This is a genomic window from Paenibacillus sp. PK1-4R (genome assembly GCF_030369595.1).
In the GTDB taxonomy this organism is placed as follows: Bacteria; Bacillota; Bacilli; order Paenibacillales; family Paenibacillaceae; genus Paenibacillus.
Genome location: NZ_CP126535.1, coordinates 5,247,123 through 5,304,793, shown reverse-complemented (window position 1 = coordinate 5,304,793; position 57,671 = coordinate 5,247,123). Strand labels below are relative to the sequence as shown.

The window sequence follows — 57,671 nt, the reverse complement described above, 5'->3', positions numbered from 1 at the left end:
CTGTGCAGTGGCAATGTTCCTGTTGAACAAGCCGGGGACGATCTGAAATTGCTTGGCGCGGGCAAGGTTGTAAGTAAAGAAGATTTTGGAGAAACAAATGATGGGCGAAGTGAATATTACCTGCTTATTTTATACGGTGGAGTCATTTTATTGGCAGCGTTGGCAATCGTGTGGATATGGAAACGAAAGAAAAGAATCTGATTGCAGGTCTAATGAAATTTGAAAGTTGGATTGTATAACATAAGGTTTGTATGACAAAAAAAGAAACTAATCCCCGTACAGAGTGTTAAGGTACATTAACGTTCTATACGGGGATTTTCAGGATTGGCGTCAAAATTGTATCCAATTGGAGCAGGGACTATCGATCTTATGAAACTAGTTTAGCTGCAACATGTATTCATAAGCTGTGACGCCAAATACCCGTTTGAAATGACGATTCAGATGGGTCAGATCAACAAATCCGCAATCGGCAACAGCAGTATATACGTCCTTGTGTGTTTCGATGGATTGACGGGCACGCTCTACCTTGCAGTTTAAGAAAAACTGGTAAGGGGATATGCCGGCTTGTGCCTTGAATTCACGGATAAATTGAAACTTGGACATGCCAAATTCGGAGCTCAGGTTGTCCAGCTTGAGTACATCTTCGGTGCTGCAAAACATGATTTCCTTGGCTTTGCGGACCAGGTTGTCCTGAGGCAACCAGAGCTTGGTGTCCATTTCCTTCTGAGCCAGAAGGTGAACCAGATCGAAGACCCGTTCGCTGCACTCGGCTTCGTCCTGTCTGAGTTGAACGGCGTCGTTCAGCATCAGGATCTTACGTGCAAGCTCGGGATCATAGACGATGGGACTTCCAAAACGCAATTCCTTTTTGCCTATAATCTCCTCAACCAATTCAGGCTTCAAATACAGCATCACATAATCAATGCCAGCCTTATCATAGGAGCTTCCGTCATGAGACTGTTCGCGGTTAAACAACATCACACCATTTTGGTGAGAAGCCTGATATTGTCCGTCGAGGTTGTATTGTTGAATGCCGCGCAGCGTTACGCCAACTGCATACTCTTCGTGGCAATGTTTTTTATAAGTGAAATCGGTAAAGCTGGCGGATAGTGCCAGCACGTCTTGCGACTTTTTATAGTTAAACCGTTCCATGCAGCACACCTCCCAAGCTTTAGATCAATCCGGAGACTATAATGGCTGAGTATAACAAAAAAAGGGCCATGAGAATACTCAGTAATTTTTGGTGCCGATTTAGCAACGTTTTGAAAACCGTACCAAAAACAACCCAACTGGAATAGGCCAGAAAACCAATGAATGTAATGAGCAGCACGAACAGAAACGATGAGAATGAACTTTGATAAAAGGGCAATACATAACTTGGAATGACCGTGAAAGTAAACAAGACCACCTTTGGATTCACAAATTGCATGATGAAACCGTTCCAGAATCCGGTAACTTGTTTCGGTGCATCCTCGGTGGTACCCATCTTGTAGATCTGGTACGCCAGATACACCATGTACAGACCGCCGACGATCTGCATCACCTTCAGAATTCCGGGCAACACGCCCGCAAGAAGATGATTAAGAAACGCTGATGCGGTAAGCAGCAGACCAAATGCCAGTGTAGCTCCCCAGACATAACGCATTGTTTTTCGTGCGCCAACGATCTGTGTAGAAGAAAGAATTACGATATTGCTGGGGCCGGGTGTGAATGTAACAACGATGCAGTAGATTAAAAAAGATGCAAGATTCATAATGATGATGCTCTCCTCTGGTTGTAGTCTAGTTCCATGATCATACGTCCAGAGGGAGAAACCATATAGTACATTATTGCAGCAGATACACGGTTGGCAACAGGAGCTTGCTTATAAAAGATAAGGAGTAGTTTTCTTTTTGAATGATTGCGTTTACAATTTAGACGATGTACAAGGTGATAAGACCACTTGAGGAAGTGAACGGAATGAAAAAAATGCTGCTGGTATACATTTTACTAATCTCAGCCTTTGCATTGTATGTGTTGAGATTCGAATACACCAGTCAGGTAAACAGTTCTTGGGAGGACCGGGGGTTGCGCGGCGATATCGGAGAAACGTATATCATGATTACATTCCAGTCCGGGCTGGAGTATTGGAAAAGCCCGCTCAAAGGTTTCGAGGATGCCGCGGATGCGCTTGGCGTGACCGTAGAATATCGCGGTGCTACCCGGTATGATGCGAAGGAGCAGACCATGGTGATCGAGCAGGCCATCGCTCGTAAACCGGCGGGTATTGCCATATCTGCGATTGATCCACAATCGCTAGTTCCAGCGATTAACAAGGCAATCGACGCAGATATCCCTGTTGTATTATTTGACGCGGATGCACCTGATAGCCAGGCCTATTCTTTTCTTGGGACAGATAATTACAAGTCGGGTGTAATGGCTGCAGATAAAATGGCTGAACTACTGGGTCGTGAGGGAGAGGTCGCGGTATTAACCTTACCTGGGCAACAAAATCATGAAGAGAGGACGAAGGGTTTCCGCGATACGATCAAGGAGAGATACCCTTCCATGCAGATCGTTGAAGTTGCAGACGGACACGGTGATGCGATGGTATCCAGAGACGAAACACTGAGAATGATGAAGGAACACCCGGAGCTGGCGGGTATTTTTGTGACTGAAGCTACCGGAGGAGCAGGAGCGGGTGAAGCCGTTCAGACTGCCGGGGACAGACATCCATTGCAGATTATTTCGTTTGATACGAATAAGGATACATTGGACATGATCAAGAACGGTACGATCTCAGCTACCATTGCACAGGGAACCTGGAATATGGGATATTGGTCACTCCAATATTTGTTCCATCTGCATCACCAGTTAACGGTCCCTGCCCCATCCTCATCCGGTGAAAATGCACCGCTTCCCGTGATGGTGGACACAGGGATCTCTGTGGTGACACGCTCGGATGTGGATGATTACTATGCCAAATAACAAGGGAGATTTCAAGAGTCCAAGGCCTTGGAGCAGGAGAGCAATTCTCTCCACTTTCAGGAACGGGATTCGGCGTTTACGCTTGCGTAATATGCCCCTCCGCTACCAGCTGATGCTGCTTTTTCTGTTATTCGCCATTGTACCTTCCGTAGGACTTGGGTTGCTTGTGAACTGGACGGTGGAGCGGGTAGTTGAGCGACAGGTTGAAGGTCATACCATGCAGCTGATTGGCAAAGTGAATGAAGCTCTGAACAGCAAAATGGAGAATTTGCAAAACATGACCTACCTGATTGCCTTTAACCCGGATATTGATGCTTTTATGAACGACAAAATGCCACCGAATGATGATGCAGGCATCGAACCGATGAACATGGACACCAATGCCGCAACGGAGCAAAATCGGTTATATGGCATCAAGCAAACCTTGCAGGGGTTCACAACGTTGTATCCTGAAATCGCCGGGATTGTTCTTGTTAATGAACGTGGTGACTATATTAGCAACGAGATGTATCCCCGGGCGGAACAGAGCCTGATCCAGGAAAAATGGTATCAAAAAGCTTCGGCCAATCCGGGCATTTTCATGGTATTGGGTCAGCCAAAAGAGCGTAATCTCACGACACATGTACGGTACAAGGACGATGAGATTGTATCGGTTGCACGTTCCATAACGGATGAAGCGTCAGGACGTGTACGGGGCGTTATTATGATTGATCTTAAACTAAGGTCCGTCTCTCAAGCTGCCCGTAATGTAACCTTGGGGAAATCCGGTTATGTGATGGTAACGGATGCAGAGGGTCACAGTGTATACAAGCCTGAGCATCCGCTAATAGAACACATTCCCACAGACTGGTTCCCCTCCGGTGAGAGTGGAACGTTTACCGCCGAAACAGAGGGTGGAACGTTATTATTCATGTACCAGTCGTCTACCTTTACGGGTTGGAGAACGGTAGGGGTATTTCCCACAAGAGACTCGATCTCCGAAGTGCGCCAGATCCAGTTTTACGTGGTTAGCTTTGTATTTGTGGTGTGTTTGTTCGGCCTGAGCGCCTCTTTATGGTTCTCCCGTTCTATTGCTCAGCCCATTTTCCGGCTGATGTCCTATATGCGCAGGGCGGAGACCGGCAATCTCAGACCAGGCCGCTGGAGTGATCGCGCTGACGAGATTGGTATGCTTGGCAACAGTTATAACCGAATGCTGGCACAGATTAGACAACTGATATCACTAAATGAATTGCGGGAGCGGCAGAAGCGCGACGCTGAAATGCGGAGTTTGCAGGAGCATATCAAACCACACTTTTTGTACAATACCCTGGATACGATTCATTGGATGGCACGCAAAGAGGGTGCAGAAGATGTCTCCGGCATGGTTGGTGCGTTATCTCGATTATTTCGCATAGGGCTTAGTAAAGGACAGGATTATATTCCGCTGCACTCCGAGCTTGAGCATATGACCAGCTATATGCAAATTCAGCAGACACGATACCGCGATCGTCTTCAGTATACATTGAATATTCCAGAGGAACTGCAGGACCTTTTTGTGTTAAAGCTGCTGCTTCAGCCCCTAATAGAGAATGCAATCTATCATGGAATCAAGGGCAGGCGTGGGCCAGGACACATTCGGGTGGAGGCCAGATTGGAACATAACAGACTGCTGCTGACTGTTCAGGATAATGGAGCAGGCATGTCCAACGAACGGCTTGCCGAGATGCAGCATCTGCTCGAAGCTCCTCTAGCAAGTTTGGAAGCGTCTTCGCCTGGGATGACAGGCAAAAGTTATGGAATGTTGAACGTGCAGGCCCGTCTCCGGCTGTCCTTTGGTGATGAGTACGGTATTGAACTGGAGAGCCAGGAAGGGGAAGGAACTCGTGTGACCATCATTCATCCGTTGATGCGAGAGCTCCCACCAATCCAGCAAATCAATAACGAAGAGAGGCAGGAGAATGAATGGGAAAATTCATAAAATCGACCGTGACAACTTCCACTGGGATAGATGAGACATCCGAATCAACCAAGGTAATGGAGATTACGCCGGATAGCCACATGGCAAAAAAATACCGCGTGCTCATCGCGGATGATGAACCGATCATTCGTGAGGGGATTCGGGATGCCATTGACTGGACAACTCTCGGGATGGAAGTTGTAGGTGAAGCGGAAGATGGCGAGGAAGCGCTGGAACGGGCGGCTGACTTGGGGGTGGATATTGTTCTCGTGGATATGAACATGCCATTCCTGAACGGAATCGAACTAATCCGTGCCCTTCAGCAGAAGTGCCCGGGCTGTCGTTATCTGATCATCTCTGGACATGATGAATTTGCATATGCACAGGAGGCGGTGCGTCTTGGCGTAGAGGATTACATCTTGAAGCCTGTGCAAGCAGAACAATTATATGCGGCACTTGAGCGTTTGCATCAGCGACTTACTGAAGAGTACCAGAGGACGGCATATGTACAACAGGCAGCTCATCAGATTGAACGTAATATCCCGCTGCTTCGCCAGCGATTTATGCTGGAGTGGCTGGAGGGGCAGGCTGAAGGGAGAGATCTGACGGAGCAGCTTGTGTTTCTACGTCTGCCCGCGGTTCCACCTGTGCAGATTGGGATTGTGCGCTGGCCTGCCGCTGAAGCGCGTCAGACGATACTGAGAGAGAATGATCGTCAGTTGTTTCTGTTTGCAGTAGAAAATATAGTGAGTGAACTGCTGGCAGACCTGCCGCATGTTCTGTTCCGGGACGTAAGCGGGTTAATTGGCATGTGTCTGTGGCAGGAAGCCCCCGAAGAAATAGAGTCCCTTCTGGAACAGCAGATCAGTTCTTGCCTGAATATTGCTATTCATGCTCATGTGGAGACACATGCAGGGACACTGGAGGAGACGCCGGATACGTACCGTCATTGCCGTGAACGGGTACACGAAGAAGTGCAGTTGTCCCCTCTGGTTCGCCGGGCGAGACAACTTATTCACGAAGAGTATGCCGAGCGGGAACTGACCCTGGAGTCGCTCGCTTCCCGTCTACAAGTATCTGCCGTATATCTTAGTCGTGTGTTGAAGAAAGAGCTGAATGATTCCTTTGTCACGCTTGTCACCCATGCTCGCATTCGCAAGGCTATACAGCTGTTGGACTCAACAACACTTCCGATCCACACCATAGCTGAGCGTGTAGGTTATGACACCCAGCATTATTTCAGTACCGCGTTTAAGAAAACAATGGGCATTTCGCCTGTGCAGTATCGAAAAGACGGAGGGACGGCTTATCGTCCTTCAGCGAATCGAATATAATATGTAGCATATGAGGACAATCAAAAGACTTACCTCAACCGATATAAACGCAATACTTGATCATTAAGACGTATGAGGAATGAGATGGATGTGTTCTACTTCGTGTGAAGCGAAGTGGAGCATGTCCTTTTTTTTTGACTCTGGAATGGTATCTCATGGGTCACACTTGTACTTAAAGCGTTTCCATCAAAAGTTAAATTTTTATAAAAAAGGTTCAAAACGTGCAAAGACCTTGCAGTATCTCCAATGCTACCATTGGTCTCAGATAGGAACACCAAGCAACAGAATGTACCACATACGTTGTAAGCGTTATCTTAGAACTCATTCAGAACCGTATGACGTGAGGAAAGGGGAACTTCATATGAAAAAAGGAGCAATGCTCATCTGGCTTCTGGTGATGACCTTGATGCTCTCGGCCTGCAATCTGGCAGAGAGTGGCCCAGGCAGTAAAGAAAAGGGATATGTCGGTATATCGATGCCAACCAAATCATCAGAACGATGGGTGGGGGACGGGGAGAACATGGTCCGTCTGTTTCAGGAGCAGGGGTACAAAACCGATCTTCAGTATGCTGAGGATGTGGTCGAGAATCAGATTTCACAGATTGAAAACATGATCACCAAAGGTGTGGATGTGATGGTCATCGCGTCCGTGGATGGCAACACATTAACGGATGTGATCAAGAAGGCACATGACGAAGGGATACAAGTGATCTCGTACGATCGGCTCATTCGCAATACGCCTTACTTGACCTATTACGCCACGTTCGACAATTTTAAGGTGGGTGTGCTTCAAGCCTCCTACATCGAACAAAAGCTTGGGCTCAAGGATGGAAAAGGACCGTATAACATTGAGCTGTTTGGCGGCTCTCCTGATGATAATAACGCCTATTTCTTCTTCGACGGTGCGATGTCTGTGCTGAAGCCGTACATCGATTCCGGCAAACTGGTGGTACGCAGCAAGCAGATGACGATGGCCCAGATTGCTACCTTGCGCTGGGACGGGGCACTTGCCCAGTCACGGATGGATAACCTGCTGAGTGCGTATTACTCGGGTGATAATCTGGATGCAGTATTATCTCCTTATGATGGAATCAGTATTGGTATCATCTCATCCTTGAAAGGGATTGGTTACGGTACTTCGAACAAGCCGCTCCCCGTTATTACAGGACAGGATGCCGAACTTGCCTCGATCAAGTCAATTGTGGCCGGGGAACAGACGCAGACGGTGTTCAAGGATACACGGAAGCTAGCGGAGAAGACGGTAGAGATGGCCAATAGTATTTTGCAAGGAAAACAGGCGGAAGTTAATGATACAACATCGTATAACAACGGAATTAACGTTGTTCCGGCATATCTCTTGGATCCCATCTCCGTGGATCGTACAAATGTGGAGCAGGATATCGTTGGTACCCATTATTACACGAAGGAAGAAATCGGACTGAAATAATAAGTGAAAGGAGCACATCCCATGGCCGGAATCATTCTGGAAATGAAAAACATCACCAAAACCTTTCCTGGCGTCAAAGCGCTGGAAAATGTCAATCTGAAAGTCCGTGAAGGCGAAATTCATTCCATATGTGGTGAAAATGGCGCAGGTAAATCTACGTTGATGAAGGTGTTGAGTGGTGTATATCCACATGGCACGTATGAAGGCGACATTTTATTTCAGGGCAAGAAATGTGAGTTCAAGGATATCAAACAGAGCGAGGATCTGGGAATTGTCATTATCCATCAGGAGTTGGCCCTGATTCCCTACCTCTCGATCGCAGAAAATATATATCTGGGCAATGAGCGTGCCAGCAGAGGAATTGTCAACTGGAAGGAAACTTTTGTAGGTACACGGGAGCTGCTCTCGAAGGTGGGACTGAGCGAAAATCCAAACACGCTGGTATCCAGCATCGGGGTAGGCAAGCAGCAACTGGTCGAAATTGCGAAAGCGCTCTCCAAAAAGGTGCGGCTGCTTATTTTGGATGAGCCAACCGCTGCGTTGAACGAAGACGACAGTGAAAATCTGCTGCAATTGATGCTGGAATTCAAGAAACAGGGCATCGCCTGTATCCTGATCTCACACAAACTGAATGAGGTATCCAAGGTATCCGATTCAGTGACCATTTTACGGGATGGTAAGACGATTGAGACGTTGGATATGAAGAACGAAAAAGTGACGGAGGACCGGATTATTAGCGGCATGGTAGGACGTGATCTCACCAGCCGTTATCCGGAGCGTCATGCCACCATTGGTGAAGTTATCCTTGAGGTAAAGGACTGGACGGTATATCACGAACATCATGCCGAGCGAAAAGTGCTGGATCAGATCCATATGAATATCAGACGTGGTGAGATTGTAGGTATTGCCGGGCTGATGGGCGCTGGGCGTACCGAACTTGCCATGAGTATCTTTGGCAAATCCTATGGCCGGAATATTTCGGGGCAACTCATCAAGAATGGTAAACCGATCCACAACAATACCGTCACCGAGGCCATTCAGAATGGGTTTGCTTATGTGACAGAAGATCGCAAGGAATACGGACTCATTCTGATGGATGACATCAAGCGCAATATTTCCTTAACGGGTCTGAGCAAGCTGACGCGAAACGCCGTAGTGAATGAGCGTGAAGAAGTATTGGTGGCGGAAAAGATGAAAAAAAGCATGAACATCAAAGCACCAAGTATTTTGCAGAAGACCGGTAATCTGAGTGGAGGCAACCAGCAAAAAGTGGTGCTCAGCAAATGGATTTTTGCCGGACCAGATATTCTTATCCTGGATGAACCTACCCGCGGTATTGATGTGGGAGCGAAATTCGAAATCTATACGATCATTCATCGGCTTGCTGCTGAAGGCAAGGGCGTACTGGTAATCTCATCCGAGCTTCCGGAGGTTCTTGGCCTGTGTGACCGGATCTATGTGATGAATGCCGGACGAATCACCGGTGAAGTCAGCCGGGAGCAAGCATCGCAGGAAACGTTGATGAGATATATGACCAAGTCTGGAGGCGGCAAGCATGGAAATGATAACAAAGCTGTTCAAAAATAATATCCGTCAATACGGCATGATTATTGCCTTGGTAGTGATTATGCTTTTGTTCGAGGTACTTACAGGCGGGCTGTTGCTCAAGCCGATTAATATTACAAATTTGATTTTGCAGAACAGCTACATTTTGGTGCTGGCGATCGGAATGGTGCTGGTCATCATTACCGGGCATATTGACCTGTCTGTTGGTTCCATTGCAGCCTTTGTTGGTGCAGTTGCTGCGATTATGATGGTTGATTGGCAGCTTCCGGCTTGGCTTGCAGTCATTGCTTCCTTGCTAGTTGGTGCTTTGATCGGTGCATGGCAAGGCTTCTGGATCGCGTATGTGCGGATTCCGGCATTTATCGTAACGTTGGCAGGGATGTTGCTGTTCCGCGGCTTAACGATGATTGTCCTGGAGGGGCAATCGATCTCTCCTTTCCCGGGTGGATTCCAGAAAATAAGTTCGGGCTTCCTGGCAGACATTCAATTCTCAGGCTTTGGTCTGGTATCGATCATTGTTGGTCTTGTGCTCACCGTCTGGTACATTGTCAATGAGCTGCGTGAACGCCGTTCCCAGCGAAAATATGGATTCGAGGTTGTGTCACAGGGACTGTTCTTGCTCAAGTTGATTGTGGTGGCTGTTGTGACGAATCTATTTACGTTTGTACTCGCAAGTTATGCAGGTATTCCGAATATTCTGGTCCTGCTCTTTGTCCTGATCGTTGTGTATTCCTTCGTTATGAATCGTACTGTCATGGGACGACATGTGTATGCGCTTGGAGGTAATGAGAAGGCCGCAGGTCTGTCCGGTGTCAAAACAAAAAAGGTAACCTTCTGGGTTTTCGTGAACATGGGTACGCTTGCCGCGGTATCCGGGTTAATCTTCGCCGCACGTCTGAATGCGGCTACGCCAAGAGCGGGCACCAACTTTGAGCTGGATGCCATTGCGGCCTGTTTCATCGGTGGTGCTTCCGCTTCAGGGGGCATAGGTACGGTATTTGGTGCTATCATCGGTGGTTTGGTTATGGGTGTGCTGAATAACGGGATGTCCCTGATTGGTCTCGGTATTGACTGGCAACAGGGGATTAAGGGATTGGTACTACTGCTCGCTGTAGCGTTTGATATCTATAATAAAAATAAAAGATCAGCGTAACACTGGATAAAATGAAAAAACAGACCTTGATCTCAGGATCAGGTCTGTTTTGCTGTATGCCCAACTTAGTTACATCAAGGCATCGAGGAAACGTGTGGCGATTCCAAAATAGATAAACAGGGACAAGATATCATTTAATGTGGTGATTAACGGGCCAGAGGCAACAGCCGGGTCGACTTTGAAACGACTAAGCAGAAGCGGGATGCAGGTACCGGTCAGTGTACCAATGACAAGAGTGAGGAACAGAGACACCCCAATAATGGCGCCTAGCAGCCAGTCCCCTTGCCAGAAATAAGCGATGACAGTAATCAGCAATCCACAGACCAAGCCAATCATTATGCCTACCTTGATCTCCCGACCAATCAGTGCGAGTACAGTGGCTTTGTCGAGTTTGCGTCCGATCAGTCCGCGTACCACAACAGCCAGAGACTGCGTTCCTGTGTTACCGGTCATACCTGCGATCATCGGCATGAAAAATGCCAATGCCACAACCTGATTGAGTGTATCCTCGAAGAAATCCACAATACTTCCCGAGATTAGACCAATCAGCAGCAATAGAATGAGCCAGGGAAGCCTGCGTCTGACGGCCACGAGTGGTTTGGTATCAAAGTCGATATCCTTGCTGCCACCCCCCATCTTGGCCAAATCTTCACTGGCTTCGTCCATAATAATATCGATGACATCATCCATCTGAATGATACCGCATAATCTGTGATTTTCATCTACCACCGGAAGTGCAATGAACTCATAACGCTGTAGAAGCTGTGCTGCTTCTTCCTGGTCCATATCAACCGTTGCATGGATCACCCGCCGGGTCATCAGTTCTTCAACCTGGGTCTTATCGTCAGCCAAGGCAAGGGATCGATAACTCACGACACCGACCAGTTTGCCTTCATTATCGGTTACATAGAGATAACTGGAGGCTGAGATATGCATGGTACCTTGCGATTGTCGTAAGGCTTCCTTGGCTGTCTCATGAGCGAGCAGGGTCCGATATTGATCTGTCATGATGCGTCCTGCCGTTTCCGGCGGATAATTAAGCACGGATCGGATAATGGCAGAGTGGTCCAGATTCATGTTGGACAGCAATTCTTCTCTGCGTTTGGCAGGCAAATCGTGCATGAACCGGATCAGGTCACTTTTGTCCATCTGCTGCATGACTTCAAGTGTTCGTTCCGGCCCAAGTCGTTCAAACAGTTGAATCTGTTCGTGCAGCTTCAAGGTCTCGGCGAGATCCGCCAGAGCATCAGGTTTGAACAGGAGCAGAAACCGATTGGTTTCTTCTTCAGGGAACTTTTTATATACAAGTGAGAGGTCGTAGGGATGCAGTTCTTTCACCAATTTATAGAAGTCGGGAAGGTTCCGGGATTGTACATGTTGTACGAGTTGTTCGGTGATCTCCTCCACGGAGAAATCTTTCTTGGTATGAGGTCCGTTCATATCGACACTCCTTTCTATTCGGTCAGCTTCATATTTTTAAACGAAATAGGTTGGCGGTTAAACAAATGGAGAAAAAAAGAGAATATCCAAAATGATATTGTAATCTTGCTCAAACATTCGATATGGGCTTACAAACAGCCGCTGCAAGGATATACTTGTTGTACAGCAACAGACGAGGAGGACATGCGCTAGTGGAAGCAGATATCAGAACACAATTGCTCAGCATGGTTGAGCCGGAGTATCAGAAATTCTCGGCTGCGCTTATTCCCAACATCACGAATGTACTTGGTGTAAGGTTGCCGGCCTTACGAAAAATTGCCAAGCAGCTTGCCGCCGGCGACTGGCGCACGTATCTGGAAACGGCAGAGGATGAATATTTTGAAGAAGTGATGTTGCAAGCGATGGTCATTGGACATGTACAGGCTGATTTGGACGAACTGTTAAAGGCTATTGAAACATTTGTACCGAAGATTGACAACTGGTCGGTGTGTGACAGCTTCTGTGCCGGACTGAAATATACGAAGCTCCATTCGGAGCCGATGTGGGCGTTTTTGCAGCCGTATCTGAGATCAGATCAGGAATATGAAATCCGGTTTGGTGTGGTAATGCTGTTGAATTTTTATCTGAATGAGAGATATATCGATCAGGTTCTAACCGCATTGGATCAGATTAGACACGAGGCGTATTATGTGAAAATGGCAGTTGCTTGGGCCATCTCAATGGCTTATGTGAAACAACCTGAGGTGACTCTGCGTTATCTGAACCATAATACCTTGGACGATTTTACGTATAATAAGGCACTTCAGAAAATCACGGAATCTTATCGCGTTGATCCGGAGAGCAAGCAGATAATCCGCAGTATGAAACGTAAGGTGAAGAAGCAGATTACCTCCTAGTTCTAGCATTAAGCATTCCACCGGGGAGAGGGCGATAAACGGATGAGAAAAAAGTTGATGTACACTACGATGCAGTTGGACGGTCGTCCATGGGTGCTGCTCGCTACGGAACAAGGATTGTGCCGAGTGGTCATGCCCAACGAAACACTGGAGGACTGGAACGGCTGGATACAGAAAGTTGCACCTGGCGTGGAACTGGAAGAGAACGAGGATGCTCTGAAACAAACAGGTATGATGGACTGGTTACAGTCCTATTTTGCAGGGGAACCGATGGCTTATACAGATGCGATCCCACTGGACTTGATCGGAACGAACTTCCAGCAGGAGGTATGGAGAGAGCTAGGGCGTGTGCCTTATGGTGAAATTCGGACCTATGGTGATATAGCTGCTGCGATTGGAAGACCTTCAGCTGTGCGAGCAGTTGGGGCTGCAAATGGGGCCAATCCAATTCCGGTTCTGCTACCATGCCACCGTATTATTGGGGCTAATCGCAAGCTGACCGGGTTCCGTGGAGGTTTGGAGATGAAGCGCAGACTGCTGGATATCGAACAGATTGAAGGCGTGACCGATGGAGGGCATGCGCGGTTTCATTTTTAATGGAAGAGGGAACATAGAAGATTAAGGTGATATGGACAGGGCAGGCACGTATTGTGCCTGTTTTTTTGCATGTATTAAGGTAGCGTAATACAAACGTTCCGCATATGGAACACCAACGTTTTACGTATTTTTGCCCGGTGAAACCGTATGGTACCATGGATCATAGATCAATCGGTATCCGGGGGACGTAATGCCGGGTAAGAAAAGAGGGATGATATGATGAAGCAGGCTTATTGGTTAACAAACGTGAATGTGGAGCGGGGTTATGTTTGGGAGGGGGAACAGGTGACGGGGACACGGACAAGCCCTGCTCAACTGCGGATTGAAGAGGGAGTGATCGCGGAGATTGTGGAAGGAAACAACCCGCTGTCTAGCGATCTACCACAAGTAGATGGCAAGGGACTTCTGCTGTTGCCTTCGTTCGAGGAGGCACATATTCATCTGGATAAAACGTACTACGATGGGCCGTGGACAGCTGTTAAACGTATCTCCAGTATTTTCGAACGTATTGAAGAAGAGAAGGTTCTGTTGCCCAAGCTGCTACCAGATGCGAAGCGTCAAGCGGAGAGTATTCTGACCTTGATTCAGGGGTACGGCTCCACTCATGTACGTAGTCATTGCAATATCGAACCCGTCAGTGGGTTGAAAAGACTGGAAGCAACGCGGCAGGCTCTGGAATCATTTTTGGGCAAAATCTCTTCGGAGATCGTGGCTTTCCCGCAGCATGGACTGCTTCGCTCCCATTCAGTGGAGCTTATGGGCCAAGCGATGAAGGAAGGTGCAACACATGTGGGCGGACTTGATCCTCATACGGTGGACGAACAGATCGAGAAATCACTGAACGCCATGGTTGAACTTGCTGTTCAGCACCAGGCGGGCATCGATATTCATCTGCATGATGGTGGGCAGGCCGGCAAACAAACGCTACTGGAACTAGCGAATCTGACCGAAGCAGCAGGGCTCCAGGGCAAAGTTACGGTGAGTCATGCGTTCTGGTTTGCCCGCGCAGAGCAGCAGGAAGCGGAAGATATGGCGCAGCGAATGGCCTCGCTCGGGATGAGCATTGCTTCCACGGTGCCCATTGGCAGAACGATGATGCCTCTTCCCATGCTCCACCGAATGGGCGTGAACGTGAAGCTGGCCACAGACAGCCTGACGGATCATTGGTCTCCTTTTGGCAATGGGGATATGCTTGAGAAAGCGGGGCGATTTGCAGAACTGTACGGATATAGTGACGAACTGTCCTTGTCTCAATCTTTGGCATTCGTTACAGGGGGGATCACACCGCTGGATTCACAAGGGGAACAGGTATGGCCGAAGGTAGGCGACACCGCGAGTTTTGTATTGGTGCATGCGAGTTGTTCGGCGGAAGCCGTTGCGCGGCGATCTGCGCGGCAGGCCGTATGGTGCAAGGGGCAATTGGTCAGCGGATCAACAGCGGATTGAGGAAAATAGAGCGGGTGAAGCCACGGGAAACCGTGGTTTTTTGGCATGGGAGAAAAAGAGGAAAGAACTGTTCGCAACTACCACATTTTAGGTTATGATGGACGTAGTTAATGAAGGGAGTAATTCAAATGAAGATTGAGTATGCAACGGAAGCTGACTATGACTATATCATTGAAAGAGATCGGCATATCCATCAGCCACTTGTGAAAACGAAGATTCGTGAGAAAGAAATATTCATCCTATGGGACGAGGACGAGGGATCCAGAGTTGGATGGATGAGGTACGGATACTTTTGGGACAACCTTCCCTTTATGAATATGATCTGGATTGATGAACCCTATCGAAACGGCGGGTATGGTAAAAAAGTCGTGCATCACTGGGAAAGTTTAATGAAGCAACAAGGCTTTGATACGGTGATGACTTCAACGCAATCAGACGAACATGCCCAACATTTCTATCGAAAGCTGGGGTATGTTGATGCAGGGGCTCTGTTGCTGGATACACAACCCTTGGAGATTATATTGATCAAGAAAATCTAGTGAATAAGCCTGCAAGGAGAGAGGATTGTGGGTATGGAACAAGTGACGTTACGACCTATAACCACAGAAAATGAACTTGAGTGCATCCACCTTAAGCCACGGGAAGATCAGCTAGATTTGGTAGCTAGCAATGCGGATTCATTGATTCATGCAACGAAGGAGATTACGTCCAAACCATACGGCATTTTGGCAGAGGATCAGATGGTCGGTTTTATTTTATTTGATAACGAGATCTACAATGACGGGTATTACTGGATTCTGCGCTTCATGATTGATGAGAAGTACCAGGGGAAGGGTTACGGGAAACTTGCTATTCAAGAAGTGGTTCGTATGTTGCAAGAGAGAAGTGACTGCCAGCAAATCAGGGTATCCCATGTTCCGCATAACATTGCGGCAAATGCGCTGTATAAGCGTATCGGGTTTCAAGAAACGGGAGAGTTTGAAGACAACGGTGATATCATTTTAAGTTATCAAGTGAGGTAACAGGGAGGGGAAGCTTGATGATAAGAGAGGCAGAAGCTAGGGATGCAGCGGTTATCGAAAGGCTGTATACAGAATTATTGCCGAACAACTTAAACACAAAGGTGCTGGCAGAACGGATTGAAGAGGTTCGGAATAACCCAAACAGTTTCTTGTTTGTGTATGAACTGGGTGATCAGGTGATCGGAACGGCTCATTTACATATATGTCTGGATGCTTTGGTGGAAAATAGACCATTCGGCGTAGTTGAGCGGGTTATCATTACGGAACATGTGCAGAGCAAGGGATATGGATCTGAATTGATGAAATATGTAGAGCAAGTGTGTGTGCAGAAAAATTGTGTGAAGGTGTTTCTTACGAGCGGATCTTCCAGAAACGAAGCACATCACTTTTATACGAAATTGGGGTACAACGGAGAATCCAGCAAGGCATTTAAAAAGTATTTATAACGTATAACATTCATCAAGGAAAAGGAAGTAGAAGCAAAGAAATGAAAGATAACAAATATCCGGTCCAAGATCTCCGACTCTTCTTTACCTTGCTCGTGGCTACTCTTTGTTGTCTAGGTGTTGTGATGTATTTACGTGCCCAAACAGATACGAATATGTATCGATTTTTAAGTTGGGATATGTTCCTGGCATGGGTACCATTCATCATCTCATCCTGCATTAGATACATATTCAATAAGAAATTAACCACAACGAGCATGATATGTATGGGGCTGATGTGTGGAGTATGGCTCTTTTTCCTGCCCAATGCGGCCTATCTTTTTACGGAGATTCTGCATTCATTCAGATATTTTGATGCTCAAGGGGAGGTTAGATTTTGGATTAATATTGATTTTTGGTATGGACTCACTCTGACGTTTGCCGTAGCGATCATCGGATTGCTGCTCTCAACTTGTTCGATCATTCAAATCCATGGCATGTTAAACAAATTAGTAAATAAGTACATTAGTATGATGGTTGTCGGTGTTATTTTGCTATTGAGCAGTATAGGGGTCTACATTGGTAGATTTAATCGGTGGAATTCGTGGGATGTATTATCCCGACCTGGGAAGATCTTCGTGGATCTTGTGAATGATTTTAATGCAGCGAACAGCATAATGGTTGAGTTTGTCGCCGTTGTATTTACGGTTCAACTTTTTGGATACGTTATCGTATCTTTGCTAACCGCAAGGTCGGGCAACTAATTATTCCATTTGAAAGGGTAAAGGAACAGCCATTGCGTATTTATTTATAAAAATGACACCAAGGAGGCAATATCACACGATGGGTAATCTTAATTTTATCGATAAACTTCCTCACATTAGTGAATGCAAACATATTCTAAAGGCAGCAGCTATGCTGGATGCCATTCTGATGCCGGAATGGGAGTACAGGTATTACTCGTATAATTCCCAGTGGGACACGAATGAGCAAATGGCATCCATGAGAGATGGGCAAGGAGATCATTATTTTGCAATATTCAGTCCGAATGGGCTGATTATAAAAGGCTTTGATAAAGAGTATACACTTCAGCATAAGGTTGATAGGAGTGAGGTGGTAAAAAGCGTTCCAGAAGCATTTAATACTTTTGTGGTAGAGCCGGCATTTGTAATGGATCAGACGACGTTCTGTATCTGGAGTGTGGCGGATCAGGAAGGGTGGTCTGCGGGCACGGAGCTAGGGGATCATGAATACGAACTGTTAGAGATTTTGGTAGGCGGCGCGAAATATTATCATGCTTGGGCACAGGATTACTACGAGATAACGTTGGATATCACACTGGTTGAACAGGTATTTGATATGAAGCCGATCGATGAGGTCTTACTACAGCAATTAAATGATGAACTGAGATTAAGTGATATCGAAGGTGAAATTGCAGAAATTGGATACCCGGATAAGGATCTGAAGGTATGAAGGCGATAACGCAGGAAATTACAGAAGAATTATTGGCTGTGATGGATATGTACCAAAGAATCGCGCGGCAATTGATCGAGCAATTGATATTGGAAACGGATCAGCCTGATCGGACGGCAATTCTCGAAGGGGCGTACCATTTGCTGTCCAATGCGGATGTAATCCATGGAGAAGAGAATTAACGGGAAACTGGTATTTTGATGTTCACGGTGAGCACTGTATGTTCAAGAATACAGAAACAGGGCAGACATTAGAGGTTTTCCTTGGTAGTCCAGAGGATGTGGGCAACATGGACCCCTACTTTTTTTACAATTTTATAAAAACAACGCCAGAGCTTGCATACCTGACTTCGTATTTCGAGAATCCGTTTAAGGACATGTTGGATTTCTTTGAACATTTGGAAGCAGAGCATGTGTTAATTCATGTTCACGGGGTGGCGTATAGAAAGGTTCTTTAATTGCTGTACATGTAATTAGAATTGAGGAGGAATGACGTATGAGTTTAACGGAATGGTCTACAGATATTCTTCAATATGATCTGTCGGATGAATATTCGATTCGCAAAGCTGATTTTGCCGAATGGGGATTATATTGCACGGTTTATTATGATATGCGTTATGTCGGATTTTTCAGGGAAGAAGAGTTCAGTTCTTCCAAGATCAGTGCGTACTGGATTTACAAGGGAGAAAGCAAAATAGGTGGCGTGAGAATGGAGCCTAACCGGATGTATCATTTGTTTTTTATCCCGCCATTCCAGCAGTGCTTTGAGGTATTGAAACTTCTGAAGGATAAATTAATGCAGTGGTCCGATCGCACCAAACGCATTCTGACCTTTGAGATTCTTCCAGACCAAGTTGATCTATACGCAAGAGCTGGATTCTGGCCAGTGGAGTTCAGATGTCGCTGGATGCAGCGGCCTACAGATCATTTTGAGATCGAGTGGGACAGAAGGGTAACCGTGAAGAGTCCAGAGATTATTGAAAGTGAAACCGGCACCAGAAAATATGTGAATGAAGATGAAATTGCTCAATGTGACCTGGAGAGTTTTGCAGGAAGTCTTGAAGCTACACGAAGAAAACATACCACGCTTGCAGATTTTATTCCAAGTGATGATCCTAATTATACCAATGAAATTCTGACTCAAGCCTCCACGCTTGTATACGATAAGGAAACGGGACAGCTTATTGCAAATTGTCGCTTGTGCTTGCAAGATAATCAGGCTGCCGTATATAGCATAGGGGTTCGGCCGGCATATAGAGGAAGAGGGCTTGCTACACTGATGTTACAGAGAGCTTTGAATGCACTTAAAGGTCAGTATCCCGTGCTGCGATTGTATGTGATGCAAGGAAATGATGCGGAGTCCGTGTATCTGAATCTGGGCTTTATTCCGGGTGTACAGGAGATTCAAACGATGTATATTCCTGAGGAGGAATCACAATGAAGGTTGCCATCTTAACCGATATTCATGGGAATATTCCTGCGCTTCAAGCAGTATTAGCTGATATGGATTCCAGAGAAGACATTGAGCATACGTTTTGTTTGGGGGATATGATCGGCATTGGCCCTTACTCCAATGAAGTGATCGAGATGTTGTGCAGTCGTAAAAATATGATAGCGATTTCAGGGAATCACGAAGAGGCCGTATTGAGTTTGCTTCAGAATAAGGGGCCATTAGAAGGGCATAAAGGCATAGCTGAGCACCATGAATGGATTGGTCAACATCTAAGTGCAGAATCGATCAAGAAAATCCAAGCTCTGCCGAAATTCGTTGAAAAAGAGGTAGAAGGACATCAGTTCCTTTTGACTCACTATCATATGAACAACGACAAGTTGGATGTCATCAATAAAGAACCATCCGGGGTCAAATTGGATGCAAGGTATCAGGGTACGGCCCATGATTTGGTTTGTTTTGGTCATCATCATATTCTTCATTATTATAGGACAGATCAAAGAGTATATATCAATCCGGGAGCTTTAGGTTGTAACGATCTTGCCATTGCCAGATATGGGATCGTGGATCTCCAAGAGGGCAAACTGGATGTGAAATTCATTGGCGTTCCATATGACAATAGGGAGTATCTGAAATCGTATGAACGGTTGAACGTTCCGGATCGGGCTTTTCTTTTGAAGGCATTCCATGGGAATCAGTTGGAGAGAGAGCATATAGACGGCAGTAAACGTTCGTAGCAATGTGCTGCTACTTTGGAAAGGAGAGATGTACATGGGAATGATCATTATGTTGGTGGTGTATCTGTTCCTCGGTATTTATGTTGTGAAAGTTGGAATAGATAACTCAAAAAATAGCCAGCACACCAAAGAAATATTATCAGAGTTAAGGGAAATTAAGGACCTGTTGAAAGAGCGAAGGTAAAGAGGAGGGATGTACCTGTGTCTCGAGCGCCATTTCAAATATTAGTTTTTCCTTATACCAGGTTGAAAGATTCAAATGACTATGCATATGCTATCTTTCGAAGATCAAGAGAAGGTTACTGGCAGGGCATAGCTGGGGGAGGTGAAGATGAAGAAAAACCATTAGAAGCAGCCATGAGAGAAGCATTTGAAGAGGCGGGAATCCCCTTAAATAGTCAATACAGGAGCCTTAATTCAAGCTCGACTCACTCCGTGGTAGATGTGGTTGGTTATTTTATGTGGGGACCTGATACATTTGTTATTCCTGAGTATTGCTTTGGAGTAGAACTGGATGAAATGGATCTGTCTATATCCAATGAGCACTCAGAATATAAATGGGTGGCTTATGAAGAAGCTCGTAAAATACTTAAATGGGATAGTAATAGAGTAGCAATCTGGGAATTGAATCAAAGACTGATCAGAGAGTCATTGAAATAGACATGTACTCAAGCGAGGAGGGATGACTTTGATTTACGATTTACAATGTGAAGCCAATATGGAGCCTATTGTTGGAATGTTATTTTCCGCAGTAAGAGAGAATAGTGAGCGACTTCAATCGATTACTGAGGGGATGTCGCAAGAAGAGGTAGATTACAAAGGGGAACAGAACCAGTTTAATAGTACAGCTCAATTAATACGACATATTACGTTTGTTGATATGAATTGGGTTTATAGAATAAAGGGGGTTGTTCTTCCGCAGCCATTAATAGAGCAATATGGCCCCATGATTGATGAAAATAATAGACTTCCACTGGTTCAAGGTGTCTCACGTGACACACTTATCTCTCAATATGAGGGTGTATTAACCCTTCTGAAAGAAACATGCACACAAGTAGCAGATGCTGACCTAGACCGAGTAGTTACTTTTGGACATCAGAATGAAAAGCAAGCTACGGTACGTTGGGGATTATGGCACATGGCTGACCATAACCGTTATCATCAAGCTCATATTAATCAGTTAAGAAGATGGTTCCAAACACAAACTGATTGCTAATACAAAAAAAGGGGTTGAAACTAAGCAATTGGAAAATAAAATGGTGAATGTCGTTAAAGGACTGATCGAGAATGAAGGCAAAGTATTGATTGTCAAGCGCTCATTAGTGGATGAGGTGGGCGCAGGAAGTTGGGAAACCGTTGGGGGAAAAGTTCACTTTGGAGAAGAGTTGGAAGTGGCCTTGGTCCGTGAAATTAGAGAGGAAGTAGGCATTAAAGTTCAAATAGATGAATTACTGTTTGCCAATACGTTCTTTACCGATCCGCATAGACAGGTCATTCTTCTAATGTATTTGTGCAGAACCAAAGATCATCAAGTGAATCTTTCAGAAGAACATAGTGAGTACATGTGGGCAACCAGATCTGAATTATATCATTACCTACCCTTTGAGGTCACTTCAAATATGGAGAAATATAATGTTTTTGACAAAATCGAGTTAATCGATTAGATGAGAAAGTTACCCCAGTACACGAATAACAATATCCTGATCATGGTTACCGAAACCGGCACCATAGATCGTTAAACCGCCTACGTTGGGGCTTTCCTCGTCAACCGTAAAACGAAGCGTCCAGAACGGTTCGCTAAGCTTAACATCCGCAAGAGTAATATCCGACATCCGCTCACCATCCATATACGTACCGGAGGCATCTATTCGGATGGTCTTCAATAATCCATATTGATTCACATTGCGATGCCACCATTCTGGTGTATATTTGCCGCGCGCTGCTCTGCCAAAGTCGGCAGGGCTTGTCCACGTTCCAAGGGAAACGCCATTGAAGGTGAAACGAATATCGGAAGGCCAATGATCCCGCAATCCCGGAGCCTCAGACGCCAGTTCCATTGAAATTTCAATAGCAGCGGTTGTCTGGTCAGGAAGGACAAAGTTCGGTGTTTTATATTCAACATAGCCCTTCCCAAACCACAGGATAGCGGCGTGTACCCGCTCGGGATCAAGAAAGTAACGTGGATCATCCCATACGCCGATTTCTTTCTCAAGTGTTCCTAGCCCACAGGTAGCGTGGATATCAAAAGCAGTGTAGTGTCCAACGGCTATCGTCTGTTCTCTGGTTCGTGAAGTTTGGCTTGGGGATGGAAGATCGATCTCAATCTGATTTTGCTTGAGGTAACATAATTTGTGCGTCCCTCCGTTGATCCGAACTCGTCTGCTGCCAATTAGACCCGCATCCTCCAGTTTGCGAATATGCATCGTGACAATGGAGGGGCTAAGCTCTAATACTGCCGCAAGATCCTTCACATTCATTTCGCGATCTGCAATCATATCCATGATTCTCCATCTGACTTCGCTTGCCAGCGCCTCATATAAAGGAAGGAACCGGGGCTCCCCATTTGCTTTGATCATCTGTACAACTCCCTACCCTCAATCTTCTAAAATCACATATATATTAATTTAATAAAATTAGCTCCAAGATGCAATTCAGATTCATTGCAAGTTTATGCCCGATGGTGTTTAATTTTTGTAGTTGTTACGAAGTTGAATTCTTATATTTGTGAATTTTATAATAAGAGGTGGAGTGGAGTAATGAAATACAATAACCCTGTTGTAAAAGGTTTTTATCCAGACCCTAGTGTGATTAAGGTGCACGATACCTACTATATGGTGTGCAGTTCTTTTCAATATTTTCCGGGCGTACCGCTCTTTGAAAGCAAGGATCTGCTGAATTGGAAGCAGATTGGTCACTGCCTGACTCGTAAAAGCCAGATTCAGCTCGAGACGGTGAACAGCTCCGGGGGTGTATTTGCCCCAACCATCAGGCATAATAACGGGCGTTTTTATATGGTTACAACGAATGATACAACGCATCAGAATTTCTATGTATGGACAGACGATATCTACGGAGAATGGTCTGAGCCTATCTATGTGGATCAAGGCGGGATTGATCCCGATTTGTATTTTGAAGATGGGAAAACCTTGTTTATGAGTAACGGGGTGGATGATGAAGGCGTTGGCGGAATTGTCCAGTGTGAGATTGAGATTGAAACGGGCCGCAAACTTAGCCCAAGTCGGTCGATTTGGAATGGGACAGGTGGACGATATCTGGAAAGCCCGCATCTCTATAAAATGAACGGTTACTATTACCTGCTTGCAGCTGAAGGTGGCACCGAGTATGGTCACATGGTAACGTATGCCCGGGGAATTTCATCTTCAGGCCCGTTCGAAGCCTATGCACACAATCCAGTTCTGACCAACCGTAATCTGGGAGGTTATGAGTTGCAGGGAGTAGGGCATGGTGATCTAGTTCAGGATGATCGGGGAAACTGGTGGCTCTTTCACCTGGGATTCCGACAGATCGGCAGATGGGCTACGTACCATCATCTGGGCCGTGAAGTATTTCTGACTCCAATTACGTTTGGTGAAGACGGATGGTTTACAGCTGGGCATGAAGGAACAACGCTGACGAGTTTTGAGACTAATCGTATCCCGGACACGGTGATCCAGCAGGATAAGAAGAATTATACGTTTGCAAATACAGACTGGAACCTTGACTGGTGTTACCTTCGTCATCCAAATACAGAGCACTATCAGCTTGAATCAGATAAGCTTACGCTAACAGGAACCGATGTAACGCTGGACGTTCCGGCATCCCCAACGTTCATCGGGCTACGTCAAAAAGACTTTAATGCCACAATTTCAGTCGATGTCGGTGTGACGAGTGGAGAAGCTGGGATCACGATCTACATGGATGAGAATCATCATTATGAAGTGGCTATTCGTGGGCAGCAGGACGGCTATAAGGTGATCGAGCGTCTGAATATCGGTGATGTCAAATCGATAGAACATGAAGTGAATCTGGGAAATAAACAGCATGCAACGCTGGTAATCCGTTCAAGCCAGGAACGCTACAGCTTCCTGTTTCAAGTAGATGGTGAAGAGATTCTGCTGGGCACGGCACAGACGAGATACCTATCCTCGGAGGTGGCAGGAGGTTTTACAGGCGTACTTATTGGGTTATACACGAGCGGGCAAGATGCTTCAGCTGAGTTTACAAATTTCAAGTGTGATTATCATTAAGAAGTTAAGGGGAGGGCCTAAGGGGCCTTCTCTTTTTTTTAATTTGTGTCAAATAATCCACATGTAACAAAAGGTTAAAAGAACGTGTTATTTAATTATATAGCTTGATTGAATAACCAAGGAGGAGTTGTATGGAGGATCAATGGAGAATTGCAAAGTATGATCCGGCATGGCGTGATTTGTTTCTCGAAACGGGTTCGAAATTAAGAGAAGCGTTAGGAGAAAAGGCCGTGCGTATTGATCATGTTGGGTCTACTGCAATTGTTGGAATAGACGCCAAACCTATTATCGATATACAAATATCTGTTTCTAATTATGAAAATTTGTTGGACTACAAACATGAGATCGAAACAGTCGGATTTGTATTCAGAGCAGAAAATCCAGATAAAACTAAACGTTACTTTCGTGAAGAGCCCGGAAGCAGAAGGATACATATACACGTTAGACAGGCAGGCAGTTTCTCTGAGCAGATGACCTTGCTGTTCAGAGACTATTTAAGGGAGCATCCAGAAGATTGTTTGAACTATGCGGAAGAAAAGCACAGACTCATGTCATTGTATAAAGATGAGCGTCCCAAATATGTTGAAGGAAAAGGACCGATGGTGTGGAGCATATTACAGAAAGCACATCGTTGGTCTCAAGAAATCGGATGGCAACCGGCAAAATCTGATGCATGAGCACATCCAATGAATAAGAGATAACTGTATTGGAGTGATGAGATGAACATGGGAAGAAAGCTGATAACAACCGTTCTAACCATCATTTGTTTTACTTTGGTTGCAAGTATCATATCGATGAATCAATCCTACAGTTTTGATTTTTACATTCTTATTTATCTGGTATACGCGACTCCCCTGATCCTGTTGATTGGGCTACCTTTATCGATTTTGCTAGACTATCTGCTCAGCCGAATACAATTCCCTAATCATGTGTTGTATCTAAGTACGAGGATATTAGGCTATGCATGTGCTGGAGTTCTAGGGATGTATATTTATTATGCGGTCATGGGCGCAGGAGAAGCAATCTTGGATTTCAAAGAGACGTTAGTTCTGACCTTATTTGGTGTTCTTGCTGCTATTTTATTTGTATTGATTGATATGGTATTGGAAGTTTTGTTAAAGATACGAAGAAGAAAGATTTGAATTAAATTGATTTGTCAGGAGGAAAGCAAAATGACAACACATTGTACACTTCTAATCATTGACGTACAGGTAGCGATGTTTGATGAAGCAGATCCCGTATATCAGGGGGAACGATTGCTTCAGAAGATCCAGGTGTTAATTGCCAGGGCCCGTGAAGCAGGGCATGCCATCATATATATCCAGCACAGCGAAGGGGCAGGCAGTCCACTGGAACGAGGAACTCCGGGGTGGGCCATTCATCCGTCCATTGCACCTATAGCTGGTGACCTCGTTATTGAAAAGGAGACACCGGATTCGTTTCACAAAACCGATCTACATCTGAAATTGCAAGATAATGGCGTGAAGGAGTTAGTCCTTACGGGAATGCAGACCGAGGTATGTGTAGACACGACTTGCCGCAGAGCGTACAGTCTGGGATACACGGTCAATCTGGTTCAAGATGCACACAGCACATGGAATTCAAAGACGCTTCAAGCAGAGCAGATTATTGCACATCACAATACGGTACTGAGACTGTTTGCCAACGTGGTGGATACTGAGAATGCGCTGTAATGCTAGGAAAACGTAGGCGATTCTGGTTTTTCATAGGTGCGGCAATCATGTTTCTGTATTTTCTAATCACGAGTAACCCTGATCCAAATAAGCCGATTTCGAGAAATCAAGTGATAAGCACAGAGATGAGCATAGTCGTGTACACCAGGACAGGCGACGGTGGAGCACATACTAGGATTGACAATGTTACGTTAAGTAAAGAAGACATTAGCCGTATAGTCGGCTGGCTGAATGGCGCCCCGGAATCAGCCAAAATACCAGTAGATGATGTCACAGGAAGCATTAGTGCAGGAATTGCTTTGAGATTAAAGCATAACGCTGAAATTACAATTCAATACAATCGGAAACAGATTATTGTATCCACAAAAAGCAGATTTAATAGAGATTCGAAATATATACTTGATCAAAAGGACTTAAGAGACTTTATGGATCAAAAGTTGAAAGGAACGTATTTTGGTAAAGATCCCGTTAGGGATGAATGAGGAGGAGAGGTATTGAAGATTAACAAAAGAATAATGAATCTATCAGCCTGGCTTGCTGTATTAGCCATCCTATGTATTCCTGGAACTTTACATACTGAAGATGGACCGCTCCGAACAGAGTATGGTTTCCCGCTCCGATTCTTTACGGATTATCATTATGCTAATTCTGAGGGAACAATCTGGTTTATATCTGGCATCTATTTAAATGTACTTCTATATTTGTTCAATGTCCTGTTTATTTATGCAGGTATTCATGTAATCTTATATATAAAAAAGAAATTAACTAAATAAATTTGAACTGAATAGTTGCACGAAACGGAGAGGACAGAAAGGACCTGAAGAAGCGGAGCGTTCGCCTTTATCCCCGGAGTTTCCCATTATAAAATGAATCAAAAAACTCTGGGGATAACAGCGATCGGAAGGTTGTTCTGTCATCGTAGTGGCCAGTGTAAATATTCAATAGTTTAACTTATATAGAATATAAAGATGGAGTGATTACGATGAAACAACTTCCAGTAGAATGGAAGTCAGACAGGCTCATTATTTCGGACGTGAAGGAGTCCGATATTCCTGAACTCGAGTCCATATATGAGACCAGTCGGTACTTACATCAATGGGATGGACAAGAGCATGATCGGAACTATGTGAAAGAATGTTTTGAAGAAGGCCACCTTCCGCCGGGAGGCAGGCTGGAGAATTATCGAATTCAATCCATTCGCACGAATGAGGATGACCGCTATATTGGTTTGTTAAGTGTATACCATGGGTATCCCTCCGAGGATTCGATCTATCTCGAATTTCTATATATCCAGAGCGAGATCCAGAAGCAGGGATATGGACAAGAATTAATTCAGGCACTGACTCTTCACTTTTCTGAGCTTGGTTACAAGGAAATTCGAATTAACGTGGCGCTCAAAAATTGGCCTGCATTACGCTTCTGGATTAAATCCGGATTCAATCAGATTAGCGGAATTTATGGTGATCTTGAACATTCGGAGGATACCTTTGCCAATACAGAATTGATCAAATCTCTCTGAAAAACTAGCTAGTAAAGGGGAATATACCAATGGAAACATTCTTTCGTTATAACTGGATGGTGCGTGAGCAATGGTATGTGTGGTGTGAAGATGTACCGCTTGAAGAATTGCTTCGGCCTCGCACGGGCGGAGTAGGCAACATATTACAAACGTTATTTCATATCATTGATGTAGAGTGGAGCTGGCTTCAGTTGCTTCAGGGCAAACCGGATGATGCGGAAGATTTTGCAAACTACCAGAATCTTGAGGCGGTAAGGCAATTGGATCGCAAGTTACGTCCTGATGTGGAGGCATTTGTCACAGCCTGGGATTCGAGTATGGAAAAAAGAGCTTTTATCGATCATCGCTCAGCTGGCAAGGCCAATACAGATTCATGGGGAGAAGTTATGCGACATGTGATCGCCCATGAAATTCACCATATGGGACAGCTGTCGGTATGGGGCAGAGAATTGGGCAAGCAGCCAGTATCCGCCAATGTGATTGGCAAAGGCCTGATTATACCTGAATAACAGGGGAGTCGGTCATAACATGGAAGGAGGAGAACGATGACGATTCAACTTAGCCAGATGAGTTGGATAGAACTGGATGAGCGTGTTCAGCAGATGATTGAACAGCAGTATCAGATCACTCCCTTGTCACCTGGACTGGAAGCGAGTGTGATGAGAATCGAAATGGGTGATCAGCGGTACGTATTGAAAGTCTGGGACAAGGATTCCAAACCGGATATCGCCAAACAATATCGATTATTGTCCAAGCTTTATCAAAGTGGAATTCGTGTTTCCAAACCCTACGGTTGGGGATTAGACGAGCAAGAGAATCAAGTGCTGTTAACGAGCTATGATGGGAAGCCGGTTACCCAATTAACACAAACCAAACTGACACATTTGGCTGAGCGATTAATGGAGGTCCATCGTTATTCGGTGAATGAAGTGGGGACTGGAGAAGATGAAGAATACATATTCAGGTACGATTTTGTTCAATACTTTTTTCCTCAAATTGAATTACATGACGATATAAATGATCTTCTGGCAAACTTGATCCAGCAGGTCCAGATCAGACAGGACCGCTTGATTCATGGCGATTATAATCTGGGTAACATTCTTGAGATGGACGACCATTACACCATCATCGATTGGACTAATGGGCAGTATGGTGATCCAAGGTACGATATGGCATGGTCTGTGTTTCTGATCACCATCTATAATGGGGAAAGTTACGGCGAGATGTATCACGCTCAATTTGCACGTTCTGCAAGTTATACGTACACGCTGGAAGAGGAGCAGGTTTTTGGAGCAATAGCTTGCCTGCGCTGGATTCTGTTAAGGCGCGTTGGGGATGTACCCATGGGGCCAGATGTAATGGAAAGGGTTCACAGCATGGTTTTCCATAATCCATATTTGAATGAACACCTGCTGTAATCATAATACGGGGATACACAATGACGTCAGTATACGATTAAGTAATAGAAAGACCACTTTTTAAATAAAATAAACAGCCAGTCCTAAACTAGCGATCCTCGCATACCTATGATAGTAGAGGAGCGTGATCGATATGGAGCAGAAAGTGCAAACTTACTTTGACCTGAAGCAGCAGCAAAAAGATATTGAGCAGCAGTTGTCTGTACTACGAGATGAGATTGTTGCGTATTGTGCAGAACAAGGGGTGTATGAGACGCAGGTTGGTGGTTACACCGTGAAAACAGTGCTTCAGAACCGGAAGGAATACGATGATCAGAAGCTGTATGCTTCTCTTCCAGACCCGGACATCTGGCGATTGTTGTCCAAGGTAGACAGCCATAAGCTGAAAAGCCTGATTAAGCTAAACATTCTGTCCGAGGAGCAAATTAACCCGGCATGCACAGTGAAACAGGTGACCTTGTTACAGGTAGACAAGCTGTAACGCTTCATACCCTCTTTGTACATGAGTTGAATTTAAATGAACATCACGATCACAAAACACCTTCCGAGAAATGTTCTGTTGCGATGAGCAGTGGAACAAACGTTTGTTGTCCGAACTGGGCCCAGGATCATAAATAGTTAAATATGAGGGGGAAGAAGTATAATTTGTTCATTGTAAGCGTATTCAACAAACGATATGATGGATAAAAAATGGCAGGGAGGAATTGTAAATGCCAACCGAAATTCCATCACTACATGCTGCGTATGCTAATACGTTCAAAATAGGTGCTGCTGTACATACCAGAATGTTGCAGTCCGAAGGGGATTTCATCGCCAAACACTTCAATAGCATCACGGCTGAAAATCAGATGAAATTTGAAGAAATTCACCCGGAAGAGAATCGTTATACTTTTGAGGCGGCGGATAAAATTGTTGATTTTGCTGTTGCCCAAGGGATTGGGGTTCGCGGACATACTTTGGTGTGGCATAATCAGACATCGAAATGGGTCTTTGAGGATACCTCAGGTACTCCCGCTTCCAGAGAGCTGCTATTATCCCGCTTGAAGCAACATATCGATACGGTAGTAGGTCGGTATAAGGGGCAAATATATGCATGGGATGTCGTCAATGAAGCTATTGAAGATAAGACCGACCTGTTCATGCGGGACACGAAGTGGTTAGAACTGGTGGGGGAAGATTATTTGCTGCAAGCGTTCAGTATGGCTCATGAAGCTGATCCAAATGCGCTTCTTTTCTATAATGACTACAATGAGACGGATCCGGTCAAACGGGAGAAGATCTACAATCTGATTCGGTCTTTGCTGGACAAGGGAGCGCCTGTACACGGGATTGGGTTGCAGGGGCATTGGAATATTCATGGTCCTTCGATTGAGGAGATCCGAATGGCTATTGAGCGTTATGCTTCACTGGATGTTCAGTTGCATGTTACCGAGCTGGATATGTCCGTGTTTCGTTATGAGGATCGTCGAACGGACCTCATCGCGCCAACTTCGGAGATGGCTGAGCTACAGGAGCGTCGATATGAAGAAATCTTCAATTTGTTCCGTGAGTATAAATCGTCCATTACCTCTGTGACGTTCTGGGGAGTAGCGGACAATTATACCTGGCTGGACCATTTCCCGGTTCGTGGGCGCAAAAATTGGCCCTTTGTTTTTGATCAGCAGTTGCAGCCTAAGGAATCATTTTGGCGTATCATTAACCCTATGTCCTGAACATCAGGGAAGTGGAGAGAATCGGTCACGATGTGGCCGATTTTTTGCTTTACTCAATATAGATTATACAGTACGGCTATCTCGTGCATGATTAGAGACGTTGATTTGTGTGGATCATAAAAATATGGTTTTAAATGGAAGTATGTGATAGGGTAGAATAAATGGTGAACCAAATTCTTTCCTGAAATGAGATGAGAAGATGGATTACATCCGAAACTATTTAATTACTTTCGCCGGAAATTTTACATTTAGTTATTATATTTTTGAAGAAGGTACTTTTGCCAAACCGCTGATGTTTGCTACATTCATGCTGTTGCTGATCATGACAATCGATTACATGAAAAGTAGAAACAAATATACATTGGATTAGGGGATGTCCATGTTTTTAAACGATTCTGGAGCATAGGGTCGTTTTTTATTGTATATAGAACAGCTTCCATTTACATCAAGACCATTGTTCATTACACTTGATGAGTAGCACCTCATTACCTCAGTTTTTGTTAACTCAATTCAGATCATCAGGAGGATATCATTATGCATCAATCCGCACATATTCAGGAAGCAAGAGATTACATATTAAACCGAATCCATACCAAACCAGCCGTAGGCATGATTCTGGGTTCGGGACTGGGGGCGCTCGCGGACGAGATTGAAAATGCGACCGTTATCCCGTATACAGATATTCCGTATTTCGCCCAATCGGAGGCTATCGGTCATGCCAATGAATTGGTTATTGGTGAACTGATGGGCAAAACGGTTGTAGCGATGAAAGGCCGCCTTCATTATTATGAAGGTTTTACATTGGACGAAGTGACTTTCCCCGTTCGGATCATGAAAGCACTGGGTGTCGAGCAATTGCTTATCACCAATGCCTGCGGAGCCATAAACACAAGCTTTGAGCCGGGTCAACTGATGCTCATTACAGATCATATTAACCTGGTAGCCAATAATCCGTTGATGGGGCCGAATAACGCCGAACTGGGGGTTCGTTTCCCAGACGTATCACAGGTATACAACCGCGAACTGCGCAGTATTGCCCTTAAGGTTGCAGAAGAGCAGAATGTTGGCTTGCAGCAAGGTGTCTATGCATGGTGGAGTGGCCCGGCATATGAGACACCAGCGGAGATTCGCATGATTCGTACGATGGGTGCGGATGCAGTGGGGATGTCCACGGTACCTGAAGCCATTGTTGCCATTCATGGCGGTATGAAGGTACTAGGCATTTCCTGTCTGACCAACATGGCCTGTGGTATTCTGGATCAGCCATTAAGTCATGATGAAGTTATTGAAGTGGCTGCGCAAGTGAAAACAACCTTTATTGGTTTGGTAAAAGGCATCTTGAAAGAGATCTAATCGCGAGATGATTTCTATCTAGGCCGCGATGGATAGGATAGAGCTTTCATCCAACCAAATCGAAACCACAAAAAACCGTATGCTTCACGAGTTGTTACTCGTGAGACATACGGTTATTTTATTTTGCAGAACTATGAACCATCTGAGAATGATCGGCCATGATTGCTGGTGTGGACTCCCTGATGATGGGTTTGGTCACAATGTGTGAGACCTGATACGGCTGTGTTGGGCTATTAATCCGGGATAACAGCATCTCCGCAGTCTTAATGCCCATCTCATTGCTATAAATATGAACCGTTGTTAATGCAGGCTCAATAATTCGAGATTGGGGTGCATTATCGAATCCGCATATCGCAATATCCTGTGGAACAGCGACATTTCTATCTTTTAACGCCCTGATCAGATCAACTGCTATAAAGTCATTAGCGCATACGTAAGCGGAAGGTAGGGATGCCAGCTCTGCCACTCGCTGGTTCAACCACCCTGGCTTGGAGAAACACAGGCGATCATTATCTAGGATGCAATGGGACAGGTCGACTTGCAACCCCGCTTCCAGCATAGCACGGTGATATCCAACCCATCGTTCATTAAAGCTCTTGCAGTGATTGTAATCTCCGACGAATCCAATACTTGTGTAGCCGCTCTCAATTAATTTTGTGGTTAACTGATAGATGCTATGTTCATTCTCCATGAGTAGCAAATCTGCTTGGAATTCGGGATAACATATGTTGGAAGCGCAATCGATAAAGATGGTGGGAATGCCCAGATCGGTAATCAGCTTTGTATATTCCAGATCAAATAATTCAATGCAAATAATGCCGTCTACTTTGGCTATATCAAAATTGTTGGGAAGTGTAAGTGTATCTTGATCGTCTTCACGCACGATATGGATCGAGAGATTGTATCCCTCCGCACTGATTCTTTTCTCCAAACCGCTGATTAACAATGAACCAAAGTGAGATGTATTAGGCAGGTTTTCAGTTAACAGGGCGATATTGCCCGGAGGCTTGGTTAGAACATGCTCATTGTCCATATAGGCAAACTGTTTATATTTAAGTTCAATTGCTTTTTTAATTACACGATTTCGGGTCTCATCCGGGATGTTTCCGCTATCATTTAATGCTTTGGAAGCCGTATTCCTGGAGATCCCCAAAGCATCAGCGATGTCTTGTATCGTGACTTTTTCCTTTGCCATCTAATGCTTCACCTCTAATCATCAATAGTCATCCATATTCTTCTCTAAGTCAAATGTATAATAGAACGGGACAAATAGCAATCTCTGTTTTACAAATGCACAATTGTGTTTACATTTAGATGAGCGAATTCTATTTTCATAATTGTTCCAGAAGTTTCGTTAATTAGTGTAACAATGATGATCTATTACAGTAATAGTATAGAAACATCTATGCTGGTATTAACGATTCAGTGCTATATATATGCAAATTTAATCCTCTTTAGTTACATTGATGCAAAGATAAAATGATCAAATGCACAAATGTTTTTTTACAAAACGTATTGACTAAATCCGTTGAAACCTGATAAATTGTAAATTATTAAATAGGCAATTGTAAATATTGAAAGCCCTTACTGAAAACAATTGTCAACTTTTAGAATGAACGGGGGTATCGTGTTGGATAACATAGCTGACAGCAAAAAGGGCGAGGGAAGGGTACTGAAAGTGAGGACGACAAGCAGTCATAGGTTGCAGCAGCTCAAAAAAAATTACTTTTTATATATGTTGCTTGCACCAGCCTTAATTTTGACTCTTATCTTCAAGTACATTCCGATGTACGGAGCCATCATTGCGTTTAAGGATTTCAGTCCGATCAAAGGTATCATGGGTAGTGATTGGGTAGGACTGAAGCATTTCGAGAAATTTATAGCTTCACCCAATTTCGATATCATTTTAATGAATACGCTTAAACTCAGCTTTTTGGGATTGATATTCAGTTTCCCGGTGCCCATTTTACTGGCACTCATGCTGAATCAGGTACGCAAAGCTGGCATCAAAAAAAATATTCAATTGTTTCTGTACGCACCCAATTTCATCTCGGTTGTTGTGGTTGTGGGTATGCTGTTCATCTTCCTCTCACCGACAGGGCCAATTAATCAATTAGCCACATGGATTACAGGTCAGCCGATCATGTTCATGTCTGAACCGGAATATTTCCGCTGGATCTACATTTTGTCCGATATCTGGACCGGAGCCGGCTGGGCTTCCATCATATACGTTGCGGCTTTGGCCAATGTTGATCCGGAGCTTCATAATGCGGCTAATCTGGATGGAGCCAATCTCCTTCAGCGTATTCGCCACATTGACCTTCCAACGATTCGTCCGATTATGGCCATCGTCTTTATCCTTGCAGCTGGCGGGATTATGTCCATTGGATTTGAGAAGGCCTATCTGATGCAGACGTCCATGAACCTGCCGTCCTCCGAGATTATTGCCACATATGTCTACAAGGTGGGGTTACAGTCTGGAGATTACGCTTATTCTGCGGCAGTTGGATTGTTCAACTCGGTGATCAATGTGATTTTGCTGGTGACGGTGAATCTGATTGTGAAGAAATTGAATGAAGGCGAAGGCCTCTATTAGGAAAGGAGTATTATCCATGGTTGTTAAACACACGGGAATGGATCGATTGATCCTCACACTCAATGCCATCTTTCTCACTTGTGCTGTACTGGTTGTGGTTGTTCCCCTGATTTATATTGTTATCGCCTCATTCATGGACCCCACGGTGCTACTGAATCGTGGACTGTCCTTTAATGTATCGGACTGGAGTCTGGACGGTTATCAGATGATTTTGTCCAATCCAGCCATGATTCGGGGGTTTGCAAATGCGGTACTGTACTCGGTTTCCTTTGCGCTGATCACCGTGACCGTATCCATATTTGCAGGTTATGCATTGTCGGATGATAGGCTCGCGGGACGTGGATTTTTCATGATTATCTTTATCATTACAATGTTCTTCGGCGGGGGATTGATCCCTACCTATCTACTCATACGTAATCTCGGCATGCTCGATACGGTGTGGGCAATCATCATCCCTGGAGCCGTTAACGTCTGGAACATCATTCTCTCCAGAACCTTTTTCAAAGGAGTCCCTCGAGAACTGAAAGAAGCTGCAAACGTGGATGGCGCCTCTGAGATGAAGATTTTCTTCCAGATCGTCATTCCGTTGTCGAAACCGATCATTTTTGTACTCGCCCTCTATGCGTTCGTTGGGCAATGGAATTCCTATTTTGATGCAATGATCTATCTGGATAATCCGAAACTGCATCCGTTACAGCTCGTTCTGCGTTCCATTTTGATTCAGAATCAGGCTGCACCTGGCATGATCAGTGATCAGCTTGCGATGGCAGAACTGAAACGGCTCTCCGAGATGATTAAATACTCAGCGATTGTCATTTCGAGTCTGCCACTCATCATCATGTACCCGTTCTTCCAGAAGTATTTCGAAAAAGGTGTCATGGTCGGTTCCCTCAAATAGTGAACAGCCTGCGATACAGTAAGTTGATCCAATCCAACTCATGGAGGTCATTATTATGAAAAAAGTGAACAAGTCCAGAAAAGCCGTTACAACGGCATCCATTTCCATGTTATCTGCAATGCTCTTTCTAACCGCCTGTGGCGGGGGTGGAGGCGGCGCGGCTAGTGAGGCGCAATCACCTGATGGCAAGGTGACATTGAATTTTATAACACAGAGCTCTCCGCTGGCTCCCGCTGATCCGAACGACAAGCTGATTAACAAGCGACTCGAAGAGAAAACCAATGTGCATATCAACTGGAAGAACTATACGAGTGATGTGTTTGCAGAAAAAAGAAATCTGGCGGTGGCCAGCGGTGATTTGCCGGATGCCATTTTTGATGCAGGTTACGGGGATTATGATCTCCTGAAACTGGCGAAGGACGGGGCGATCATTCCACTTGAGGACATGATTGAACAACACATGCCCAATCTGAAAAAGGTGCTGGAGGAAGCTCCCGAATACAAGAGCATGATCACGGCTCCAGACGGACATATCTATTCATTCCCATGGATTGAAGAACTCGGAAGTGGCAAACAACGGATTCAGGCAGTGGATAACTTGCCCTGGATTAATGTGGAATGGCTGAACAAGCTTGGACTGAAGATGCCGACGACAACCGAAGAACTGAAAGAAGTATTGATCGCGTTCAAAACCCAAGATCCTAACGGCAACGGTAAGGCAGACGAAATTCCGTTATCTTTCATTAACAAACCGGGCGGAGAAGATCTAACATTCCTCTTTGCGGCATTTGGACTCGGAGAGAACTGGGATCATACCGTGGTAACCAATGATGGGAAAGTGGTCTTCACGGCAGCTGATGAAGGCTACAAGGAAGCGGTTAAATACATTCATGAGCTGGTTCAGGAAGGTCTCGTCGATGTTGAGTCGTATCAGCAGGATTGGAACACGTATCTTGCGAAAGGCAAGGACAACAAGTACGGCATGTACTTCACTTGGGATAAGGCTAACATTACAGGCATGAATGATACGTATGATGTTCTGCCTCCGGTTGCTGGACCTAACGGCGAAGTTAATGTCACAAGAACAAACGGGATTGGGCTTGATCGTGGTCGCATGGTCATCACCAGCAGCAATAAAAACCTGGAATCCACAGCGAAGTGGGTAGACCAATTGTACGATCCGCTCCAATCCGTACAGAACAACTGGGGTACCTATGGAGATGAGAGTCAGCAAAATATTTTTGAATTTGATGAAGCCAAAGGGATGCTGAAGCATCTTCCGCTGGAAGGATCTGCACCTGTGGAACTTAGACAAAAAACCAGTATCGCAGGACCATTGGCCATTCTCGACAGTTATTATGACAAATACACAACCAAACCGGAAGATGCGGCTTGGCGGATGGAACTTCTCGACAAGGTTATGGTTCCGCATATGAAAGCGGAGAACGTATATCCAAGTGTGTTCTTCTCCATTGATGAACTGGATCGATTGTCCACGATTGAGACCGATCTCTTCGCCTACGTGTTACGTCTGCGTACAGAATGGTATCAGAACGGGAAAATAGATCAGGAATGGGATGCTTACTTGAAAGAGTTGGATCGCCTTGGATTGCAAGAATGGCTACAGATTAAACAAGCGGGATATGACCGTAATAACAAATAAAGAAAAGTACGGAGGAGAAACCATAATGTCGACAATTCTTAAACAAGATTACAGAAATGAATACCATTTTTCACCGAAAGAGAAGTGGATGAACGACCCAAACGGCATGGTGTTTTTCAATGGGGAGTATCACTTGTTCTACCAGTATCATCCGTTTGGTACTACATGGGGACCGATGCATTGGGGTCACGCGGTAACCCGAGATCTCGTCACTTGGGATGAACTTCCTGTAGCTCTGGCACCGGATGAACATGGCATGATTTTCTCCGGCAGTGCGGTGGTGGACTGGAACAATACTTCCGGATTTTTCGAAGATGAGCCGGGGTTGGTAGCCATTTTTACACATCATCTGGAAGTACCAAATGAGCATCCTGTTCAGCGTCAGAGTCTGGCGTATAGCAAAGACAACGGCAGAACCTGGGCTAAATACGAGGGTAATCCGGTATTAAAGCATGAGTCCTTTGTAGATTTCCGTGATCCCAAGGTGTTCTGGCATGAGCAGACCAAGGAATGGGTTATGATTATCGCTTGTGGTCAAACGGTATGTCTGTACCGATCTCCCAATCTGAAGGATTGGACGCTAGGAAGTGAATTTGGCGCCGGGATTGGTTCACACGATGGCGTGTGGGAATGCCCGGACCTGTTCCCGCTTGCAGTGGATGGAGATTCAGAGCAGGTGAAGTGGGTGATGCTCGTTAGCATCGGTGCAGATCCTGCTTTTAAAGAAGGATCCAGAACACAATATTTTACCGGAGATTTTGATGGAAGTACATTTGTCCCAGATGAGGCATCCCATACGGTTCGCTGGATTGATCATGGCCGGGATAACTACGCGGGAGTTAGTTGGTCAGACATTCCGGCTGAAGACGGCAGACGCCTGTTTATGGGGTGGATGAGCAACTGGATGTATGCCAACCAGACGCCAACCAATGATTATCGTGGAGCAATGACCATTGCACGGGAGCTGTCACTGGAGACAAGAGCCGGAGAAGTAATACTGATTCAACGTCCTGCGCGTGAGCTTAAGCAAGCCCGTACGCCATTATTGTCCCTACAGGATGCTTCGATTCAGCAAGTGAGTGAGCAGTTGAACGCTTTGCAAATAGTGAACTATGAGATCCATGCAGAGTGGACTCCAAATCAGTCGTTCCATTTTGCCTTAAGAAGCGGAGCTGACAACGAAACACTCGTTGGCGTAGACGCCAACCGAGGGGAAGTGTATATCGATCGTAGTGGATCGGGTATCGGCGATTTTCATGAACATTTCCTGAGCCGTCATACAGCTGAGTTAAAGGCACCGAGTGCGAATCAAAGTTTGCGTATCTTTGTAGATCATTCATCTGTGGAGGTATTTGCAAATGATGGTCAGGCGGTTATTACGGATCTTATCTATCCGGATGTGGATTCCAAGGGCATCTCTGCTCATGCCGAAAATACTGATCTGGTCTTCTCTTCACTTCATATCTATGAGATATCACCAACCAAGGCTAAAGGTTAATTGTAATGAAGGAAAGGAGTCCAGAACGATGCGTATTGGAGCCATAGAAGCGGGCGGAACAAAGTTTGTATGTGGTGTAGGTAATGAGCATGGACAGATAGAAGATCGGATCAGCTTTCCAACAGAACATCCGGAGACCACTCTTGCCAAGGTGATCGACTATTTCAGGGATAAAGATGTGGAAGCAATGGGGGTTGGCTCCTTTGGTCCGATTGATCTGCAACCGGATAGTCCCACCTATGGTTATATTACGACCACACCTAAGCCTGGGTGGGGAAACTGTAATGTGATTGGAACCTTGAAGCATGAATTTCCGGTTCCTTTTGGATGGGATACGGATGTGAATGCTGCCGCGCTCGGTGAAGTGACGTGGGGAGCGGCGCAAGGGCTGGACAACTGTGTATATTACACGATTGGTACAGGCGTTGGTGTTGGACTTGTGGCAGGGGGCCAACGAGTCCATGGATTGTTACATCCCGAGGGTGGACATATTCGCACAAGACGCCATCCAGACGATCACTTTGCCGGATTATGCCCGTATCATGGCGATTGTCTGGAGGGTATGGCTGCAGGACCAGCCATTGAAGCCCGTTGGCAGATCCCTGGCAGTGAACTGCCGGCAGATCATCCGGCGTGGGAGATCGAATCCTTTTACATTGCGGAGTCGATTACAACGGCCATCTTGCTTCATTCGCCGCAGAAGATCATCTTGGGCGGTGGTGTGATGCAGCAAGATCATCTGTTTCCTATGATCCGGGAACAGGTAGTGCGGAATCTTAATGGTTATGTGAATGCAGCCCCAATCACGCAACATATCGACCAATATATTGTGCAGCCCGGATTGGGCCAGCATGCAGGCTTGTGTGGTGCGCTCGCATTGGGTCTGGAAGCATTGCAGCAGCATGCAGCACAAGCTTCACATGTTTCATAGTTTTCTAAAATAATCTACATCCCAGAAGGGATGGCTGCGGGTTCGCTTATTTGTATAAGCAAGACTGCACCGTCCTTTTTGGGCTTTTTTATTTTTTGAGGAGTTCAATAGGTTTGAAAAAAAAGTGCGTTCTAAAATCCGATGTTGCTCAAGTGAGCTGCCAAAGGTATGATTTTTAGTGTTCTATAGTGCGATAAGATATTCAAAAATTAACGTGTCTCCACTGGAAAGGAATTCAACCAATGAACCCAATAACAATACGTCAAGCTGTACAGGCAGACCAAGAGCAACTGGCCGATTTGCGAGCCTTGGTACTATACGATGATCTAACCAGGCTGGGAAGGTACGATGATGTGAAGGTACGTGAACGTTTCCGCAATACATTCGACCCTGCGCAGACAAAGATTATTGAACTTGAAGGATCAATGGTGGGTTGTGTAGCATTGAAGCCCAAGTCTGAGGCATATCTATTGGAACATTTCTACATACATCCCGATTATCAGGGCCAGAGAATAGGAACTCAGGTATTGAACATGTTGCTGGAACAGGATGAAGTTCAGGGGAAACAGATTATTTTAAATGTTTTGCAGGGAAGCCCTGCTCGGCGATTGTATGAACGATTTGGATTTATATTGGACAGTGAAGATGAGGTCGATGTGTTTATGTCGGTCCAATTGCCGGAATAGTATGATTACCATACGTATTGAAAATTAACTTCATATTTGCGTTCTGACTGCGTAGTGGTCAGTGTAACGGTTACGTAATAGACCCATTCATTTAATTCTTGAATGGGTCTATTGAACTTTTCTATTATACTTTCCGATGACGTTACCCTAATATGGATAATAACCTACTTTTTATATAGGAATTATATAGTATGGAGAATGCCAAGATGCCACAATGGAAACGAAATCTGTATATTCTGTGGTTCGGCCTGTTTTTCAATCATATGGCGTACTCACTATCCGTTCCGTTCTTTCCTATATTCCTGCAAAATGATCTCGGTATCCAGAGTGGCTTGGAAGCTTGGTCGGGTATCTCCATCTCCATCAGCTTTCTGATCAGCGGATTATGCGCACCCTTCTGGGGATCACTGGCTGATAAATATGGCAGTAAACTGATGCTCGTCCGTTCAGGAGTTGGGCTAGGCATTGCACATCTGGCTAATTTCTTTGTTTACGATCCATATACGTTTATCGCAGTGAGGGTCTTTCAGGGACTCATGGCTGGTTTTCATCCCGCCTCGATTACACTGATCGGCACCAATACTCCGGAGAAACAGGTGGGTTATGCACTTGGCGTGATCTCTACGGCCAGCGCTGCGGGCGGAATTCTTGGTCCTCTTGCCGGTGGTGTATTGAGTCACTGGATCGGACTGCGGGGATGTTTCATTGCATCCGCTGTAATTACATTACTCGCGGCTCTGATGGTCCTCGGTGTTAAGGAGTCACGACAAACTCGTACGATCGTTCCAACGAAGATCATAGGGGATTTGAAAAGAGCGGCTTCCACGCCGGGTTTGATGCGAATCTACGGTTTGATTCTCTTAGTCTCGACCTCCGTGCTCATCATCGAACCGGTGCTGACGCTCTATGTGGTCCAGATTGGCGGAGATATTGGCAGTGCAACACTCAGTGCAGGAATTGTCTTCTCGGCGATTGGTGTGGCAACCGTCATTATGGGGCCGCGATGGGGGAAGATTGGTGGAAGGATCGGATACGAGAAAACCCTGTTTATCGGTCTGATTGGCGGCGGAATTGGCAGTCTGCTGCAAATGACAGCAACGAATCTGATTTATTTTGGCAGCCTGCGATTTGTTTATGGTTTGTTCTTTGCCGCAGTATATCCCGCGCTTAATGCGCTGATCATCAAATATGCTGATCACGATTTTCGTGGGAGGGCTGTCAGTCTGAGTCAGACGGCGAGTCAGTTCGGTATTGTGCTTGGACCGTTAATCGGTGGTTTTCTCGGTGGATGGATCGGCATTCCGTTTATTTTTCTATTTACAGGGATTGTATTGCTTGGAGCGGCTTGGGCAGTCCGGGTAAGTGATGTGAAACAGGCGGATAAACCGGGATTAGGCATGGCAACAGCAGAAGTTAGCGGAAACAGCATAAAGAAATGATGAAACGACTCTCAGAGATAAAAGGATACTCGAACTGAATGGTCATCACCACAACATAGGGAGGAATATATATGTCGCAACGACAATTGAAGTTGGGAGCCAATCTGAACGGAGTGGGTAACAGCATTTCCTTTTGGCGTCACCCGGATATTCCAATTAACGCGAGCGTTAGTCTGGAATTCTACAAGAAGCAGGTGCGTATCGCGGAAAAAGGGAAATTTGATCTGCTCTTTATTGCAGATGGCCTCTTCATTAACGAGAAGTCCAATCCTCATTTTCTCAATCGCTTTGAACCTCTCACGCTTCTGTCCGCACTCGCCGGGTCAACTTCTCACATCGGGCTGGTTGCTACATTGTCTACTTCCTATAGTGAACCCTTCACGGTTGCGCGGCAATTTGCCTCGTTGGATCAATTAAGCGGTGGGAGAGCCGGATGGAATGTGGTCACTTCACCTCTGGAAGGATCGGCACTTAATTTTGGCAAAGGCGAACATCCGAACCATGCGCTGCGCTACGAGATTGCGGAAGAACATCTGAATGTGGTCAAAGGACTTTGGGATTCCTGGGAGGACGATGCCTTTATCGGAGACAAGGAACAGGGCGTATTTTTCGATCCTGCCAAGTTACATACGCTGAATCACAAAGGAGCACACTTCTCGGTACAGGGTCCGCTTAATGTAGGGCGTTCGAAGCAGGGTCACCCGGTGATTTTTCAGGCGGGCTCATCTGAATCTGGTAAAGATCTGGCCGCCCGATCGGCAGATGCCGTCTACACAGGACATGAGACGCTCGAGGAAGCAAGGGAGTTCTACCGGGATGTGAAGGCAAGAGCGGTGGCTTATGGACGCAAGGCAGAAGATATCCTGATCTTCCCGGGCATCGGTCCCATTGTAGGTAGAACAGCGGAAGAAGCGGAGCAGAAGTATCAGGAAATTGCCGAACTGGTGAGTGTTGATCAGGCGTTGAACTATCTGGGGCGGTACTTCGATCATTACGACTTCTCCCAATTCCCGCTGGACGAACCTTTTCCCGAGATTGGGGAGATCGGCAGCAACAGCTTCCGCAGTACAACAGATAAGATTAAGCAGCAGGCACGGGAAGAGGGGCTGACCCTGCGCCAAGTCGCGTTGCTGGCATCAACTCCACGTACATCGTTCATTGGTACACCGGATCAGATCGCAGATCAGATTCAGGAATGGTTTGAAGGCGAAGCGGCAGACGGATTCAATGTTCGTACCGTGGTGCCCAATGGATTGGAAGATTTCGTGGAGCTAGTTGTCCCGGTTCTGCAAGAACGAGGGCTGTTCCGCACGGAGTATGAACATGAGACGCTAAGGGAGAATCTGGGTCTTGAGATTCCGCGTAACCGGTATACGTTAGAGAGCGTGAGATAGAGAAGTTAGAGCGGTAATGACGTTAATATAACGTTGTTGCGGCTCTTTTTTAATGGTTTCTTTTTTGGAGAGTGCTGCTATTATAAAATGATAAAGAAAATGATACACAAGTTGCAATTCCAGACGAGTCACAGGAGGAGATTGGGATGATTAGAGGGTTAACGAATGCGGGACTGGGCAACATCGAGTCTGATGAACAATATATCACAGAGGCGGCCAGGCACGGATTCGGATCTGTAGATTTGAATCCGCTCTCATTGATTGAAACGTATGGCAAAGAACAGGCACAACATCTGCTGGAAAGCAATCAGGTGATTATCGGTTCATCGGGGCTGACGGTAGAGTGGCGGACGACAGATGAGCAATTCCGTGAGGGCTTGCAATCGTTGGTCGCTATGGCAGAAGCTTCTGCTTCGCTGGACTGTTACAGCTGTTGCACGTATATTTTACCCTCAACGGATCAACCGGCAGCGCAATTTATGGCAGCGGCTACGAAACGCTTGAGACTCTGCGCAGATATCTTGGATGCTTACGGGATTAAGTTAGGGCTGGAGTTTGTTGGCTGCCATCACTTGCGGACGCAATGGAAGAACCCGTTTATCTGGCGTGTGGAAGATACGCTGGACTGGATCGAGACGATCCATGCGTCTAACGTAGGTTTGCTCGTAGATTCCTATCACTGGCATACGAATGGTTTACCGATGGAAGATCTGTTGAAGTTGAAGAAAGAGCAGATTGTTCATGTGCATATCAACGATGCTTATGATTTGCCGATCGAGGAATTACTGGATTATGAGCGTTTGTACCCCGGCGAAGGGGTCATTGATCTGGGCGGATTTCTGAGAAATCTGCAGGCGATTGGCTACAATGGTGTGGTGGCTCAGGAAGTACTGGCCCCGGCATCGAATCTTGGTTTAAGTGAGTTGTTCGCCAAGTCAAAAGCTGGATTCGATAAGGTGTTTGCGACAATATAAGCTACTGAAAAAAGGAGGACTGTTCCAGCCATGTTAAGGGCTATGGAACAGCCCTTTTCTGCTTTCTATTAATCCAACAAACCACGTTCTTTCAGTAATTGTGTCGTAACCACCCACAGTCTGTTTTGCATGGCCTCATCTCCGCCAGGATGTATAGGAACAATAGATGCTCCAGTTCCCACATTGAAATATCCTCCTGATACCTCGCCATACTTCGAATCCACAGCCAACCGAGTTATGATATCCGCACCCCGGCGCGGGTCGCCAATGTGCAAAAAGGTTAAAATGCGTTCAAGCACACTTGCAAACCATAGCTCTCGTCCAAGACCCGTAACATTAAAGCCAGGATTCAAGGCATTTACGCAAATTCCGGTTCCACGCCATTGTCTGGCTAGTTCACCAGTAAACATAATATTGAGCAGTTTGGTTTTGCCATAGATTGGAGAGGAACCGCGTGCAGTAAAAGGAGCGATATCCGTTAAGTCATCTGGCAATACCAGTGTGCCATGATTCCGCGAAGCTTCAGATGCAACATTGACGACTCGGGCATGGCCCGCCTGAAACAGGGAAGATTGCAATGTGTGCGTTAACAGCCAAGGTGCCAAATAATTCACGGCAATCATCTCGGCAAATCCTTCGGACGTGACTCTCTGTTCAAAAGCATGAAGTCCGGCATTGTTCAGAAGTACGTCTATACGTGGATAAGCGGCTGCAATCTCAAGCCCAACACGTTTTACATCACTCAGTAAGGACAAGTCTCCATAGAAAAATTCAATTTTGGCAGAAGGCATGATTTCCTTGATTTTGTACCTGGTAGCCTCGGCACGTTCCTTGCTTCGGGCTGTGAGTATAAGATGTGCCCCGCGTTTGGCGAGTTCCATGGCTGCAAGCTGCCCTAAACCGCTTGTTGCTCCGGTAATTACAATAATGGGATGTTTAGTTTTCATGAGAAGATCTCCTTTTGACACGAATAGATTCGGAATTATATAATGGACATAAATCAACTATAAATATTAATTGATATTTGTCAACTATATTTCGAGAAGTCTACTTTCATGTATCTGGGAGAGGGAGTTAACAATAATGAGTGAAAATCCAGTCAAAACCAAAGATAGAGCAACCCTGGAGCTAGCGCTGGGTGAGCAGATTCATGCACTGATCAGTGCTTCGCATGCGCTTAACGTTCGATCTGCCGAGCGTTTTGATGCGAATCTGCAACCTGCCGCTTTTCAACTGGTACGGTGGCTCTACTCCTATGGCCCAACAAGCGCCGCGGCTTTGGCAGAAGCGAATGCAATGGACCGCAGCTCGGTCAGCCGATTAATCAAACAACTCGAAAAGTCGGGATATGTTAGCAAAGAGCAAGACCCCAAGGATCGGCGCGGGGTGTTACTGTCTCTTACGGAACTTGGTCAACAATCGACGGTTGGTGCGCTCAAGGAGAAGGAGTCAGCTTTTTATGACCGTATATCCAGATGGGATGATAAGGAACTAGAACTTTTCACCGCCATGCTCAGGCAGTTTAATGGATTGGAAGAAAAGTGAGATGAACAATAGTGTGGATTGTATTTGATACCTGAACCATAGGACATGTCACCATTGAGCGAGGTAGACTACAAATTCATTGCAAAAGCGAACATCTGGTGATGTCCGCTCGTGAAGTTCCCAGATCATTTTATAGTTTCCAGGGAAGCTGCGGGATTTTATATCGGAAACCCTGATGGTTTCCTTTTCTCACATATATCCAAGGTGGTGGGACAGGGGTGCCTAGTGCTTTATACAAGACCGTTCCTTCATCGCTTGCGGAATATTCTTCGATACTACTTTGGATATCCTCCCAATGAACCTTACCTTGGTAAGACAGTGTCTGCCCTTGAACGATAACATGAGGTGCACCTGAAATGATTCTCTGCGTTATGTTGAGAACTCCAACCTTTCCTGAGGACAACATTATCAATTCGCTCATGAAAAGTATGATAATCAAAATGACTATGCTCACAATCCATCGCTTTTTGCTCATTTTGTGACCTCCACTACCTAGGGATCATTCCCTCATAGTTAATGTCTTTTAATGACATAATCTCGTCAGAGATGGTATTGATTTTGACTGAATAGGGCTTAATAGCTTGCAGGAATTCATTAATGGTTTTCTTGCGATCCTCATCAAAGACGGCAGATGTTATGTGATTCTCTTTTAATACGTTATCGTTCATTATGACTTGTTTAGAATAACTAACTGAATTACTATAATCGATTAGATGTGTAACCCCCGTGAATTTGCCATTAGTTAATGTACCTTTGGAGAATTCGGATGGTTTAATCCCAATATATTTTTCAGAAGAACCATGTTTCTTTTTATAATCGATAATCGTGTCAAAAAAGTCCTTATCCCCGGTTAACTTTTCGTTGAAATAATCATTTTTGAGAGCAATCGTAGTTGTGTGATCAGTATATCCTAGTGAGACAGTATCTGAAGAGTGAATTGCGTAATATCCTTGAGTCATCTTGCACTGATTGAATGTTCCATTGTTAATGGTGTTGATGTATCTGTCAAGTATAGGGTAAACCTTACCATCAGAAGTAAGATACTGTACTTCTAACCATTGCGTAATTTCTTTTCCTTTACCATGATATGTATCATTAATCCATGATCCGGTGTAGGTTTTTGTAGTGAATTCACCTGTTCCATGGCCCATATTAGATTCATTGTAATCCTCAAAGGGGACACCTCCACCTTCAACTAATGTATATGTATATTTGCCTTTTCCTTGCCGCTTACCACTCACCCAATCTCCAGAGTAAACTTCGGTTTCTCCCCATCTTGCGGTTCCTTTACCATGAGGTTTCCCGTTTAAAACTTCACCATAGTACGTCGCTCCATCTGACAATTTTAAGTTTACTTTCTTCGATGCTGCTTCAGTTGTAGAAGAGCTTGATAATAGTACAATGATAACGATGATTGTTAATCCAAAACTTTGATAGAATCTTTTCAAAATTGTGCAACTCCTTCAATAAATAATGATCTTTGCGTTATTAGCCATCTTCAACATTATCGGTTTATGTATCGTATTTTTCCAGTTTAAATATAAAGTGGAGATAGGTCGGATTTCACAAACAACTCGTCCCCAGTTTACAAAAGTAAAGATGTAAAGGCTGAAACAAAATCCCGCTCAACTCAAAGTACCTGCGGCTTCTGGGCATATCATGCCTGTGATTCGTGGGTGCTTTTTTCTATACTCAGCGTATACGTAACCCTGATCTTTTTACAAAACCTACTATGTTCTCGGTTTCATCATTTCTCCTACACGAGGTCTCCTCCTAATGATCCACAGCAGTGGTGGAACTTTCCTGAATCGTGAACAATCTCTGAATTTTGTATCACCTCCTATATGCTGCGTTTTTCCTAGATTCACTCCCTCAATATGGAGCAGTATAGAGTATAACTTCGTTAGGATAAGTTAGAAAAACCTTTAACGGGATATGAAAGAATGCAGGTATATGTAAAATTTTAAATACATGCTTCCAGGCCGTTGACCCTGCCCCAAAAGTCTCTTATATTTACTCCCGACACAACAACTCAGAACGGGTGGTGGGATGATTTTGTTCAAAAATAAAGGCAAGAAAGTGCTCGCTATGCTTACACTTATACCCTTGGCTACAGGGATGGTCATGGGAGCTTTCCCTGCTGCGATAACGTATGCAGATGCAGGAGATAACACACCAACCAACAGGTCGGCAACAGGTTCTTGGCAAACGGGAGATTTGCATGTACATACGTTTGAGTCCGATGATGCACAGGTTTCACTGGAGAACGTGCTCGATGCGGGTTTAACCAAATATGGGCTGGATTGGATCGCGCTTACGGATCATTTGCGGTTATCCAAGCGAGATCACAACGGGAACGACATTTCGGGTGGACCAATACCCATGTCCCAAGGAATGAATGAATATCAGGTACCACAGATCAAGGCACTTCAGGATGCAGGCAAATATGCAGGTAAAACGATCTTCTCCGGTTTCGAATGGGACATGCCGACACATGAACACGTTGGGGTGGGGATTCTTACGGATGAGCCGAACTCAACCGAAGCGCTGAACGCTGCCAAGGAATTCGAATACCGTTTCACGAATCGCGCAGCGAACTTGTTTAATGCGGATGACGTAGCCAAATGGGATCAGAACGGAGGGCGTGCCTACACAACTCATCAGGATGCCTTAAACGCCATCAATTGGCTCGCAACGAACTATCCAATGACAAGTTATGCGATGATCAACCATCCTTCACGCGGCAAAAACAAATATACCATCGCGGACTTCCGTGATTTCAACGATCTGGCTCCACAAGTGGTATTTGGTATCGAAGGCATGCTGGGTAACCAGATGGAACCGGATCGTGGAGGGTACAACACAAGCTACAATGTAGCTAATCCGACCGCTGATGATGGATACAAATACCGTACATACGGCGGTGTAGACTATATGGTCGCCAAGGTTGGCGGACTATGGGATGCATTGCTTGGAGAAGGACGTCACTTCTGGAACTATGGCAATTCAGATTACCACTTCAAGACGATTGGCACGAATTCCAGTGGTTATTTTCCTGGCGAATATGCCAAGACATATTCCTGGGTTGAGGGTACAGGCATGCAGGCTGTTCTGGATGGACTGCGTTCGGGAAAATCATTTTCCGTATTTGGTGACCTGATCAACGCACTGGATTTCACGGCTTCCGGAGCGGGTGCTCAAGTTGAGATGGGCGGAGACCTTAATGTGACCCAAGGCGATGAAGTTGAGCTGAAGATCCGCTTCAAGAGTCCAACGACGAGCAACAACTATGAAAATCCAATCAACAGCGGCACGTCTGCTGGACAAGTACCCGTGGTGGATCACGTCGATCTCATCGCTGGGGATGTGACAGCCAAGGCCCAGAAGGGCACAGCCGCATATACCAAAGACACCAACGACTCTACCAAAGTACTGGCTACCTTCACATCCAACGATTGGACGACAGATGCCGAAGGTTATAATGTCATCACGTACAAGATCAAAGCTACAGATCAGGACAAGTATTTCCGCCTGCGCGGTACGAATCTGGGCATGAACGTGACAGGTGAGACTGTAAATGGTGAACCACAGCTTGATCCGAAAAATACGACAGCTGATGCAACGACCCGTTTTAATCAAATTAACGATAGCAACTATCGCGATCTGTGGTTCTACTCCAACCCAATCTTCATGAGTGCCACACCTTACAGTGACGCACAGGCTGTAACCGATACGCTTCAAGCAATTGATCTGGGCGATCTGAACGCGGTCCATTCCGATCTTACCCTTCCTGTTGAGGGGAAGCATGGTGCAACCATTAGTTGGTCTAGCTCCAAGCCGGAACTAATGAATAACGAGGGCAAGCTGCTAATGCAACCGGACAATAATGAGCGACTGGAACTGACGGCAACCGTGCAACGTGGCACGGAATCTCAACCCAAAACGTTCACTGTCATTGTAGAAGGCACGAATAATCAGGCGCTGGTGTTAAAAAGCAACATGACAACCGCTGAGGGCCAGCCGTATCACACGGATACATGGACGAACCAGTCTGTAAGCGTTAGTGTAACCAGCGCAGTATACGCACCTGCTACTTCCGCGATTATCGAGTTTTCCCGTGATGGAGGGCAGACGTACGAACCATATACAGAGAATACACCTATGGAGGTAACGGAGCCGGGAGAGCATAACCTTTTATTCCGAGCAACAGATGATCTTGAACAAACGTATACTCTACCTCTGGTCATTAAAATAGACCGTGAGATTCCCGTCATCACCCTGCAAGGTAGCAGCCAGATGACGCTGAATGTGGGAGACACATATAACGAGCCTGGAGCACAGGCTTCTGATAATGTCGGCATCCGTGGTTCCGTGCAGGTGGATGGCACGGTGAACACACAAGCAGCAGGGATCTACACCCTTCGGTATAACGTGAAGGATATCGCTGGTAATGAAGCACAGGAAGTTATCCGTACCGTGACTGTACAAGCCCGCTCAGGCAATGGTGGCGGGGGTTCAGGTGGAGGTAATGGAGGCAACTCTGGTGGGAATTCTGGAGGAAGTACACCAAGTGTGCCAACAACGCCTACCATTCCAACCACACCAACCAACCCGGAAACGGGGTCAGATTCATCCACTGAAGTGAAGGTAGAGGTGGAAGCGAATCAGTCTGTCCAAACGGGTTTGAAAGACATCGTGCAATTCGATGTTCCATCGGGAGCCATTGGTTCCAAGGATACGTTGCAAGTGTCTGTGGTTGCCAAGGACAAGTTGCAGAATACAGCTTCCCTGAATGTACTTGGACAAGCTGTACAGATCAGCCGCAGTGGCGGAAGAACGTTGAATGATCAGGCGGCATTAAGCCTGAATGTGGATTCGGCTGCTCTGCCGAATGGCACCCAACCTGCAATCTACTATTATAATGAAGCTCGTCAGAACTGGGTATTTATCGGTGGCAAGATGAATGCAGCAGGAAGCATAACGGCTAATGTTAATCATCTGGGTACATTTGTTGTGTCCAGTTACACACCGGTGAATCTGTCTGACCTGAATGGACACTGGGCTTCTAACTATGCAGATCGTTTGTTGGGCATGAACGTGATTCAAGGTTACACAGATGGAACATTCCAACCATCCAAGAAGATCACACGGGCAGAGTTTGTTACGTTGCTCAGTAAGGCGCTGGCATTGAAGTCCGTGGAGTCCGATCTGACATTTGCAGATCAAGGCAGTCTGCCAGACTGGGCAAAAGGTGATATTGCCGCAGCCGTGCAAGCCGGAATCGTGAAAGGTTATGGTGATAATACATTTAAGCCCGATCGGACGATTACCCGTGCCGAGATGGCAGTCATGATGGCGAATGCGCTGAAAGTAAGTTCAGATGCACAAGCCGGAATGTCTGGCAATACATCCGTTAAACCAAGTTTCACCGATGCATCGCAGACGCCATCTTGGGCACAAGAAGCACTGGATACAGCCGTGCAGGCCAAGATTGTGAGCGGATATACGGACCATACGGTTCGTGCAGGAAGTGAAACGACCCGAGCGGAAGCTGCGACGATGATCTATAATTTGTTGCTCGCCATGTACGTGTAAGAAGTAACAAAGAGAATTAACCGTATTTACAACAGATATAATGTAGATAAAAAACTGATATCCTTTTGGGGTATCAGTTTTTTTGAGATTAAGAGTTGCTCATCTCTTCGGGGGTGGCATGTAAGACGTTCCATAGCTTTAATTCACGAAACGAAAAGACACGTTACTGTGATAGAATGATTTAGGTTGGGATGATGAAACGGTGGGGGCTTAGAAAATGAACAAAACTGAGCGACAGCTTGCGATTACGCTTGAATTGCAGCGAAGAAAGATGTTAAGAGCAGAAGATTTAGCTGCTCAATTGGAGACGAGTGTACGTACGATATATCGAGATATTCAGGCATTAAGTGAGGCTGGTGTTCCGATCATGGGTGCTCCGGGTCAGGGGTATTCCCTCATGGAAGGATATTTTCTGCCCCCGGTAAGCTTCACCGCAGAAGAAGCCGTATCCCTGCTAATGGGAGCTGATTTTATCGAACAGAGAATGGATACAGAATACGCGATGGAGGCTAAGTCGGCTCAACGAAAAATTGAAGCGATCTTACCAGAATCCGTTCGTAATGAATCAACACGTGTTCGGGAAACGATGCGACTGCTTCATACGGTTGAACCTTTAACCCGAGCACGGGTGAAAACATACCTTAACCAGATACGTAATGCCATTCTGGATCAACGTAAAATCAGCTTTATGTATCTGAAAAAAATGCCAGGAACGGATGGAAATCGGTATAACATGCGTGAGGTTTCACCCTATGGCCTCTCACTGGTTCAGGAGAATTGGATGTTAATTGCACGTTGTGATATGCGACAAGACATCCGTCATTTTCGTTTGTCACGCATGACTGAACTTTCCGTGCTGGAGGATCAATTCCTTTTGCCGCCGGATTTTGATCTAAACAGTTATCGACCTCCTGACGACCGTAACGAACACATATTAATCAGGGCTAAACCTGAAATCGCTGACAAAGTTATGGAGGCCCTTCATTTTTATATGGATGCATTTGAGGAGCAAGAGGAAGGTGTCATTTTTCATTTTCGTGTCCGCTACCCGGAGGAAATCTTGCATTATTTACTTGGTTGGGGTGGAGATATCGAGGTCTTGGAGCCGGAGTCTTTACGCTTTCGAATGCAGGAAGTAGCCAAAAACATCTTAAAACACTACTGACATACACTTGTCAGTAGTGTTTTTTTATACTTTGATATATCACAGATCAAGAGGAGTGGGTTGAAGGATGAGAAGTACAACGGAAGCATTGAAATCATTAGAAATGGCAGACAGCAGATATTGGATTGGTGTTGTGTCTGCTTCTCATGTGAATGTAGCCGTAGAGGGAGGGTTTGCGCAGCTATGCCATGGCAAGTCAGCAATGTTGCGACAGATGTCCGCGGGTGATTGGATGATATACTACTCTCCACGTACAGACATATCAACTGGCAAGCCACTTCAGGCGTTTACCGCTATTGGTCAAATTAACGATGATAGGATATACCAATATCAGATGTCGGAATCCTTTGTACCCTTTCGCCGGGATCTCCGTTATCTTCCGTGTCGAGAAGTAAAGATCGCAACGTTGTTAGACCAACTCAGTTTTACACGCGGGAATCGCAATTGGGGTTTTCCATTTCGTAAAGGTCACTTTGAAATTGGGGCTGAAGACTTCAGGATGATAGCTTCCTCCATGTTGGAAAATGAGGCACAGTCACTACTGGATATTAGCTTAAGCCATAAATGTTAACCAAACCAAAAGGCCCATAGATTGTCTATGGACCTTTTTGCTTTATGGATAATCATAAAAAGCTCTGACGATCATTACGGATGTGTGAGACTTCAATGAGTAACCGTCGTGTACATGTTATAAATAGTCGGTCAACAGACCAATAGTGAGCGTAGGATAACTTAAGAATGCATGACGAGCCACTAATTATGCGGCTTTTTTTGATTTTTAATTGAAGAACCATAACTCTGAAGATGAAACTAAAACCATATCGGCTTTTTATGGGGATTATCTACATAAGAAAATATTATTACAAAATGTAACAATTCGGCACTACAACCGCTGGGGGATTTGAATGGATGCGGAATTATTATCCTAGTTCCAGTATTGGATATTATGCTAATGCAGCGTTAGGTTGGGCTGCCTGGTACAATACTACGGGTGGGCCTACGACTTTCAATTATTATCACACTTCGGTTGCCAAAACAAGTAGAGCGACTCCAATGTATTCTAGCTCTTGTAATAATTTGTCTGGTGTAATGAAAGGGCTTCAGTCTGACTATTATATGCAATCTTTTGATGCTGAATTGATGGCTTCTACATGTAATCCAAATGCGTGGAGGTTGCAGGATCACCAAGCAGTATCTAACTCAACAGGATATTTTGATAGTGGATATGTAAATGGCTGGAACTTAAAAGCAGAATAAAGCGTTAAGAATATATACTGACTAAATTAGAGGAGGGCCAATCTGTGAAGAAAAAAACATTGGTTTCACTACTCACCATACCACTGGTAGCTGCATCTGTGAGTGGCTACATGTACTTGAATGAACCGTCTGTAGTTAGTGCTCAAAGCGATGTTGAAAACGCAGCACTTAAGGCGACCCAGGGTAAGGTCGATTACATTAAAGAATCGTTTGAAGACGGATCATATATCGTTCGCTACCGGGACCGTTTGAATTTGACAGAAATCACTGAGGAATACCGTGATAACCAGCTTCATAATAAATTGATTATTGAAGATGGCGGTAAGAAGATCACTTCGTATGGTCGAGATTTCGAGACAGGAAAATTGGTTGGGAATACTTGGACCATGCCGGACAACATAGCTGCTGAAAATGAGAAGTTGCTACAGATCTCGCTGTTGGAGAATGCTAAAGAAGAATTACAGAGTCAGGATTGGACAGTACTGGAAGCAGCGGGCACACAATTCCGTTCTGCTACACAGAGTAACGAGCAAAAAGCTGTTTCGGAGGATAACCTCCACAAGGAAGTTGTAACCATTGATGTACATACGGGTTTACCGACAAAACGTGTGATTTATCAGAAAGACAAAAACGGTGAAATTGTAACTAGCTCTACCAAGACCGAAGAGTACAAGTACCTGGATTCTATGCCGATGAAGATCCAGAACTTTGCTCCGGAAGAATCCGTAAAAATTAAAGAAATACCGGCGCCTGTAATTGAAGATAAGGTGCTTGAAGGTTCATAAGACTTTCTGTTCCATCAACAAGTACAATTAAATAAGACAGCCAGCCCCGTACTTGAGAGCTGGCTGTCTTATTTCTTATCCGTAGCCGGAATTAATTTGACTGGATTTCAGACTATTCTATGAGCTTATCAAAAAGTTGTGGGTCCGTCTTCTTAAATCACTTTCTTTCCTTCTCCATCTCCTATGATCGATTTCAATGAGGGGCTGTTCATCTCATCCGCAGTCGCTGTATCTTTAGTGACGTTTGGGCATTGGATCAGTCTTCTGATAAGCCTTCTCCCCAGAAAAACAAAGTAGCCTTACCACTTTCAATATTAAGGAAGATCGCTTCCACTTTATGAAGTGTTTTGTTTCTATGAAGGTTTAAATTCAAGTGGAAAAGTCAATAAAAGCTCTGTAAGCAACGCTGTACAATCCACTGAAAACCAGTACAATTGAACCTATAAGAACATGAGATAAAGAGAGGAATTTCTCCATGACCGATACAAGTGGGAATCGCAAAGTTGACGGCTATCTAAAGAAACTCAAAACGTGGAAGGAAGAGTCCACAAAGCTGAGAGAGATTATTCGGGATTTTGAACTGACAGAGGATATGAAATGGATGCACCCTTGTTACATGCTGGATGGGAAAAACATCGTTTTAATCCATGGATTCAAAGAATACGTGGCTATTTTGTTCTTCAAAGGTGCTCTGCTGAAGGACTCGCACGGCATTTTGGTCCAGCAAACGGAGAATGTACAGGCAGAACGCCAGCTTCGCTTCACCAGTCTGGAGCAAATTGTGGAGCAGGAGGCTATGATCAAAGCCTATATCCAGCAAGCAATTGAAGTGGAACAGGCCGGACTGCAAGTGGAAATGAAAAAAACTGCCGAATATAGCGTTCCCGAGGAACTTCAGCAGCAATTCGATGAGAATCCTGCTTTCCGAGATGCATTTGAAGCACTGACACCCGGACGTCAGCGGGCATATCTCTATTATTTCTCACAACCAAAGCAATCCAAGACAAAAGTGTCACGAATCGAGAAGTACATGCAGCCGATCCTGGAGGGCAAAGGATTGAATGATTAAGGTGTTTGCTTGATAAAGGTATCTACCATCCAATCCAAGAATCTTTGCTTCTCTTCATAATGTGGGTAGTGAGCCGAGTTTTTATAGGCAATAAATTCCTTTTGATTTCCTTCAATCTGGTCAAAAAACACCTTGGCGGCATGGGATGAAGTCATGAAGTCGTAATCTCCCATGACAAAATAAAAGGGGAGGTCCAGCTTCGTAATCAAGGATGGCAAAGGACGGCTCAGGGCTTCACTTATCAGTATTTCTTGCGAATAAATGATCCCTTTATTAAAACGAATGGCATCCAGCATATTATATTCATGACTGAACGTCATTCCCAGGAAGCTGGTGTCAGGGCTGTCCATCAACCTTGATGCGCCTCCATAACGTTTAACGATATCTCGCGGCGTGAATGCCTGTCCTTGTTTGATCGGTTCATAGATCTGCTCCAACTGGTTTATGTCTTCATGATTATCGGCTAGTTGAGCTTGCTCCATAACGTAATTCCATCCGTCCATCTCGCTCTGTTGTGTATCTGCCATCTGACCGATCCCAATGTAGGCTTCATATTTATCGGGTGCTCGATGCGCAGCAAGAGTTCCTATGTATGTTCCGTACGAATGCCCCATCAGGATCACCTTTTTCTTCCCCAGACGTTGAGTAATATAATCCGTGACGGCTAGTAGATCCTCAACCAGCAAGTCAGCTGAGAGATTGGAATAGTCCTCGAAAAAATGATAGGATTTGCCGCTTGCTCTCTGATCGTAGTTCACAATCGTAAACTGAGATTCTAATAAATCTTGGACCTTTTTCGCGTACGGAAGTTCAGATGCGCCCGGTCCACCGTGTAAATAAAGGATAACTGGGTTGTCCAGATCCTGTCCTCTGATCATGATTTCATGTCCCGTGCCGTTGATTTTAACTTGTTCCAATACATGAATAGGGTTTGTTCCTTTTATTTTTGGCGTCCATGTTGGAAAATAAAGAACTGCGAGTGATAGGGTTAGAGTCGTAACACCAAGCCACAAACCTGTTTTTTTCATTTTGTTCATAGGATATGCCTCCTCTAGTTCAATGTCTTGAAGTGATTATCGTTCATAAACTCATAACTCTATCTTACGTGATTCGTCATTGATTCAAATCGTACGCCAGATTGAATGTGTTCTCCGTCTCAGGTTGGACATAAAAGACATCAGCCCTGATGAATTCAGGACCAAGGCCGCCGCTTGACTATCTTTTTATGTTTATGGAAAGACCTCGGTATGCTGAAGCTATAGCAGAAATATCGGAATAAATAAGGCAGGCAACAGGTTTAACACTTTGATCTTCGTAATCTTCAAGATGTTTAACCCCGTACAAAGCGCCAGGATGCCACCAATGAGAGTAATTTCGTTTATGATGTTCGTCGTCATGAAGACGGATAAGAAATCAGCGGAGAAGAAGACCAGAACTTCGATCACTAAAAGAATGAACGCCGAGAAGATGATGCCGATCCCGAAGGTGGATGCCAGAATCAATGACGTAATGCCCGAGAAAATCGTATTAATTTGCAAAAAGGTATTATCCCCCTGTAAGGCACTTTGTAGGGGCCCCAGAATCGGGATTGATCCCACGCACAACAGTGATATGGCAACCGTTAATCCTTCATTTAAACCATTGGACGAGAATTTGGTCATGATGTTGGACAAGATGTTCTCGATATTAATCAGTAGCCCAATGATCCCGCCTAAGGTCAGGAAGATGATAAACATAATCTGATATTGGCTGGTGGATATGCTGCTCATGGTTGTACTAATGCCTATGATGAGCGCGCTGATCCCAATCACTTGATTGAGTATGGACTTGTAACCGTCATTCATGAACCTTTTGGAGATGGCTCCAAGGGTACTTCCGCATATAACGGAAAAACAATTGATCAATATCCCAAGCATGATTTCACTCCTGAATTCACCAAACTGAGTTTAGAACATCGTCGACTTCTTTGATTCTTGTGACAGATGGTGTTTGAATTAGATTTCCTTTGACCATGACCATAGCGATGTCTGACAAGGCCTCAATATGTTCCAGCGGATTTTGCTCCATGATAATCAGATCGGCATGTTTCCCGATATCCATCGTCCCTGTAACATCGTCAACACCGAGGATCTTCGCATTGGTTCGCGTCACCATGTCGATGACCTGTTTGTTGTTCAGGTTGGCCTGTCTCATGTAATGGTCCATCTCTCTCCACATATCATAGTGAGTCACGTAAGGCATGGCGGCATCGGTGCCGATACCAATGGTGATGCCGTTTTCGATCGCTTGTTTCACACCTTTGAGCATGGAATCGTAGACGAGTCTTGAATTCTCTTTTACCG

The 57,671-nt window shown here is 45.2% G+C and carries 63 protein-coding genes (2 of these 63 cut by a window edge); 52 read left to right on the top strand and 11 right to left on the bottom strand.

Going from position 1 to position 57,671, the window contains the following annotated elements:
• A protein-coding gene (locus QNO02_RS23060) for a hypothetical protein (protein WP_165980252.1) crosses the window boundary here: on the top strand, window positions 1-201 show its end. Its footprint begins 369 nt before the window's first position; 201 of the gene's 570 nt are visible here — the last part of the coding sequence; its start codon lies off the left edge, out of view; its stop codon occupies window positions 199-201.
• Window positions 202-375: 174 nt separating this feature from the next.
• Here the strand turns inward: QNO02_RS23060 and QNO02_RS23055 are convergent, their stop codons facing one another.
• Both QNO02_RS23055 and QNO02_RS23050 read right to left on the bottom strand, forming a co-directional pair.
• On the bottom strand, window positions 376-1,152 hold the full coding sequence (locus tag QNO02_RS23055) for an AraC family transcriptional regulator (protein ID WP_289390151.1): 777 nt from the start codon (window positions 1,150-1,152) through the stop codon (window positions 376-378).
• A gap of 19 nt (window positions 1,153-1,171) precedes the next feature.
• The gene (locus QNO02_RS23050; RefSeq protein ID WP_289390149.1) at window positions 1,172-1,753 is read right to left on the bottom strand and encodes a LysE family translocator; all 582 of its coding nucleotides are present in this window, start codon (window positions 1,751-1,753) and stop codon (window positions 1,172-1,174) included.
• Between the two features lie 206 nt (window positions 1,754-1,959).
• Here QNO02_RS23050 and QNO02_RS23045 point away from each other — a divergent pair, with 206 nt between their 5' ends.
• From QNO02_RS23045 to mmsB, 6 genes are all read left to right on the top strand, one after another.
• Window positions 1,960-2,967 carry a substrate-binding domain-containing protein gene (locus QNO02_RS23045; RefSeq protein WP_289390148.1) on the top strand — a complete coding sequence of 336 codons (1,008 nt, stop codon included), beginning with the start codon at window positions 1,960-1,962 and terminating at the stop codon, window positions 2,965-2,967.
• A gap of 91 nt (window positions 2,968-3,058) precedes the next feature.
• Complete coding sequence (locus tag QNO02_RS23040) at window positions 3,059-4,927, top strand: cache domain-containing sensor histidine kinase (RefSeq protein WP_289392865.1); 1,869 nt, start codon at window positions 3,059-3,061, stop codon at window positions 4,925-4,927.
• An 8-nt stretch (window positions 4,928-4,935) separates the two neighbouring features.
• Complete coding sequence (locus QNO02_RS23035) at window positions 4,936-6,240, top strand: response regulator (RefSeq protein WP_502921891.1); 1,305 nt, start codon at window positions 4,936-4,938, stop codon at window positions 6,238-6,240.
• A gap of 361 nt (window positions 6,241-6,601) precedes the next feature.
• A complete protein-coding gene (gene chvE / locus QNO02_RS23030; RefSeq protein WP_283945725.1) occupies window positions 6,602-7,687 on the top strand; it encodes a multiple monosaccharide ABC transporter substrate-binding protein in 1,086 nt (361 codons plus the stop codon).
• A gap of 21 nt (window positions 7,688-7,708) precedes the next feature.
• A complete protein-coding gene (gene mmsA / locus QNO02_RS23025) occupies window positions 7,709-9,274 on the top strand; it encodes a multiple monosaccharide ABC transporter ATP-binding protein (protein WP_289390146.1) in 1,566 nt (521 codons plus the stop codon).
• The gene (mmsB, locus tag QNO02_RS23020; RefSeq protein ID WP_036674453.1) at window positions 9,243-10,406 is read left to right on the top strand and encodes a multiple monosaccharide ABC transporter permease; all 1,164 of its coding nucleotides are present in this window, start codon (window positions 9,243-9,245) and stop codon (window positions 10,404-10,406) included. The genes mmsA and mmsB overlap by 32 nt, the downstream gene beginning before the upstream one ends.
• Before the next feature lie 69 nt (window positions 10,407-10,475).
• Here the strand turns inward: mmsB and mgtE are convergent, their stop codons facing one another.
• Complete coding sequence (gene mgtE / locus QNO02_RS23015; RefSeq protein WP_051447459.1) at window positions 10,476-11,846, bottom strand: magnesium transporter; 1,371 nt, start codon at window positions 11,844-11,846, stop codon at window positions 10,476-10,478.
• A gap of 191 nt (window positions 11,847-12,037) precedes the next feature.
• Here mgtE and QNO02_RS23010 point away from each other — a divergent pair, with 191 nt between their 5' ends.
• From QNO02_RS23010 to QNO02_RS22935, 16 genes are all read left to right on the top strand, one after another.
• Window positions 12,038-12,742: a DNA alkylation repair protein gene (locus QNO02_RS23010; protein WP_289390144.1), complete on the top strand. Its 705-nt coding sequence runs from the start codon at window positions 12,038-12,040 to the stop codon at window positions 12,740-12,742.
• 42 nt (window positions 12,743-12,784) lie between these two features.
• Complete coding sequence (locus tag QNO02_RS23005) at window positions 12,785-13,339, top strand: methylated-DNA--[protein]-cysteine S-methyltransferase (RefSeq protein WP_036617114.1); 555 nt, start codon at window positions 12,785-12,787, stop codon at window positions 13,337-13,339.
• Window positions 13,340-13,558: 219 nt separating this feature from the next.
• Entirely contained in the window at window positions 13,559-14,785 is a 1,227-nt protein-coding gene (locus tag QNO02_RS23000) for an amidohydrolase (RefSeq protein ID WP_289392863.1), read from the top strand.
• 128 nt (window positions 14,786-14,913) lie between these two features.
• Window positions 14,914-15,324, top strand: coding sequence for a GNAT family N-acetyltransferase (locus QNO02_RS22995; protein ID WP_289390143.1), 411 nt, complete (start codon window positions 14,914-14,916; stop codon window positions 15,322-15,324).
• Between the two features lie 33 nt (window positions 15,325-15,357).
• Complete coding sequence (locus QNO02_RS22990; RefSeq protein WP_289392861.1) at window positions 15,358-15,807, top strand: GNAT family N-acetyltransferase; 450 nt, start codon at window positions 15,358-15,360, stop codon at window positions 15,805-15,807.
• A 17-nt stretch (window positions 15,808-15,824) separates the two neighbouring features.
• Window positions 15,825-16,253 carry a GNAT family N-acetyltransferase gene (locus QNO02_RS22985; protein WP_249911940.1) on the top strand — a complete coding sequence of 143 codons (429 nt, stop codon included), beginning with the start codon at window positions 15,825-15,827 and terminating at the stop codon, window positions 16,251-16,253.
• 41 nt (window positions 16,254-16,294) lie between these two features.
• Window positions 16,295-16,996 carry a DUF1361 domain-containing protein gene (locus QNO02_RS22980; RefSeq protein ID WP_289390141.1) on the top strand — a complete coding sequence of 234 codons (702 nt, stop codon included), beginning with the start codon at window positions 16,295-16,297 and terminating at the stop codon, window positions 16,994-16,996.
• Window positions 16,997-17,075: 79 nt separating this feature from the next.
• A complete protein-coding gene (locus tag QNO02_RS22975) occupies window positions 17,076-17,705 on the top strand; it encodes a hypothetical protein (protein ID WP_289390140.1) in 630 nt (209 codons plus the stop codon).
• The gene (locus tag QNO02_RS22970) at window positions 17,702-17,887 is read left to right on the top strand and encodes a hypothetical protein (RefSeq protein ID WP_289390139.1); all 186 of its coding nucleotides are present in this window, start codon (window positions 17,702-17,704) and stop codon (window positions 17,885-17,887) included. The genes QNO02_RS22975 and QNO02_RS22970 overlap by 4 nt, the downstream gene beginning before the upstream one ends.
• A 38-nt stretch (window positions 17,888-17,925) precedes the next feature.
• Entirely contained in the window at window positions 17,926-18,162 is a 237-nt protein-coding gene (locus QNO02_RS22965; RefSeq protein WP_289390138.1) for a hypothetical protein, read from the top strand.
• A 38-nt stretch (window positions 18,163-18,200) separates the two neighbouring features.
• Window positions 18,201-19,145, top strand: coding sequence for a GNAT family N-acetyltransferase (locus QNO02_RS22960; protein ID WP_289390137.1), 945 nt, complete (start codon window positions 18,201-18,203; stop codon window positions 19,143-19,145).
• Entirely contained in the window at window positions 19,142-19,891 is a 750-nt protein-coding gene (locus QNO02_RS22955) for a metallophosphoesterase family protein (RefSeq protein ID WP_289390136.1), read from the top strand. Before QNO02_RS22960 ends, QNO02_RS22955 begins: the two co-directional genes overlap by 4 nt.
• 34 nt (window positions 19,892-19,925) lie before the next feature.
• Complete coding sequence (locus QNO02_RS22950) at window positions 19,926-20,075, top strand: hypothetical protein (RefSeq protein ID WP_167483655.1); 150 nt, start codon at window positions 19,926-19,928, stop codon at window positions 20,073-20,075.
• Window positions 20,076-20,092: 17 nt separating this feature from the next.
• On the top strand, window positions 20,093-20,551 hold the full coding sequence (locus QNO02_RS22945; RefSeq protein WP_289390131.1) for an NUDIX hydrolase: 459 nt from the start codon (window positions 20,093-20,095) through the stop codon (window positions 20,549-20,551).
• Between the two features lie 28 nt (window positions 20,552-20,579).
• Window positions 20,580-21,107 carry a DinB family protein gene (locus QNO02_RS22940; RefSeq protein ID WP_289390130.1) on the top strand — a complete coding sequence of 176 codons (528 nt, stop codon included), beginning with the start codon at window positions 20,580-20,582 and terminating at the stop codon, window positions 21,105-21,107.
• A 28-nt stretch (window positions 21,108-21,135) separates the two neighbouring features.
• The gene (locus QNO02_RS22935) at window positions 21,136-21,555 is read left to right on the top strand and encodes an NUDIX hydrolase (RefSeq protein WP_289390129.1); all 420 of its coding nucleotides are present in this window, start codon (window positions 21,136-21,138) and stop codon (window positions 21,553-21,555) included.
• A gap of 9 nt (window positions 21,556-21,564) precedes the next feature.
• Here QNO02_RS22935 and QNO02_RS22930 read toward each other — a convergent pair whose 3' ends face one another.
• Window positions 21,565-22,467: an ArsR/SmtB family transcription factor gene (locus tag QNO02_RS22930; protein WP_289390127.1), complete on the bottom strand. Its 903-nt coding sequence runs from the start codon at window positions 22,465-22,467 to the stop codon at window positions 21,565-21,567.
• A 180-nt stretch (window positions 22,468-22,647) separates the two neighbouring features.
• Here QNO02_RS22930 and QNO02_RS22925 point away from each other — a divergent pair, with 180 nt between their 5' ends.
• The 13 genes from QNO02_RS22925 (at window position 22,648) to QNO02_RS22865 (ending at window position 31,834) form a co-directional block, all read left to right on the top strand.
• Window positions 22,648-24,138, top strand: coding sequence for a glycoside hydrolase family 43 protein (locus tag QNO02_RS22925; protein WP_289390126.1), 1,491 nt, complete (start codon window positions 22,648-22,650; stop codon window positions 24,136-24,138).
• 131 nt (window positions 24,139-24,269) lie between these two features.
• Entirely contained in the window at window positions 24,270-24,815 is a 546-nt protein-coding gene (locus QNO02_RS22920; protein WP_289390125.1) for a GrpB family protein, read from the top strand.
• Window positions 24,816-24,857: 42 nt separating this feature from the next.
• A complete protein-coding gene (locus QNO02_RS22915) occupies window positions 24,858-25,280 on the top strand; it encodes a hypothetical protein (RefSeq protein ID WP_289390124.1) in 423 nt (140 codons plus the stop codon).
• 30 nt (window positions 25,281-25,310) lie between these two features.
• Window positions 25,311-25,832: a cysteine hydrolase family protein gene (locus QNO02_RS22910; protein ID WP_289390123.1), complete on the top strand. Its 522-nt coding sequence runs from the start codon at window positions 25,311-25,313 to the stop codon at window positions 25,830-25,832.
• Window positions 25,833-25,879: 47 nt separating this feature from the next.
• Window positions 25,880-26,314, top strand: a complete 435-nt coding sequence (locus QNO02_RS22905) for a hypothetical protein (protein WP_206105779.1) — start codon at window positions 25,880-25,882, stop codon at window positions 26,312-26,314.
• Window positions 26,315-26,326: 12 nt separating this feature from the next.
• Window positions 26,327-26,605: a hypothetical protein gene (locus QNO02_RS22900; RefSeq protein WP_289390121.1), complete on the top strand. Its 279-nt coding sequence runs from the start codon at window positions 26,327-26,329 to the stop codon at window positions 26,603-26,605.
• Between the two features lie 209 nt (window positions 26,606-26,814).
• On the top strand, window positions 26,815-27,351 hold the full coding sequence (locus tag QNO02_RS22895) for a GNAT family N-acetyltransferase (protein WP_289390120.1): 537 nt from the start codon (window positions 26,815-26,817) through the stop codon (window positions 27,349-27,351).
• A gap of 29 nt (window positions 27,352-27,380) precedes the next feature.
• Complete coding sequence (locus QNO02_RS22890) at window positions 27,381-27,860, top strand: DinB family protein (RefSeq protein WP_289390119.1); 480 nt, start codon at window positions 27,381-27,383, stop codon at window positions 27,858-27,860.
• 36 nt (window positions 27,861-27,896) lie between these two features.
• Window positions 27,897-28,769, top strand: coding sequence for an aminoglycoside phosphotransferase family protein (locus QNO02_RS22885; protein WP_289390118.1), 873 nt, complete (start codon window positions 27,897-27,899; stop codon window positions 28,767-28,769).
• Window positions 28,770-28,902: 133 nt separating this feature from the next.
• Window positions 28,903-29,250, top strand: a complete 348-nt coding sequence (locus QNO02_RS22880; protein WP_083657139.1) for a hypothetical protein — start codon at window positions 28,903-28,905, stop codon at window positions 29,248-29,250.
• A 229-nt stretch (window positions 29,251-29,479) separates the two neighbouring features.
• The gene (locus tag QNO02_RS22875) at window positions 29,480-30,481 is read left to right on the top strand and encodes an endo-1,4-beta-xylanase (RefSeq protein ID WP_289390116.1); all 1,002 of its coding nucleotides are present in this window, start codon (window positions 29,480-29,482) and stop codon (window positions 30,479-30,481) included.
• Window positions 30,482-30,680: 199 nt separating this feature from the next.
• A complete protein-coding gene (locus tag QNO02_RS22870) occupies window positions 30,681-30,851 on the top strand; it encodes a hypothetical protein (protein ID WP_289390115.1) in 171 nt (56 codons plus the stop codon).
• A gap of 164 nt (window positions 30,852-31,015) precedes the next feature.
• The gene (locus QNO02_RS22865) at window positions 31,016-31,834 is read left to right on the top strand and encodes a purine-nucleoside phosphorylase (RefSeq protein WP_289390113.1); all 819 of its coding nucleotides are present in this window, start codon (window positions 31,016-31,018) and stop codon (window positions 31,832-31,834) included.
• A 118-nt stretch (window positions 31,835-31,952) separates the two neighbouring features.
• On the opposite strand, the gene QNO02_RS22860 is transcribed toward QNO02_RS22865, so the two are convergent.
• Entirely contained in the window at window positions 31,953-33,029 is a 1,077-nt protein-coding gene (locus QNO02_RS22860; protein ID WP_124115715.1) for a LacI family DNA-binding transcriptional regulator, read from the bottom strand.
• Window positions 33,030-33,569: 540 nt separating this feature from the next.
• Between QNO02_RS22860 and QNO02_RS22855 the strand changes: the two genes are divergently transcribed.
• The 9 genes from QNO02_RS22855 (at window position 33,570) to QNO02_RS22815 (ending at window position 43,913) form a co-directional block, all read left to right on the top strand.
• Window positions 33,570-34,430, top strand: a complete 861-nt coding sequence (locus QNO02_RS22855) for an ABC transporter permease (protein ID WP_223200008.1) — start codon at window positions 33,570-33,572, stop codon at window positions 34,428-34,430.
• Between the two features lie 16 nt (window positions 34,431-34,446).
• The gene (locus tag QNO02_RS22850; protein ID WP_091027870.1) at window positions 34,447-35,328 is read left to right on the top strand and encodes a carbohydrate ABC transporter permease; all 882 of its coding nucleotides are present in this window, start codon (window positions 34,447-34,449) and stop codon (window positions 35,326-35,328) included.
• 55 nt (window positions 35,329-35,383) lie between these two features.
• Window positions 35,384-36,991, top strand: a complete 1,608-nt coding sequence (locus QNO02_RS22845; protein ID WP_017686933.1) for an ABC transporter substrate-binding protein — start codon at window positions 35,384-35,386, stop codon at window positions 36,989-36,991.
• Window positions 36,992-37,016: 25 nt separating this feature from the next.
• Window positions 37,017-38,489: a glycoside hydrolase family 32 protein gene (locus tag QNO02_RS22840; protein WP_289390112.1), complete on the top strand. Its 1,473-nt coding sequence runs from the start codon at window positions 37,017-37,019 to the stop codon at window positions 38,487-38,489.
• 28 nt (window positions 38,490-38,517) lie between these two features.
• Window positions 38,518-39,420, top strand: coding sequence for an ROK family protein (locus QNO02_RS22835; protein WP_289390111.1), 903 nt, complete (start codon window positions 38,518-38,520; stop codon window positions 39,418-39,420).
• 242 nt (window positions 39,421-39,662) lie between these two features.
• Window positions 39,663-40,106 (top strand): GNAT family N-acetyltransferase, encoded by a 444-nt coding sequence (locus tag QNO02_RS22830; RefSeq protein ID WP_289390110.1) that lies wholly within the window; start codon window positions 39,663-39,665, stop codon window positions 40,104-40,106.
• Between the two features lie 206 nt (window positions 40,107-40,312).
• Window positions 40,313-41,545: an MFS transporter gene (locus QNO02_RS22825; protein WP_091034755.1), complete on the top strand. Its 1,233-nt coding sequence runs from the start codon at window positions 40,313-40,315 to the stop codon at window positions 41,543-41,545.
• Between the two features lie 71 nt (window positions 41,546-41,616).
• Window positions 41,617-42,939 carry an LLM class flavin-dependent oxidoreductase gene (locus tag QNO02_RS22820; RefSeq protein WP_289390108.1) on the top strand — a complete coding sequence of 441 codons (1,323 nt, stop codon included), beginning with the start codon at window positions 41,617-41,619 and terminating at the stop codon, window positions 42,937-42,939.
• A gap of 146 nt (window positions 42,940-43,085) precedes the next feature.
• Window positions 43,086-43,913 (top strand): sugar phosphate isomerase/epimerase family protein, encoded by an 828-nt coding sequence (locus tag QNO02_RS22815; RefSeq protein ID WP_289390107.1) that lies wholly within the window; start codon window positions 43,086-43,088, stop codon window positions 43,911-43,913.
• A gap of 68 nt (window positions 43,914-43,981) precedes the next feature.
• On the opposite strand, the gene QNO02_RS22810 is transcribed toward QNO02_RS22815, so the two are convergent.
• On the bottom strand, window positions 43,982-44,860 hold the full coding sequence (locus tag QNO02_RS22810; protein ID WP_289390106.1) for an SDR family NAD(P)-dependent oxidoreductase: 879 nt from the start codon (window positions 44,858-44,860) through the stop codon (window positions 43,982-43,984).
• Between the two features lie 136 nt (window positions 44,861-44,996).
• Between QNO02_RS22810 and QNO02_RS22805 the strand changes: the two genes are divergently transcribed.
• The gene (locus tag QNO02_RS22805; RefSeq protein WP_289390105.1) at window positions 44,997-45,458 is read left to right on the top strand and encodes a MarR family winged helix-turn-helix transcriptional regulator; all 462 of its coding nucleotides are present in this window, start codon (window positions 44,997-44,999) and stop codon (window positions 45,456-45,458) included.
• Window positions 45,459-45,588: 130 nt separating this feature from the next.
• Here QNO02_RS22805 and QNO02_RS22800 read toward each other — a convergent pair whose 3' ends face one another.
• Window positions 45,589-45,933 (bottom strand): hypothetical protein, encoded by a 345-nt coding sequence (locus QNO02_RS22800; protein ID WP_091027891.1) that lies wholly within the window; start codon window positions 45,931-45,933, stop codon window positions 45,589-45,591.
• A gap of 13 nt (window positions 45,934-45,946) precedes the next feature.
• A complete protein-coding gene (locus QNO02_RS22795; protein ID WP_289390102.1) occupies window positions 45,947-46,906 on the bottom strand; it encodes an MORN repeat-containing protein in 960 nt (319 codons plus the stop codon).
• 607 nt (window positions 46,907-47,513) lie between these two features.
• Between QNO02_RS22795 and QNO02_RS22790 the strand changes: the two genes are divergently transcribed.
• The 6 genes from QNO02_RS22790 to QNO02_RS22765 all read left to right on the top strand — a co-directional run bounded on the left by QNO02_RS22790 (window position 47,514) and on the right by QNO02_RS22765 (window position 55,329).
• Complete coding sequence (locus QNO02_RS22790; RefSeq protein ID WP_289390101.1) at window positions 47,514-51,053, top strand: S-layer homology domain-containing protein; 3,540 nt, start codon at window positions 47,514-47,516, stop codon at window positions 51,051-51,053.
• Between the two features lie 217 nt (window positions 51,054-51,270).
• Window positions 51,271-52,218 (top strand): helix-turn-helix transcriptional regulator, encoded by a 948-nt coding sequence (locus QNO02_RS22785; RefSeq protein ID WP_249911964.1) that lies wholly within the window; start codon window positions 51,271-51,273, stop codon window positions 52,216-52,218.
• Between the two features lie 67 nt (window positions 52,219-52,285).
• Window positions 52,286-52,789 carry an EVE domain-containing protein gene (locus QNO02_RS22780; RefSeq protein ID WP_289390100.1) on the top strand — a complete coding sequence of 168 codons (504 nt, stop codon included), beginning with the start codon at window positions 52,286-52,288 and terminating at the stop codon, window positions 52,787-52,789.
• A gap of 338 nt (window positions 52,790-53,127) precedes the next feature.
• On the top strand, window positions 53,128-53,475 hold the full coding sequence (locus tag QNO02_RS22775) for a hypothetical protein (RefSeq protein ID WP_289390099.1): 348 nt from the start codon (window positions 53,128-53,130) through the stop codon (window positions 53,473-53,475).
• 44 nt (window positions 53,476-53,519) lie between these two features.
• Window positions 53,520-54,260: a hypothetical protein gene (locus QNO02_RS22770; protein ID WP_289390098.1), complete on the top strand. Its 741-nt coding sequence runs from the start codon at window positions 53,520-53,522 to the stop codon at window positions 54,258-54,260.
• A 475-nt stretch (window positions 54,261-54,735) separates the two neighbouring features.
• The gene (locus QNO02_RS22765; RefSeq protein WP_289390097.1) at window positions 54,736-55,329 is read left to right on the top strand and encodes a YdeI/OmpD-associated family protein; all 594 of its coding nucleotides are present in this window, start codon (window positions 54,736-54,738) and stop codon (window positions 55,327-55,329) included.
• On the opposite strand, the gene QNO02_RS22760 is transcribed toward QNO02_RS22765, so the two are convergent.
• From QNO02_RS22760 to QNO02_RS22750, 3 genes are all read right to left on the bottom strand, one after another.
• Window positions 55,326-56,366, bottom strand: a complete 1,041-nt coding sequence (locus QNO02_RS22760; RefSeq protein ID WP_289390096.1) for an alpha/beta fold hydrolase — start codon at window positions 56,364-56,366, stop codon at window positions 55,326-55,328. The two genes, QNO02_RS22765 and QNO02_RS22760, sit on opposite strands and share 4 nt — an antisense overlap.
• Before the next feature lie 219 nt (window positions 56,367-56,585).
• A complete protein-coding gene (locus tag QNO02_RS22755; RefSeq protein ID WP_289390094.1) occupies window positions 56,586-57,245 on the bottom strand; it encodes a DUF554 family protein in 660 nt (219 codons plus the stop codon).
• Between the two features lie 16 nt (window positions 57,246-57,261).
• A protein-coding gene (locus QNO02_RS22750) for an amidohydrolase family protein (protein WP_289390093.1) crosses the window boundary here: on the bottom strand, window positions 57,262-57,671 show its 3' end. The gene runs 913 nt beyond the window's last position; only the last 410 of its 1,323 coding nucleotides appear in the window; its start codon lies beyond the right edge, outside the window; it ends in the stop codon at window positions 57,262-57,264.

Excerpts from the sequence above, each read along its gene's own strand:
- QNO02_RS23055 (WP_289390151.1), bottom strand. The coding sequence starts at position 1,152 with ATGGAACGGTTTAACTATAAAAAGTCGCAAGACGTGCTGGCACTATCC.
- QNO02_RS23050 (WP_289390149.1), bottom strand. The coding sequence starts at position 1,753 with ATGAATCTTGCATCTTTTTTAATCTACTGCATCGTTGTTACATTCACA.
- QNO02_RS23045 (WP_289390148.1), top strand. The coding sequence starts at position 1,960 with ATGAAAAAAATGCTGCTGGTATACATTTTACTAATCTCAGCCTTTGCA.
- QNO02_RS23040 (WP_289392865.1), top strand. The coding sequence starts at position 3,059 with ATGCCCCTCCGCTACCAGCTGATGCTGCTTTTTCTGTTATTCGCCATT.
- chvE (WP_283945725.1), top strand. The coding sequence starts at position 6,602 with ATGAAAAAAGGAGCAATGCTCATCTGGCTTCTGGTGATGACCTTGATG.
- mmsA (WP_289390146.1), top strand. The coding sequence starts at position 7,709 with ATGGCCGGAATCATTCTGGAAATGAAAAACATCACCAAAACCTTTCCT.
- mmsB (WP_036674453.1), top strand. The coding sequence starts at position 9,243 with ATGGAAATGATAACAAAGCTGTTCAAAAATAATATCCGTCAATACGGC.
- mgtE (WP_051447459.1), bottom strand. The coding sequence starts at position 11,846 with ATGAACGGACCTCATACCAAGAAAGATTTCTCCGTGGAGGAGATCACC.
- QNO02_RS23005 (WP_036617114.1), top strand. The coding sequence starts at position 12,785 with ATGAGAAAAAAGTTGATGTACACTACGATGCAGTTGGACGGTCGTCCA.
- QNO02_RS23000 (WP_289392863.1), top strand. The coding sequence starts at position 13,559 with ATGAAGCAGGCTTATTGGTTAACAAACGTGAATGTGGAGCGGGGTTAT.
- QNO02_RS22995 (WP_289390143.1), top strand. The coding sequence starts at position 14,914 with ATGAAGATTGAGTATGCAACGGAAGCTGACTATGACTATATCATTGAA.
- QNO02_RS22990 (WP_289392861.1), top strand. The coding sequence starts at position 15,358 with ATGGAACAAGTGACGTTACGACCTATAACCACAGAAAATGAACTTGAG.
- QNO02_RS22985 (WP_249911940.1), top strand. The coding sequence starts at position 15,825 with ATGATAAGAGAGGCAGAAGCTAGGGATGCAGCGGTTATCGAAAGGCTG.
- QNO02_RS22980 (WP_289390141.1), top strand. The coding sequence starts at position 16,295 with ATGAAAGATAACAAATATCCGGTCCAAGATCTCCGACTCTTCTTTACC.
- QNO02_RS22975 (WP_289390140.1), top strand. The coding sequence starts at position 17,076 with ATGGGTAATCTTAATTTTATCGATAAACTTCCTCACATTAGTGAATGC.
- QNO02_RS22970 (WP_289390139.1), top strand. The coding sequence starts at position 17,702 with ATGAAGGCGATAACGCAGGAAATTACAGAAGAATTATTGGCTGTGATG.
- QNO02_RS22965 (WP_289390138.1), top strand. The coding sequence starts at position 17,926 with ATGTTCAAGAATACAGAAACAGGGCAGACATTAGAGGTTTTCCTTGGT.
- QNO02_RS22960 (WP_289390137.1), top strand. The coding sequence starts at position 18,201 with ATGAGTTTAACGGAATGGTCTACAGATATTCTTCAATATGATCTGTCG.
- QNO02_RS22955 (WP_289390136.1), top strand. The coding sequence starts at position 19,142 with ATGAAGGTTGCCATCTTAACCGATATTCATGGGAATATTCCTGCGCTT.
- QNO02_RS22950 (WP_167483655.1), top strand. The coding sequence starts at position 19,926 with ATGGGAATGATCATTATGTTGGTGGTGTATCTGTTCCTCGGTATTTAT.
- QNO02_RS22930 (WP_289390127.1), bottom strand. The coding sequence starts at position 22,467 with ATGATCAAAGCAAATGGGGAGCCCCGGTTCCTTCCTTTATATGAGGCG.
- QNO02_RS22925 (WP_289390126.1), top strand. The coding sequence starts at position 22,648 with ATGAAATACAATAACCCTGTTGTAAAAGGTTTTTATCCAGACCCTAGT.
- QNO02_RS22920 (WP_289390125.1), top strand. The coding sequence starts at position 24,270 with ATGGAGGATCAATGGAGAATTGCAAAGTATGATCCGGCATGGCGTGAT.
- QNO02_RS22915 (WP_289390124.1), top strand. The coding sequence starts at position 24,858 with ATGAACATGGGAAGAAAGCTGATAACAACCGTTCTAACCATCATTTGT.
- QNO02_RS22910 (WP_289390123.1), top strand. The coding sequence starts at position 25,311 with ATGACAACACATTGTACACTTCTAATCATTGACGTACAGGTAGCGATG.
- QNO02_RS22905 (WP_206105779.1), top strand. The coding sequence starts at position 25,880 with ATGTTTCTGTATTTTCTAATCACGAGTAACCCTGATCCAAATAAGCCG.
- QNO02_RS22895 (WP_289390120.1), top strand. The coding sequence starts at position 26,815 with ATGAAACAACTTCCAGTAGAATGGAAGTCAGACAGGCTCATTATTTCG.
- QNO02_RS22890 (WP_289390119.1), top strand. The coding sequence starts at position 27,381 with ATGGAAACATTCTTTCGTTATAACTGGATGGTGCGTGAGCAATGGTAT.
- QNO02_RS22885 (WP_289390118.1), top strand. The coding sequence starts at position 27,897 with ATGACGATTCAACTTAGCCAGATGAGTTGGATAGAACTGGATGAGCGT.
- QNO02_RS22880 (WP_083657139.1), top strand. The coding sequence starts at position 28,903 with ATGGAGCAGAAAGTGCAAACTTACTTTGACCTGAAGCAGCAGCAAAAA.
- QNO02_RS22875 (WP_289390116.1), top strand. The coding sequence starts at position 29,480 with ATGCCAACCGAAATTCCATCACTACATGCTGCGTATGCTAATACGTTC.
- QNO02_RS22870 (WP_289390115.1), top strand. The coding sequence starts at position 30,681 with ATGGATTACATCCGAAACTATTTAATTACTTTCGCCGGAAATTTTACA.
- QNO02_RS22865 (WP_289390113.1), top strand. The coding sequence starts at position 31,016 with ATGCATCAATCCGCACATATTCAGGAAGCAAGAGATTACATATTAAAC.
- QNO02_RS22860 (WP_124115715.1), bottom strand. The coding sequence starts at position 33,029 with ATGGCAAAGGAAAAAGTCACGATACAAGACATCGCTGATGCTTTGGGG.
- QNO02_RS22855 (WP_223200008.1), top strand. The coding sequence starts at position 33,570 with ATGTTGCTTGCACCAGCCTTAATTTTGACTCTTATCTTCAAGTACATT.
- QNO02_RS22850 (WP_091027870.1), top strand. The coding sequence starts at position 34,447 with ATGGTTGTTAAACACACGGGAATGGATCGATTGATCCTCACACTCAAT.
- QNO02_RS22845 (WP_017686933.1), top strand. The coding sequence starts at position 35,384 with ATGAAAAAAGTGAACAAGTCCAGAAAAGCCGTTACAACGGCATCCATT.
- QNO02_RS22840 (WP_289390112.1), top strand. The coding sequence starts at position 37,017 with ATGTCGACAATTCTTAAACAAGATTACAGAAATGAATACCATTTTTCA.
- QNO02_RS22835 (WP_289390111.1), top strand. The coding sequence starts at position 38,518 with ATGCGTATTGGAGCCATAGAAGCGGGCGGAACAAAGTTTGTATGTGGT.
- QNO02_RS22830 (WP_289390110.1), top strand. The coding sequence starts at position 39,663 with ATGAACCCAATAACAATACGTCAAGCTGTACAGGCAGACCAAGAGCAA.
- QNO02_RS22825 (WP_091034755.1), top strand. The coding sequence starts at position 40,313 with ATGCCACAATGGAAACGAAATCTGTATATTCTGTGGTTCGGCCTGTTT.
- QNO02_RS22820 (WP_289390108.1), top strand. The coding sequence starts at position 41,617 with ATGTCGCAACGACAATTGAAGTTGGGAGCCAATCTGAACGGAGTGGGT.
- QNO02_RS22815 (WP_289390107.1), top strand. The coding sequence starts at position 43,086 with ATGATTAGAGGGTTAACGAATGCGGGACTGGGCAACATCGAGTCTGAT.
- QNO02_RS22810 (WP_289390106.1), bottom strand. The coding sequence starts at position 44,860 with ATGAAAACTAAACATCCCATTATTGTAATTACCGGAGCAACAAGCGGT.
- QNO02_RS22805 (WP_289390105.1), top strand. The coding sequence starts at position 44,997 with ATGAGTGAAAATCCAGTCAAAACCAAAGATAGAGCAACCCTGGAGCTA.
- QNO02_RS22800 (WP_091027891.1), bottom strand. The coding sequence starts at position 45,933 with ATGAGCAAAAAGCGATGGATTGTGAGCATAGTCATTTTGATTATCATA.
- QNO02_RS22785 (WP_249911964.1), top strand. The coding sequence starts at position 51,271 with ATGAACAAAACTGAGCGACAGCTTGCGATTACGCTTGAATTGCAGCGA.
- QNO02_RS22780 (WP_289390100.1), top strand. The coding sequence starts at position 52,286 with ATGAGAAGTACAACGGAAGCATTGAAATCATTAGAAATGGCAGACAGC.
- QNO02_RS22775 (WP_289390099.1), top strand. The coding sequence starts at position 53,128 with ATGCGGAATTATTATCCTAGTTCCAGTATTGGATATTATGCTAATGCA.
- QNO02_RS22765 (WP_289390097.1), top strand. The coding sequence starts at position 54,736 with ATGACCGATACAAGTGGGAATCGCAAAGTTGACGGCTATCTAAAGAAA.
- QNO02_RS22760 (WP_289390096.1), bottom strand. The coding sequence starts at position 56,366 with ATGAACAAAATGAAAAAAACAGGTTTGTGGCTTGGTGTTACGACTCTA.
- QNO02_RS22755 (WP_289390094.1), bottom strand. The coding sequence starts at position 57,245 with ATGCTTGGGATATTGATCAATTGTTTTTCCGTTATATGCGGAAGTACC.